This is a genomic window from Vibrio sp. 10N.286.45.E10 (assembly GCF_002874195.2).
GTDB classification, from domain to species: domain Bacteria; phylum Pseudomonadota; class Gammaproteobacteria; order Enterobacterales; family Vibrionaceae; genus Vibrio; species Vibrio crassostreae.
The window spans coordinates 346,029-403,511 of record NZ_MCWD02000003.1 but is presented as its reverse complement, the minus strand read 5'-3'; the positions used below and the strand labels follow the sequence as shown (position 1 = coordinate 403,511).

58 protein-coding genes and 1 rRNA gene (2 of these 59 running past the window's edge) are annotated in these 57,483 nt (G+C 46.1%); 23 read left to right on the top strand and 36 right to left on the bottom strand.

All coding sequences use genetic code 11. The features are described 5' to 3' along the window. Window positions 1–1,378: ribosomal RNA gene (locus BCU34_RS23105) — 16S ribosomal RNA — on the bottom strand; it reaches 177 nt to the left of the window's first position. Between the two features lie 589 nt (window positions 1,379–1,967). Here BCU34_RS23105 and BCU34_RS23100 point away from each other — a divergent pair. Next, window positions 1,968–2,513: a gamma carbonic anhydrase family protein gene (locus BCU34_RS23100; protein ID WP_102432371.1), complete on the top strand. Its 546-nt coding sequence runs from the start codon at window positions 1,968–1,970 to the stop codon at window positions 2,511–2,513. Here BCU34_RS23100 and BCU34_RS23095 read toward each other — a convergent pair. The 4 genes from BCU34_RS23095 to BCU34_RS23080 all read right to left on the bottom strand — a co-directional run bounded on the left by BCU34_RS23095 (window position 2,510) and on the right by BCU34_RS23080 (window position 5,198). After that, on the bottom strand, window positions 2,510–2,779 hold the full coding sequence (locus tag BCU34_RS23095; protein WP_102432372.1) for a DUF1488 domain-containing protein: 270 nt from the start codon (window positions 2,777–2,779) through the stop codon (window positions 2,510–2,512). The two genes, BCU34_RS23100 and BCU34_RS23095, sit on opposite strands and share 4 nt — an antisense overlap. 18 nt (window positions 2,780–2,797) lie before the next feature. Continuing rightward, window positions 2,798–3,628 carry a shikimate dehydrogenase gene (gene aroE, locus BCU34_RS23090; protein WP_102432373.1) on the bottom strand — a complete coding sequence of 277 codons (831 nt, stop codon included), beginning with the start codon at window positions 3,626–3,628 and terminating at the stop codon, window positions 2,798–2,800. A gap of 74 nt (window positions 3,629–3,702) precedes the next feature. Then, the gene (gene hemF / locus BCU34_RS23085; RefSeq protein ID WP_102479140.1) at window positions 3,703–4,620 is read right to left on the bottom strand and encodes an oxygen-dependent coproporphyrinogen oxidase; all 918 of its coding nucleotides are present in this window, start codon (window positions 4,618–4,620) and stop codon (window positions 3,703–3,705) included. A gap of 20 nt (window positions 4,621–4,640) precedes the next feature. Continuing rightward, window positions 4,641–5,198, bottom strand: coding sequence for an L-threonylcarbamoyladenylate synthase (locus tag BCU34_RS23080; protein WP_102432375.1), 558 nt, complete (start codon window positions 5,196–5,198; stop codon window positions 4,641–4,643). A 195-nt stretch (window positions 5,199–5,393) separates the two neighbouring features. Here BCU34_RS23080 and purE point away from each other — a divergent pair, with 195 nt between their 5' ends. Together purE and BCU34_RS23070 are read left to right on the top strand one after the other, a co-directional pair. Continuing rightward, complete coding sequence (gene purE / locus BCU34_RS23075; protein ID WP_102479139.1) at window positions 5,394–5,879, top strand: 5-(carboxyamino)imidazole ribonucleotide mutase; 486 nt, start codon at window positions 5,394–5,396, stop codon at window positions 5,877–5,879. 5 nt (window positions 5,880–5,884) lie between these two features. Continuing rightward, entirely contained in the window at window positions 5,885–7,015 is a 1,131-nt protein-coding gene (locus BCU34_RS23070) for a 5-(carboxyamino)imidazole ribonucleotide synthase (RefSeq protein ID WP_048657838.1), read from the top strand. 103 nt (window positions 7,016–7,118) lie between these two features. Here the strand turns inward: BCU34_RS23070 and BCU34_RS23065 are convergent, their stop codons facing one another. Genes BCU34_RS23065 through BCU34_RS23050 form a run of 4 tightly spaced genes read right to left on the bottom strand, consistent with a single transcriptional unit; the run spans window position 7,119 to window position 10,380 of the window. Continuing rightward, window positions 7,119–7,688 carry a type I DNA topoisomerase gene (locus BCU34_RS23065; RefSeq protein WP_004735775.1) on the bottom strand — a complete coding sequence of 190 codons (570 nt, stop codon included), beginning with the start codon at window positions 7,686–7,688 and terminating at the stop codon, window positions 7,119–7,121. A gap of 12 nt (window positions 7,689–7,700) precedes the next feature. Then, a complete protein-coding gene (locus BCU34_RS23060; protein WP_048657837.1) occupies window positions 7,701–8,177 on the bottom strand; it encodes a DUF494 family protein in 477 nt (158 codons plus the stop codon). 2 nt (window positions 8,178–8,179) lie between these two features. After that, a complete protein-coding gene (dprA, locus tag BCU34_RS23055; protein WP_102432377.1) occupies window positions 8,180–9,292 on the bottom strand; it encodes a DNA-processing protein DprA in 1,113 nt (370 codons plus the stop codon). Then, window positions 9,289–10,380, bottom strand: coding sequence for a LysM peptidoglycan-binding domain-containing protein (locus BCU34_RS23050; RefSeq protein WP_102432378.1), 1,092 nt, complete (start codon window positions 10,378–10,380; stop codon window positions 9,289–9,291). Before BCU34_RS23050 ends, dprA begins: the two co-directional genes overlap by 4 nt. A 140-nt stretch (window positions 10,381–10,520) precedes the next feature. Between BCU34_RS23050 and def the strand changes: the two genes are divergently transcribed. The 6 genes from def (at window position 10,521) to BCU34_RS23020 (ending at window position 17,004) form a co-directional block, all read left to right on the top strand. Continuing rightward, window positions 10,521–11,033: a peptide deformylase gene (gene def, locus BCU34_RS23045; RefSeq protein WP_048611208.1), complete on the top strand. Its 513-nt coding sequence runs from the start codon at window positions 10,521–10,523 to the stop codon at window positions 11,031–11,033. 37 nt (window positions 11,034–11,070) lie between these two features. Next, window positions 11,071–12,018, top strand: coding sequence for a methionyl-tRNA formyltransferase (fmt, locus tag BCU34_RS23040; protein WP_108145173.1), 948 nt, complete (start codon window positions 11,071–11,073; stop codon window positions 12,016–12,018). Between the two features lie 92 nt (window positions 12,019–12,110). Further along, window positions 12,111–13,391 (top strand): 16S rRNA (cytosine(967)-C(5))-methyltransferase RsmB, encoded by a 1,281-nt coding sequence (gene rsmB, locus BCU34_RS23035; RefSeq protein ID WP_102480834.1) that lies wholly within the window; start codon window positions 12,111–12,113, stop codon window positions 13,389–13,391. Window positions 13,392–13,500: 109 nt separating this feature from the next. Then, window positions 13,501–14,877: a Trk system potassium transporter TrkA gene (trkA, locus tag BCU34_RS23030; protein ID WP_004735766.1), complete on the top strand. Its 1,377-nt coding sequence runs from the start codon at window positions 13,501–13,503 to the stop codon at window positions 14,875–14,877. 79 nt (window positions 14,878–14,956) lie between these two features. Further along, on the top strand, window positions 14,957–16,402 hold the full coding sequence (locus BCU34_RS23025; RefSeq protein ID WP_060983482.1) for a TrkH family potassium uptake protein: 1,446 nt from the start codon (window positions 14,957–14,959) through the stop codon (window positions 16,400–16,402). A 26-nt stretch (window positions 16,403–16,428) separates the two neighbouring features. After that, window positions 16,429–17,004: a DUF3157 family protein gene (locus BCU34_RS23020; protein ID WP_102480833.1), complete on the top strand. Its 576-nt coding sequence runs from the start codon at window positions 16,429–16,431 to the stop codon at window positions 17,002–17,004. Here BCU34_RS23020 and trhA read toward each other — a convergent pair. Next, window positions 17,001–17,654, bottom strand: a complete 654-nt coding sequence (gene trhA, locus BCU34_RS23015; protein WP_102480832.1) for a PAQR family membrane homeostasis protein TrhA — start codon at window positions 17,652–17,654, stop codon at window positions 17,001–17,003. The two genes, BCU34_RS23020 and trhA, sit on opposite strands and share 4 nt — an antisense overlap. Window positions 17,655–17,810: 156 nt before the next feature. Continuing rightward, window positions 17,811–18,602, bottom strand: coding sequence for a sporulation protein (locus BCU34_RS23010; protein WP_048610874.1), 792 nt, complete (start codon window positions 18,600–18,602; stop codon window positions 17,811–17,813). 283 nt (window positions 18,603–18,885) lie between these two features. Between BCU34_RS23010 and BCU34_RS23005 the strand changes: the two genes are divergently transcribed. The 6 genes from BCU34_RS23005 to BCU34_RS22980 all read left to right on the top strand — a co-directional run bounded on the left by BCU34_RS23005 (window position 18,886) and on the right by BCU34_RS22980 (window position 24,001). Then, window positions 18,886–19,053 (top strand): hypothetical protein, encoded by a 168-nt coding sequence (locus BCU34_RS23005; RefSeq protein WP_170960889.1) that lies wholly within the window; start codon window positions 18,886–18,888, stop codon window positions 19,051–19,053. Between the two features lie 131 nt (window positions 19,054–19,184). Then, window positions 19,185–19,448, top strand: coding sequence for a YihD family protein (locus BCU34_RS23000; RefSeq protein ID WP_009848104.1), 264 nt, complete (start codon window positions 19,185–19,187; stop codon window positions 19,446–19,448). A 325-nt stretch (window positions 19,449–19,773) separates the two neighbouring features. Then, entirely contained in the window at window positions 19,774–21,192 is a 1,419-nt protein-coding gene (ccoG, locus tag BCU34_RS22995) for a cytochrome c oxidase accessory protein CcoG (RefSeq protein WP_102480831.1), read from the top strand. A gap of 74 nt (window positions 21,193–21,266) precedes the next feature. Next, window positions 21,267–22,253 (top strand): serine/threonine protein kinase, encoded by a 987-nt coding sequence (locus tag BCU34_RS22990; protein WP_048662692.1) that lies wholly within the window; start codon window positions 21,267–21,269, stop codon window positions 22,251–22,253. A gap of 55 nt (window positions 22,254–22,308) precedes the next feature. Continuing rightward, the gene (locus BCU34_RS22985; protein WP_055318939.1) at window positions 22,309–22,908 is read left to right on the top strand and encodes a thiol:disulfide interchange protein DsbA/DsbL; all 600 of its coding nucleotides are present in this window, start codon (window positions 22,309–22,311) and stop codon (window positions 22,906–22,908) included. Between the two features lie 139 nt (window positions 22,909–23,047). Beyond that, window positions 23,048–24,001 (top strand): DUF2860 domain-containing protein, encoded by a 954-nt coding sequence (locus BCU34_RS22980; protein WP_102432384.1) that lies wholly within the window; start codon window positions 23,048–23,050, stop codon window positions 23,999–24,001. Window positions 24,002–24,116: 115 nt separating this feature from the next. Here the strand turns inward: BCU34_RS22980 and BCU34_RS22975 are convergent, their stop codons facing one another. Continuing rightward, the gene (locus tag BCU34_RS22975) at window positions 24,117–25,640 is read right to left on the bottom strand and encodes a YifB family Mg chelatase-like AAA ATPase (protein ID WP_102480830.1); all 1,524 of its coding nucleotides are present in this window, start codon (window positions 25,638–25,640) and stop codon (window positions 24,117–24,119) included. 472 nt (window positions 25,641–26,112) lie between these two features. Between BCU34_RS22975 and ilvG the strand changes: the two genes are divergently transcribed. Genes ilvG through ilvA form a run of 5 tightly spaced genes read left to right on the top strand, consistent with a single transcriptional unit; the run spans window position 26,113 to window position 32,448 of the window. Continuing rightward, on the top strand, window positions 26,113–27,759 hold the full coding sequence (gene ilvG, locus BCU34_RS22970; RefSeq protein WP_102480829.1) for an acetolactate synthase 2 catalytic subunit: 1,647 nt from the start codon (window positions 26,113–26,115) through the stop codon (window positions 27,757–27,759). Window position 27,760: 1 nt separating this feature from the next. Next, entirely contained in the window at window positions 27,761–28,045 is a 285-nt protein-coding gene (gene ilvM / locus BCU34_RS22965) for an acetolactate synthase 2 small subunit (protein WP_017055442.1), read from the top strand. Between the two features lie 12 nt (window positions 28,046–28,057). Further along, window positions 28,058–29,026, top strand: a complete 969-nt coding sequence (locus BCU34_RS22960; protein WP_048657823.1) for a branched-chain amino acid transaminase — start codon at window positions 28,058–28,060, stop codon at window positions 29,024–29,026. A gap of 33 nt (window positions 29,027–29,059) precedes the next feature. Then, complete coding sequence (gene ilvD / locus BCU34_RS22955; protein ID WP_102480828.1) at window positions 29,060–30,901, top strand: dihydroxy-acid dehydratase; 1,842 nt, start codon at window positions 29,060–29,062, stop codon at window positions 30,899–30,901. 2 nt (window positions 30,902–30,903) lie between these two features. Further along, window positions 30,904–32,448 (top strand): threonine ammonia-lyase, biosynthetic, encoded by a 1,545-nt coding sequence (ilvA, locus tag BCU34_RS22950; RefSeq protein WP_102480827.1) that lies wholly within the window; start codon window positions 30,904–30,906, stop codon window positions 32,446–32,448. Between the two features lie 99 nt (window positions 32,449–32,547). On the opposite strand, the gene punR is transcribed toward ilvA, so the two are convergent. Further along, entirely contained in the window at window positions 32,548–33,462 is a 915-nt protein-coding gene (gene punR, locus BCU34_RS22945) for a DNA-binding transcriptional activator PunR (protein WP_048657821.1), read from the bottom strand. A gap of 163 nt (window positions 33,463–33,625) precedes the next feature. Here punR and punC point away from each other — a divergent pair, with 163 nt between their 5' ends. Further along, complete coding sequence (gene punC, locus BCU34_RS22940) at window positions 33,626–34,837, top strand: purine nucleoside transporter PunC (RefSeq protein ID WP_102480826.1); 1,212 nt, start codon at window positions 33,626–33,628, stop codon at window positions 34,835–34,837. A gap of 112 nt (window positions 34,838–34,949) precedes the next feature. On the opposite strand, the gene glmU is transcribed toward punC, so the two are convergent. The 23 genes from glmU to BCU34_RS22825 all read right to left on the bottom strand — a co-directional run bounded on the left by glmU (window position 34,950) and on the right by BCU34_RS22825 (window position 55,149). Beyond that, complete coding sequence (gene glmU, locus BCU34_RS22935; protein ID WP_102480825.1) at window positions 34,950–36,311, bottom strand: bifunctional UDP-N-acetylglucosamine diphosphorylase/glucosamine-1-phosphate N-acetyltransferase GlmU; 1,362 nt, start codon at window positions 36,309–36,311, stop codon at window positions 34,950–34,952. A gap of 183 nt (window positions 36,312–36,494) precedes the next feature. Beyond that, entirely contained in the window at window positions 36,495–36,917 is a 423-nt protein-coding gene (locus BCU34_RS22930; protein WP_004735742.1) for a F0F1 ATP synthase subunit epsilon, read from the bottom strand. 18 nt (window positions 36,918–36,935) lie between these two features. After that, window positions 36,936–38,339 (bottom strand): F0F1 ATP synthase subunit beta, encoded by a 1,404-nt coding sequence (gene atpD / locus BCU34_RS22925; RefSeq protein WP_048610850.1) that lies wholly within the window; start codon window positions 38,337–38,339, stop codon window positions 36,936–36,938. A gap of 34 nt (window positions 38,340–38,373) precedes the next feature. Next, window positions 38,374–39,240: a F0F1 ATP synthase subunit gamma gene (gene atpG / locus BCU34_RS22920; RefSeq protein WP_016794171.1), complete on the bottom strand. Its 867-nt coding sequence runs from the start codon at window positions 39,238–39,240 to the stop codon at window positions 38,374–38,376. A gap of 48 nt (window positions 39,241–39,288) precedes the next feature. Then, window positions 39,289–40,830 carry a F0F1 ATP synthase subunit alpha gene (gene atpA, locus BCU34_RS22915; protein WP_010433235.1) on the bottom strand — a complete coding sequence of 514 codons (1,542 nt, stop codon included), beginning with the start codon at window positions 40,828–40,830 and terminating at the stop codon, window positions 39,289–39,291. Window positions 40,831–40,843: 13 nt separating this feature from the next. Further along, window positions 40,844–41,377: a F0F1 ATP synthase subunit delta gene (gene atpH, locus BCU34_RS22910; RefSeq protein WP_048618352.1), complete on the bottom strand. Its 534-nt coding sequence runs from the start codon at window positions 41,375–41,377 to the stop codon at window positions 40,844–40,846. Between the two features lie 15 nt (window positions 41,378–41,392). Continuing rightward, complete coding sequence (gene atpF / locus BCU34_RS22905) at window positions 41,393–41,863, bottom strand: F0F1 ATP synthase subunit B (RefSeq protein WP_010433231.1); 471 nt, start codon at window positions 41,861–41,863, stop codon at window positions 41,393–41,395. A gap of 58 nt (window positions 41,864–41,921) precedes the next feature. Next, complete coding sequence (gene atpE / locus BCU34_RS22900; RefSeq protein WP_004411110.1) at window positions 41,922–42,179, bottom strand: F0F1 ATP synthase subunit C; 258 nt, start codon at window positions 42,177–42,179, stop codon at window positions 41,922–41,924. A gap of 51 nt (window positions 42,180–42,230) precedes the next feature. Next, window positions 42,231–43,028 (bottom strand): F0F1 ATP synthase subunit A, encoded by a 798-nt coding sequence (gene atpB / locus BCU34_RS22895; protein WP_017632650.1) that lies wholly within the window; start codon window positions 43,026–43,028, stop codon window positions 42,231–42,233. Between the two features lie 8 nt (window positions 43,029–43,036). Further along, entirely contained in the window at window positions 43,037–43,426 is a 390-nt protein-coding gene (locus BCU34_RS22890) for a F0F1 ATP synthase subunit I (protein WP_017058798.1), read from the bottom strand. Window positions 43,427–43,618: 192 nt separating this feature from the next. After that, window positions 43,619–44,500: a ParB/RepB/Spo0J family partition protein gene (locus BCU34_RS22885; RefSeq protein WP_048662696.1), complete on the bottom strand. Its 882-nt coding sequence runs from the start codon at window positions 44,498–44,500 to the stop codon at window positions 43,619–43,621. A 23-nt stretch (window positions 44,501–44,523) separates the two neighbouring features. Next, a complete protein-coding gene (locus BCU34_RS22880) occupies window positions 44,524–45,297 on the bottom strand; it encodes a ParA family protein (RefSeq protein WP_019825554.1) in 774 nt (257 codons plus the stop codon). A gap of 14 nt (window positions 45,298–45,311) precedes the next feature. Then, entirely contained in the window at window positions 45,312–45,944 is a 633-nt protein-coding gene (gene rsmG / locus BCU34_RS22875) for a 16S rRNA (guanine(527)-N(7))-methyltransferase RsmG (protein ID WP_017058801.1), read from the bottom strand. Beyond that, on the bottom strand, window positions 45,944–47,839 hold the full coding sequence (gene mnmG / locus BCU34_RS22870; RefSeq protein ID WP_102480824.1) for a tRNA uridine-5-carboxymethylaminomethyl(34) synthesis enzyme MnmG: 1,896 nt from the start codon (window positions 47,837–47,839) through the stop codon (window positions 45,944–45,946). The genes rsmG and mnmG overlap by 1 nt, the downstream gene beginning before the upstream one ends. Window positions 47,840–48,321: 482 nt before the next feature. After that, window positions 48,322–48,756, bottom strand: a complete 435-nt coding sequence (gene mioC, locus BCU34_RS22865) for an FMN-binding protein MioC (RefSeq protein WP_050642862.1) — start codon at window positions 48,754–48,756, stop codon at window positions 48,322–48,324. A gap of 50 nt (window positions 48,757–48,806) precedes the next feature. Then, window positions 48,807–50,168 (bottom strand): tRNA uridine-5-carboxymethylaminomethyl(34) synthesis GTPase MnmE, encoded by a 1,362-nt coding sequence (gene mnmE, locus BCU34_RS22860; protein WP_048657844.1) that lies wholly within the window; start codon window positions 50,166–50,168, stop codon window positions 48,807–48,809. 130 nt (window positions 50,169–50,298) lie between these two features. Further along, complete coding sequence (gene yidC / locus BCU34_RS22855) at window positions 50,299–51,921, bottom strand: membrane protein insertase YidC (protein WP_048657814.1); 1,623 nt, start codon at window positions 51,919–51,921, stop codon at window positions 50,299–50,301. 2 nt (window positions 51,922–51,923) lie between these two features. Further along, entirely contained in the window at window positions 51,924–52,181 is a 258-nt protein-coding gene (yidD, locus tag BCU34_RS22850; RefSeq protein ID WP_004735802.1) for a membrane protein insertion efficiency factor YidD, read from the bottom strand. Next, window positions 52,148–52,471, bottom strand: coding sequence for a ribonuclease P protein component (gene rnpA / locus BCU34_RS22845; RefSeq protein ID WP_017055478.1), 324 nt, complete (start codon window positions 52,469–52,471; stop codon window positions 52,148–52,150). The genes yidD and rnpA overlap by 34 nt, the downstream gene beginning before the upstream one ends. A gap of 45 nt (window positions 52,472–52,516) precedes the next feature. Then, on the bottom strand, window positions 52,517–52,651 hold the full coding sequence (gene rpmH / locus BCU34_RS22840; RefSeq protein WP_004735800.1) for a 50S ribosomal protein L34: 135 nt from the start codon (window positions 52,649–52,651) through the stop codon (window positions 52,517–52,519). Window positions 52,652–52,858: 207 nt separating this feature from the next. Continuing rightward, the gene (locus BCU34_RS22835; protein ID WP_048657813.1) at window positions 52,859–53,596 is read right to left on the bottom strand and encodes an amino acid ABC transporter ATP-binding protein; all 738 of its coding nucleotides are present in this window, start codon (window positions 53,594–53,596) and stop codon (window positions 52,859–52,861) included. After that, window positions 53,593–54,264, bottom strand: a complete 672-nt coding sequence (locus BCU34_RS22830; RefSeq protein ID WP_009848134.1) for an amino acid ABC transporter permease — start codon at window positions 54,262–54,264, stop codon at window positions 53,593–53,595. The genes BCU34_RS22835 and BCU34_RS22830 overlap by 4 nt, the downstream gene beginning before the upstream one ends. Window positions 54,265–54,399: 135 nt before the next feature. Then, window positions 54,400–55,149 (bottom strand): amino acid ABC transporter substrate-binding protein, encoded by a 750-nt coding sequence (locus tag BCU34_RS22825; RefSeq protein ID WP_009848135.1) that lies wholly within the window; start codon window positions 55,147–55,149, stop codon window positions 54,400–54,402. Between the two features lie 310 nt (window positions 55,150–55,459). Between BCU34_RS22825 and dnaA the strand changes: the two genes are divergently transcribed. Beyond that, a complete protein-coding gene (gene dnaA / locus BCU34_RS22820; RefSeq protein ID WP_019825569.1) occupies window positions 55,460–56,881 on the top strand; it encodes a chromosomal replication initiator protein DnaA in 1,422 nt (473 codons plus the stop codon). 81 nt (window positions 56,882–56,962) lie between these two features. Continuing rightward, a protein-coding gene (dnaN, locus tag BCU34_RS22815; RefSeq protein WP_017058809.1) for a DNA polymerase III subunit beta crosses the window boundary here: on the top strand, window positions 56,963–57,483 show its beginning. The gene runs 580 nt beyond the window's last position; 521 of the gene's 1,101 nt are visible here — the first part of the coding sequence; its start codon is at window positions 56,963–56,965; its stop codon lies beyond the right edge, outside the window.

The window sequence follows — 57,483 nt, the reverse complement described above, 5'->3', positions numbered from 1 at the left end:
AGCATTCTGATCTACGATTACTAGCGATTCCGACTTCATGGAGTCGAGTTGCAGACTCCAATCCGGACTACGACGCACTTTTTGGGATTCGCTCACTATCGCTAGCTTGCTGCCCTCTGTATGCGCCATTGTAGCACGTGTGTAGCCCTACTCGTAAGGGCCATGATGACTTGACGTCGTCCCCACCTTCCTCCGGTTTATCACCGGCAGTCTCCCTGGAGTTCCCGACATTACTCGCTGGCAAACAAGGATAAGGGTTGCGCTCGTTGCGGGACTTAACCCAACATTTCACAACACGAGCTGACGACAGCCATGCAGCACCTGTCTCAGAGTTCCCGAAGGCACACCTGCGTCTCCGCTGGCTTCTCTGGATGTCAAGAGTAGGTAAGGTTCTTCGCGTTGCATCGAATTAAACCACATGCTCCACCGCTTGTGCGGGCCCCCGTCAATTCATTTGAGTTTTAATCTTGCGACCGTACTCCCCAGGCGGTCTACTTAACGCGTTAGCTCCGAAAGCCACGGCTCAAGGCCACAACCTCCAAGTAGACATCGTTTACGGCGTGGACTACCAGGGTATCTAATCCTGTTTGCTCCCCACGCTTTCGCATCTGAGTGTCAGTATCTGTCCAGGGGGCCGCCTTCGCCACTGGTATTCCTTCAGATCTCTACGCATTTCACCGCTACACCTGAAATTCTACCCCCCTCTACAGTACTCTAGCTCATCAGTTTCAAATGCAGTTCCGAGGTTGAGCCCCGGGCTTTCACATCTGACTTAATGAACCACCTGCATGCGCTTTACGCCCAGTAATTCCGATTAACGCTCGCACCCTCCGTATTACCGCGGCTGCTGGCACGGAGTTAGCCGGTGCTTCTTCTGTTGCTAACGTCAAGAGATAGCGCTATTAACACTACCCCCTTCCTCACAACTGAAAGTACTTTACAACCCGAAGGCCTTCTTCATACACGCGGCATGGCTGCATCAGGCTTTCGCCCATTGTGCAATATTCCCCACTGCTGCCTCCCGTAGGAGTCTGGACCGTGTCTCAGTTCCAGTGTGGCTGATCATCCTCTCAGACCAGCTAGGGATCGTCGCCTTGGTGAGCCATTACCTCACCAACTAGCTAATCCCACCTAGGCATATCTTGACGCGAGAGGCCCGAAGGTCCCCCTCTTTGGCCCGTAGGCATTATGCGGTATTAGCCATCGTTTCCAATGGTTATCCCCCACATCAAGGCAATTTCCTAGGCATTACTCACCCGTCCGCCGCTCGACGCCCATTAACGCACCCGAAGGATTGTTAGTGTCGTTTCCGCTCGACTTGCATGTGTTAGGCCTGCCGCCAGCGTTCAATCTGAGCCATGATCAAACTCTTCAATTTAAGATTTTGTGACTCAACGAATACTGACTTCAAAACTAATATTCATTCGCTCTTTTCGAAAAAGGAACGTGAACATGTAATTCTAAAGCTATTACCATTCCAACAGAATGATAATGAATTGACTGTGCCGAATAACTACAAGTAGTTAAACGTATTGGTCACTCAGTTCATTGAAATCAATTTTGTTACCGAAGTAACTGCTATTACCTAAGTAATAACGTTTTGATATTCATCAACGAGTGCCCACACAGATTGATAGGTTTAAATTGTTAAAGAGCTTTTCCTTTTTGAGCTTCGCTCAAATCGGACGGCCATTTTAGCGATTTAAGTTTTAGTGTCAACCACTATTTTCAAAACTTTTTTCAAGCGCTTAGCTTGGCTAATTTGACCTGCTGATTCGTTTTGGTTTCTTACGAAGCCTTCCCGTTTCAACGAGGTCGCATTATAGAGATTTCGATCACACTGGCAAGCCCTTTTTGAAGTTTTTCTTACTTTTTTGATTGTTCGAGCGTTTTTTGTTCAAAACACGCCATTTTCACTAGTATTCCTCTTAATTAAGGGCTTAAGGTGCCTATATAAAGGAGGATTTATGAGTTCAATACGCAGTTATAAAGGTATATCACCTCAGATCGGGCGAGACGTCTATATAGATACAAGTTCGGTACTGGTTGGTGATATCAAAATCGGTGACGACTCTAGCGTGTGGCCTTTGGTTGCAGCTCGAGGAGATGTAAACCACATTCATATTGGAGATAGAACGAATATCCAAGACGGCAGCGTTTTGCACGTCACCCATAAGAATGCAGAAAACCCTGAGGGTTATCCTCTATTAATAGGTAATGATGTCACTATCGGACATAAAGTAATGCTGCATGGCTGCACAATTGAAGATCGTGTACTTGTTGGCATGGGAGCTATCGTGTTGGATGGCGTGATTATCAAACAAGAAGTCATGATTGGTGCTGGTAGCTTAGTGCCGCCTAATAAGGTACTTGAAAGCGGTTACCTATATGTAGGAAGCCCAGTAAAACAAGCACGCCCATTAAATGATAAAGAGCGTGCCTTTTTACAGAAGTCCGCTGACAACTATGTTCAGAATAAAAACGACTATCTAGACTCTGTACTTCCAGTCTAAAGCGCTTTGATCTGAATCCGATTAGAGGAGTCATACTCCTCTTCTTCTATTAACTCTTCCGCTAGCTCTTCAATATCGAAACGTAACTCAGAAAAGATAACTAAAGCTTGATCGCCCTCTTTTATCTCTTTACCTGCCAATCGTGATAATTCTTCAATAGACATGACACATTCAATCAATGCGCCCGACTGTTGTGCAGGGAAGGTGATTGTTTGATTCTCTTCATTCCAATCTTGGATATCTGGAAATAGAATTGATTGATTCATTTTTTTATAAATACCTCATTACATCTCTAGGTTTTTACGTAATTCTCTTAAAATCTGTTTTGTTCCCGGACGAAGGCCACGCCAAAGCATAAAGCTCTCTGCAGCCTGCCCCACTAACATACCCAAACCATCATAAGCAGCATGAACACCGTTATCTAACGCCCACTGATTAAATACTGTCGTTCCAGATCCGTAGACCATGTCATAAACGGCGCTGTTTGTATTAAAGATTACATCGGAAACTTCAGGGAGCTGACCGCTTAGACCTGATGAGGTCGAGTTAATAATGACATCAAAGCCATCATTAACATCACTTAGCCCCATACCTTTGATATTTCCATGCGACGAAAACATCTCAGCCAATAGTTCTGCTTTTGAACTGGTTCGGTTAGCGATCACCAACTGTTGTGGCTTTTGGTCGAGAAGAGGTTGAATCACTCCTCTCGCAGCACCACCAGCGCCAAGAAGAAGAATACGTGCCCCCTTTAGCGTCACTTGATGTTGAAGCAGGTCTTGAACTAAACCCTCACCATCGGTGTTATCACCAATGATCTCTCCGTCATCTAACTTCTTAAGGGTATTTACGGCACCGGCTAGCTCAGCCCTCTCAGTTAGGCGATTGGCAAACTGATAGGCATCTTCTTTAAAAGGCGCTGTGACATTACATCCTCGACCACCTTCGCTGAAAAAGGATTTGGCAGCAGTGATAAATTCACCATGCTCTGGCTGCAGTGCTGTATAGGTAAGTTGTTGGCTGGTTTGGCGAGCAAATAATGTGTGAATGAATGGCGATTTGCTTTGCCCAATAGGGTTACCGAAAACGGCATAACGATCTACTTGCTGTGTCATATCCTTACCTAACAGAAATAAAAAAGGTCATCTATATAGATGACCCTATCACTATCCCTATAAGGAAGGAAGAACTACCAAACTCGAGGCTTTAGGTAGTCGCTATAAAGCAGAGCTTCCGGTGAACCCGCTTGTGGTTCGTAGCGGTATTCCCAACGAGCCAATGGCGGCATAGACATCAATATAGACTCTGTGCGCCCACCGCTTTGCAGACCAAATAAGGTGCCACGGTCATACACGAGGTTAAATTCAACATAGCGACCACGACGATAAAGTTGGAAGTCACGCTCGCGCTCACCGTAAGACGTCTCTTTGCGTCGTTCTACAATGGGGAAATAAGCGGCTGCAAAACCTTCACCGACCGCCTGCATATAAGCAAAGCTCTTTTCAAAGCCCCACTCATTCAGATCATCAAAGAACAGACCACCAACACCACGAGTTTCGTCTCGGTGAGGCAGATAGAAGTACTTGTCACACCATTCCTTGTGTTCTTGATAAACGTCATCACCAAATGGTGCACACAGGTCTTTAGCGGTTTGATGCCAATACTGGCAATCTTCGTCGAAAGGATAGAATGGTGTTAAATCAAAACCACCACCGAACCACCAGATAGGGTCTTCCCCTTCCTTTTCGGCAATAAAGAATCGTACGTTGGCGTGTGAGGTTGGGATATAAGGGTTTTTAGGGTGGATAACTAACGATACACCCATCGCTTCGAACTTACGCCCGGCTAATTCAGGGCGGTGAGCGGTTGCTGACGCTGGCATTGCCTTACCTGCAACGTGAGAAAAGTTAACACCACCTTGCTCAAAGACCGCACCATCAGTCATCACACGAGTACGACCTCCTCCTCCGAGGCGTTCGCCAGGTTCGCGCTCCCATGCATCTTCTTCAAATAGTGCACTACCATCAGCTTGTTCAAGCTGATGGCAAATCGAATCTTGTAGGTTCAGTAAAAACTGCTTTACTGCTTCTTTATCAATTGCTGACATTTTACTTTCCTTTGCAGGGTTTAACCCTGTCTTAATATTTTCGACGTTTTTGCATCTCTAATTTCGCTTGGCTTGTCACGACCACCCGTTTGACCTTCGAGAATAGCCACCAAATGTTGGCCGAGTTGCTGCTGAACTTCTTCAGTCGTCATACAAGGCGGTTCGCCCGTCAGGTTAGCACTGGTAGAGGTTAACGGCTTACCGAATTCATTACACATTCTTTGAACCAAAGGGTGATCCGTCACTCGCACAGCGATTGAATCAAACTGACCACTCACCCAGTCTGTCACCTTAGCACTGGTTGGCATAATCCAAGTTACCGGGCCTGGCCATGTGGCTTTTACTGTCGTCAGCTGCTCTTCCGTCAATTGGCTTTCATCTATGTAAGGTAACAGTTGCTCGTAGCTTGCAGCTATTAAGATCAAGCCCTTTTCAACCGGGCGCTGTTTTAACTCGAGTAATTTCTGGATGGCTTGTGGATTATCTGGATCACAACCGACCCCAAAAACGCCTTCGGTCGGGTAAGCAATGACTTCACCTTGTTGCAATGCCTGCAAAGTATGTTGAAAGTTATCCACGGGTTGCCTCATTAATTCAGTTATCTAACTCACTAAGTGTACAAATTATCATTCACTGTGACTAAAGCTATTTGTTTATAAAATGTATCAATTAACAACTTAGACTGACGCAAACGTTTTCCTTGGGCAATTTTACCCGTATAATGCGCGCAAAATATCTAATCACTAATTAAATCGTACCTGAAGGAGTTTGAGATGACTGTCGGTATTATCATGGGTTCTAAATCTGATTGGCCAACAATGAAGCTAGCTGCAGAAATGTTGGATCAGTTTGGCGTGGCGTACGAAACAAAAGTGGTTTCTGCTCACCGCACACCTCAGTTGCTTGCAGACTACGCAACCAGTGCGAAAGAGCGTGGTATTACAGTGATTATTGCTGGCGCTGGCGGTGCAGCTCACCTACCAGGCATGGCAGCTGCCTTCACAAGCGTACCTGTTCTTGGTGTTCCAGTTCAATCTAAAGCATTGAAAGGCGTGGACTCGCTACTTTCTATCGTGCAAATGCCAAAAGGTATCGCGGTAGGTACTCTGGCTATCGGTGAAGCTGGTGCAGCGAACGCTGGTATCCTAGCAGCGCAAATAATTGGTACACACAATGAAGATGTGATGGCAAAAGTAGAAGCGTTCCGCTCTGAGCAAACAGAAACGGTACTTGCAAATCCAAACCCTGCAGAGGACTAATTCCCATGCATGTTCTTGTGTTAGGCGCGGGCCAACTTGCTCGCATGATGTCCCTAGCTGGGGCACCGCTGAATATTGAAATTTCTGCTTTTGATGTTGGCAGCAAAAATATTGTTCACCCATTAACGCAAGCGATTCTAGGCAACGGCTTAGAAAATGCGATAGATCGCGCGGACGTCATTACTGCTGAGTTCGAACACATCCCTCATGATGTGCTTGAGGTATGTGAGCGCAGCGGTAAGTTCTTACCGACAACAGAAGCAATCAAAGCTGGCGGTGACCGTCGCCTTGAAAAAGCGCTGTTAGACGAAGCGAACGTGAAGAATGCTAAATACTACGTGATCAACTCTCGCGAAGACTTTGACGCAGCGATCGCTCACGTTGGCTTACCAATGGTATTGAAGAGTACACTTGGCGGCTACGATGGCAAAGGCCAGTGGCGCTTAAAGGCATTAGACAATGTTGACGTAACTTGGGCAGAAATGGCTGAGTGCATTGCCGCAACAGACAACCAAGCGATTGTGGCTGAAGAGTTTGTTCCGTTTGACCGCGAAGTATCACTGGTTGGTGCTCGTGGTACCAATGGCGAGATTCAAGTGTATCCACTGGCTGAAAATGTTCACACCGACGGCGTATTGAGCTTATCGACAGCGATTGATGACATTGAACTGCAAGAGCAAGCGAAAACCATGTTCACTGCCATTGCTGAACGCTTAGATTACGTTGGTGTACTCGCGCTAGAGTTCTTTGATGTTCAAGGTTCACTGCTGGTTAACGAGATTGCACCACGTGTTCATAACTCTGGCCACTGGACGCAGCAAGGCGCTGAAACTTGTCAGTTTGAAAACCACCTGCGTGCCGTGTGTGGGATGCCACTAGGTAGCACCAAGCTGATTCGTCCAACCGCAATGATCAACATTCTTGGTGAAGATACTCTACCTGAGGCTATTCTGGCTCAAGGCTGCTGTCATGTTCACTGGTATGGTAAAGAGAAGCGTGCAGGTCGTAAGATGGGCCACATTAATGTGAGCGCTGATTACAACGCAGAACTGCAAAGAGCGTTGTGCTCATTGTCTGATATTCTTGATCAGCAAGCCTACCCTGCTGTGCATGAGTTTGCTGAGCAGATGAAGTAAGCCTACGTTGGTTTATTGATATAAAAAGTTCATTGGATATAGAAACGGCGCTCATTGAGCGCCGTTTTTTTTTCTGGTCATTCACTTACTGTGATTAACATGACTACTGAGATTGAATGTGATGACACTTGCGATCAGCACATTGCTTCTTAGTGCCACTGGCTGTTTTCTTCTCAAGTAACAACGGGAACTGGCACTCTTCACAACGACCTATAACTGGTGGCTGATTAACGGCGAACTTACACTTAGGGTAGTTATCACACGCATAAAAAGTTTTACCATAGCGAGATTTACGCTCAACCAAGTGGCCTCGACCACACTCAGGGCAGGCAACAAGTGGCTGTTCTTCAGGTTGTTCTTTCGGTTGATCCAAAGATTCGATGTGATTACACGTTGGATAACTACTACAACCAATGAACATCCCAAAGCGACCCTGCCTTAATACCAATTCGTTTTGGCACTTAGGACACGGAACGCCTAGCTCTTTCACCACATGACCATCATTTTGATGAAGAGGCTTGATGTAATCACAGCTCGGATACTGCTTACAGCCTAAAAATGGGCCGTGCTTACCATGGCGAAGCTGAAGCTCCCCACCACACTGCGGACATGGTTCATGCTCTAACGCATGTTCATGTGCTGAAAAAAGCTGATTATCAATCTTACTACTCATGACAAGCCTGTATTAATGCAAGATGCCTTGCTCTTTGGTGTACAACAGCTCTTCCATTTGCGTGTAAGCACTTTCATTACCCGGCACATTAAATAGCACCATTAAGATAATCCATTTCAGATCATCCAATTCAAATTCGTTGGTCTCAAGCCCCATCACACGATCAATAACCATTTCACGAATCTCTGTCGTGAGCACGTTGATCTGCTCTAGGAACAGTAAGAAACCTCGACACTCCATATTAATACGCGATACCTCTCGACTGGTGTAAACACGCATCGAGGTATTGGAGCACATAGTAATCGCCGCTTGGTTGTCGGTATCTTGCAGTGCAGCAAGATCTTCTAACCAATGGAGGGCCTTATAAATATCGTCTTGGTGAAACCCTGCTCGAAGAAGCTCATCTTCCAGCTCATCTTGATCCACCTGCAATTCAGAATCGCTATGGATGTAGGTTTCAAACAAGTACATCAGTATGTCCATCATCATAGCTAGCCTCTCCCCTTTCGAATATAGCCACCGGAAACTGCAACAACATGCCCTGAGAGCTCAAGCTCTAAAAGCTGCATCATGACCTCATGCACAGGTATATGGGTTCTCTGTGCCAAAATATCAACGGGTGTCGCCTCTAATCCTACGTTAGCTAACAGCTGTGGAAATGGCAATTGTTCATTTTCACTCTTGTTCGGCGTAGGTTCGAACAAACTGGGCTGCTGATCTATAGACCAGTCTAACAGACTCTTTATTTCAATTAGAACATCTTGAGCGCTCTGTACCAAACATGCTCCTGCCTTAATTAGACTGTTGCCTCCGCGACTGGTTGGGTTATGAATCGAACCGGGAAGCGCAAACACTTCGCGACCTTGCTCCATCGCATAACGCGCCGTAATCAAAGAACCGCTTTTCTCGGCCGCCTCAACGACGAGAGTCCCCAAAGACAACCCACTTATAATACGGTTACGCCGTGGGAAATGTTCAGGTCGAGGTTTAGCGTTTGGGCGGAATTCTGAAATCAACGCACCATTTTCACAGATCCTCTCCGCGAGATTTCGGTGTCGCGCAGGATAAATGGAATCCAAGCCAGAGCCCAACACAGCAAAAGTTTCCCCTCCTTTATCTAGAGCACCATCATGAGCATAGCCATCGATACCGAGCGCTAAACCACTGGTGACAATCAAGCCGTTTTGGACAAACTCTTTAGCGAAGGACTTCGCAGTTTGCAGCCCTTCAAGACTGGCGTTACGACTGCCGACCATCGCGATTTGAGGTTCAATCAGTTTTTCGACGTGTCCTTTAACGAAAAGAACACTGGGCGCAGAGGCAATCTCATTGAGGAGTTTGGGATAATGTGGGCAATTCGGGGTTATGATGTGATGGTTAGATTGTTTTGCTTGCCATGCTAAGCAAGCCTCCACTTCTTTAGGGGCTTGCTGTCTTAAGTAGGAGATTTGCTTGGCTGACAAACCAATCGCTTGCAGCTGTTGGCTGGAGTAACCAACAATATTCGATGGGGAATCAATGCTCAGCAGTCGAGAAAGGCGCTTGCCACCCAACTGCGGAACAAAACTTAAAGTTAACCAAGCACTCAGTTGTTGCTCATTCACTCGGTGCCCTTAACCTCTTCCGTCAACGCAAGATCCAAAGGCGATACCGCCAGAATGTCATTACTAACCGGCTTGGAGCTTTGAGTGATCAACGCCAAACTAAAATACTCGTAAGGGCGAATGACCATCAAACTACCCAGTGACGTACTTGGCAATTGCACCTTATCGCTCGCCGCTGATTCTTTATAGCTGTATTCACCTTGCTTACCAAACACCACAGCCCCGCTCTCGCTAAGGGTGAACATAGAGCCCTGGCGAAGGTTGTCCTGCGAGCCTTTGTTGATAACAACGACCTGATTCTTTGCGCTGTATTGGCTGCCATCCAATGAACCCAAGATATTGGCAAACTGACCCGCAGCACTAGGCGCTGGATAAAATGTGGTTGAGAGCTTCACCTGATCAACACCAAGCTCTGGCAACACAAGATCGTTAAGCAGTACTTCTTGCAGCTGAGTCTCTATCTGTAAGCTACTGAACTCAGCGTCCACTTCTTTTAAGCGTGCCGTGGCGACCAAACGCAACGAGGTCATACTCGCTTGAGGTTGCAGTCGCTGGTAGGTTTCAACGGCGCGGTAGATACCCCACTTTTGATGTTGTTGGTTGCCCGAGATAAACAACCGGTCTTCACCCGATAAGAATCTCTTACCATCACTGGTCCCTAACACTCGTTGAACCGATTGAATATCTTGCTGTTCAACCAAGCGATCAGATTGCAGATAAGGCAGAACCAGCCCCTCATTGACGGTTGGCACCGCTTTCTTCTCAGATACACGAATCTTAGGGCTTAGCTTAATGACGGGTTTGAGGCTCAAGACAGGCTCGCCATTAATCCAAACCAGCGACAATTTATCTCCGGGGTAAATAAGGTGAGGATTTTCTATCTCAGGGTTTACCTGCCATAACCTCGGCCACAGCCATGGACTATCGAGGTACATCGCAGAGATATCCCACAAAGTATCACCCTTTACCACCACGTACGCCTCGGGTGCGCCCTGCTTTATGGTTAAAGGTTGAGCACTATTTTCAGCCGTAGCGGCGAACGAAAGAGAGGCACAAACAAGAGAAAAAATGGGAGAAAAATGACGCATGACCTAGGTTCCTTGGTCTGAATATATGACATCTGATTTGAGAATTACCTTCAGGATGCTGTCATTTGACCTCTAAAATGTCTAGAATTGAGCCAACAAGGTTTAAGCTGTTTCGGCACAGTTCAATATTTCGAGTGTATATGTCTGTATTACAAGTATTAACATTACCAGATGATCGTCTACGTACCGTGGCGAAACCGGTAAAAGAAGTTACCCCAGAGATTCAAAAGTTCGTTGATGACATGATTGAAACCATGTACGACGAAGAAGGTATCGGCCTTGCGGCAACGCAAGTGGATTTCCACCAGCGCATCGTTGTTATCGATATTTCAGAAACACGTGACGAACCTATGGTTCTAATCAACCCTGAAATTACCGACAAACGTGGCGAAGATGGTATCGAAGAAGGCTGTCTGTCTGTACCAGGCGCTCGAGCTCTAGTACCTCGCGCTGCAGAAGTAACGGTTAAAGCATTAGACCGTGACGGCAACGAATTCACATTCGACGCTGACGACCTTCTGGCTATCTGTGTTCAGCACGAACTTGACCACCTAGAAGGCAAGTTGTTTGTTGATTACCTATCGCCACTAAAGCGTAAACGTATCCAAGATAAGCTAGCGAAGATTAAACGTTTCAACGAGAAACAGGGTTAATCACCGCTGCTATTACTAAATTAGAAGGAAGCCTACCTTGAGTCAGTCTTTAAGAATTGTCTTCGCAGGTACTCCGGATTTCGCCGCCCGTCACTTGGCGGCGTTGTTGTCTTCGGAGCATGAAGTTATTGCTGTTTACACACAGCCAGATCGCCCAGCAGGCCGCGGTAAAAAACTGACTGCGAGTCCAGTAAAAAACATCGCACTTGAAAACAATATTCCGGTTTACCAACCAGAAAACTTCAAGTCAGATGAGGCTAAGCAAGAGCTAGCGGATTTGAATGCTGACATCATGGTGGTTGTCGCTTACGGCTTATTGCTTCCGCAGGTTGTATTAGATACGCCTCGCTTAGGTTGTATCAACGTACATGGCTCTATCCTACCGCGCTGGCGTGGTGCTGCTCCGATTCAACGCTCTATTTGGGCGGGTGATAAAGAGACCGGCGTAACGATCATGCAGATGGATATCGGCCTAGATACTGGTGATATGCTAAGTATCGCAACGCTACCAATTGAAGCGACAGATACCAGCGCTTCTATGCACGAAAAGCTAGCAGGCCTTGGCCCTGATGCGCTTGTTGAGTGTTTATCTGACATCGCTTCTGGTAAAGCGGTGGCTGAAAAGCAAGACGACGAGCTTGCTAACTACGCCAAGAAGCTAAGCAAAGAAGAAGCGCGTATCAACTGGAGTGATGACGCTGCGCATATTGAGCGCTGCGTTCGTGCCTTCAACCCATGGCCAATGAGCCACTTTGAAGCTGCTGAGAACAGCATTAAAGTATGGCAAAGCCGTGTGGCAGAGCAAGCTTCTGATAAGCCTGCAGGTACCATTCTGCAAGCCGATAAAACTGGTATCTATGTAGCGACAGGGCAAGGCGTACTTGTTCTCGAACAACTGCAAGTTCCAGGTAAAAAAGCCATGTCAGTTCAGGATATCTTGAACTCACGTGCAAGCTGGTTTGAAGTTGGTACTCAACTTTCTTAATCCGCTTTTAAAGCTGTTAATTACGCAGCTTAGAAAACCTTTACGAGGGCAGAGATGCCCTCATGTATTCAAATAAATATTCGGTACCCCTCATGAATGTTCGCGCTGCTGCTGCAAATGTCCTATTCCAAGTTGTCGATAAAGGCCACTCTCTTTCACACGCTCTCCCTGCGGCTCAAAAAACGATCCGGCCGCGAGACCATGCTCTACTGCAAGAGATTTGCTACGGCGCACTTCGTTACCTGCCTCGTTTAGAGTCAATCGCTAACGAACTAATGGAAAACCCGCTTAAAGGTAAAAAGCGTGTATTCCACCACCTAATCTTGGTGGGCATTTACCAACTAAGCTTCATGCGTATCCCTTCGCATGCCGCGGTTGCTGAAACGGTTGAGGGTACTAAAACACTGCGTGGCCCAAGCCTGAGTGGTTTGATCAACGCTGTACTACGTAGCTACCTACGTGACCAAGAAGAACTAGACGAGAAAGCCGTTAGCCACAATGCAGGCAAATACGGCCACCCAAGCTGGATTCTAAAAATGCTTCAAGAGAGCTACCCAGATCAATGGGAGCAACTGGTTGAAGCAAACAACAGCAAGGCACCAATGTGGCTGCGCGTTAACCGCCAACACCACACTCGTGACGAGTATATTGAGCTGCTTAAAAACGAAAACATTGAATACACATTGCACCCTGAAGCAGCCGATGCCATAAAATTAGCTGCACCTTGTGATGTTACTTTGCTTCCTGGCTTCGACAGAGGTTGGGTATCTGTGCAAGACGCTGCTGCTCAGCTTTCGGTTGATTACCTAACACCAAAAGATGGTGAGCTTATCCTAGATTGCTGTGCTGCGCCAGGTGGTAAAACGGCACACATTCTTGAGCATACCAACGATACTGAAGTGGTTGCGATTGACTGCGACATCAAACGTCTAGACCGTGTTTACGATAACCTTGAGCGTCTGCAACTGCGTGCCGACGTAATTTGTGGCGATGCTCGCTACCCTGAAGAGTGGTGGATGGGTGATAAGTTCGACCGTATTCTGCTTGATGCACCTTGTTCAGCGACTGGCGTAATTCGCCGTCACCCTGACATCAAGTGGCTACGTCGTGCATCTGACATTGACGCGCTGGCTGAACTGCAAAGCGAGATTATGGATGCTATGTGGCGTCAGCTGAAAGAAGGCGGCACCATGGTTTATGCGACATGTTCTATCACGCCGCAAGAAAACGTGCTGCAAGTGAAAGCATTCCTAGCACGTACAGAGAACGCAACGCTGGTTGGGTCTGATATCGAAAATCCGGGTCGTCAAATACTGCCTGGGGAAGAAGATATGGATGGCTTCTACTACGCAGTTCTAGTAAAACAGGCATAACAACTAACAGCGGCTAAGAATTTATTTCTTAGCCGCTGTTTCTTTCTAGTGCATTATCGAAGCAAAATGCACGCACTAGAATTACCACGGCAAAAATAAGAGAAAGGCTATGAAGATCATTATCCTAGGTGCTGGACAAGTTGGCGGTACCCTTGCTGAAAACCTAGTTGGTGAAAACAACGACATCACCATTGTCGACCGTAATGCTGACCGACTTCGTGAACTTCAGGATAAGTACGACCTTAGGGTTGTAAACGGTTATGCCAGCCACCCAAACACACTACGTGAAGCAGGTGCGCAAGATGCCGACATGTTGGTTGCCGTAACCAATATGGATGAAACCAATATGGCTGCGTGTCAGGTTGCTTTCTCTCTTTTCAATACGCCAAACCGAATTGCTCGTATTCGTTCTCCTCAATACCTAGAAGAAAAAGAAGCACTATTCAAATCAGGTGCTATCCCAGTAGACCACCTGATCGCACCCGAAGAGCTAGTGACCAGCTACATCGAACGCCTGATTCAATATCCAGGTGCATTGCAGGTTGTGAGCTTTGCTGAACAGAAAGTTAGCCTAGTAGCAGTAAAAGCCTACTACGGTGGTCCACTGGTCGGTAACGCCCTATCTGCTTTGCGTGAGCACATGCCGCACATCGATACGCGTGTTGCGGCTATCTTCCGTCAAGGTCGCCCTATTCGCCCACAAGGCACCACCATCATTGAAGCCGATGATGAAGTGTTCTTTGTGGCGGCAAGTAACCATATCCGCTCAGTAATGAGTGAACTGCAACGCCTAGAGAAACCGTACCGCCGCATCATGATTGTCGGTGGTGGTAACATTGGTGCAAGCTTGGCTAAACGCCTTGAACAGAGCTACAGCATCAAACTTATTGAGCGCAGTTACACTCGTGCCGAGAAGTTGTCTGAAGAATTAGAAAACACCATCGTCTTCTGTGGTGATGCCGCAGACCAAGAGCTGCTGACCGAAGAGAACATCGATCAAGTGGACGTGTTCATTGCCCTAACCAATGAAGATGAAACCAACATCATGTCAGCGATGCTGGCTAAGCGAATGGGTGCCAAGAAGGTAATGGTACTGATTCAGCGTGGTGCTTACGTCGACCTTGTTCAGGGTGGTGTGATTGATATTGCTATCTCTCCACAACAAGCGACCATTTCTGCGCTGCTCACTCACGTTCGTCGTGCTGATATTGTAAACGTATCATCTCTGCGTCGCGGCGCTGCTGAAGCGATCGAAGCGATTGCTCACGGTGACGAAACCACATCTAAAGTGGTTGGCCGAGCTATTGGCGACATCAAACTACCACCGGGTACCACGATTGGTGCGATTGTTCGCGGAGAAGAGGTGCTTATCGCGCACGATAGAACCGTTATCGAACAAGATGACCACGTAGTTATGTTCCTAGTGGACAAGAAATACGTACCTGATGTTGAGTCTCTATTCCAACCGAGCCCGTTCTTCTTATAGCCTTGTTCTCGTAAGCTTGTTCTCACAACCTTCTTCTTGTGAGAACAAGCTTCGGCACAAAGCGATGGTCTATTAAGCTATGGTCAACTTTCGTCCGATATTATTAGTGATAGGGTTAGTGTTATCAAAACTCGCCCTTTTCATGTACATCCCTACATTGGTTGCCTTTTTTACAGGCACCGGTGGCTTCCTCGAGTTTGGTCAGTCGGTAGTGATCACGCACATAGTGGCGTTCATCTGCTTGAGTTTAGGCCGTTCAGCTCAGTTCCGACTTGGGGTACGGGACATGTTCCTGATCACCTCTCTGGTATGGACGATTGCCAGTGCCTTTGCTGCACTGCCGTTTGTCTTCATCAACCACATCAGCTTCACCGACGCCTATTTTGAAACCATGTCTGGTATCACCACGACTGGCTCAACTGTATTGAGCGGCTTAGACAGCATGGCACCAAGCATTCTGTTGTGGCGCTCTATACTGCAATGGTTAGGCGGCATCGGCTTCATCGTTATGGCGGTAGCGGTTCTGCCAATGCTTAACGTCGGTGGTATGCGCCTATTCCAAACCGAGTCCTCCGATTGGTCAGATAAAAGCAGCCCACGAGCGAAAACGGTCGCGAAGAACATCGTGGCGGTTTATCTGGTTCTGACTGGCTTGTGCATCATTAGCTATCTGTTTGCAGGCATGGGCATCTTTGATGCGATCAATCACGCCTTCACAACACTGTCGACGGGTGGTTACTCAACCTCAGATGGCTCAATGAACCACTTCTCTAACAGTGCTCACTGGGTGGGAACCCTGTTCATGTTCCTTGGTGGTCTGCCATTCTTACTGTTTGTTAGCGCACTGCGTGGTAGAAAGCTCTCAATCCTCTACAAAGACGCTCAAGTGAGAGGTTTCACGTATCTATTTTTGGTCACCAGTGCCGTAATATCGACATGGCTGGTGGTTAGGGATGACTACACCATCATGGATGCAATGCGTGTTTCGATGTTCAACATAGTGTCAGTCGTCACCACAACCGGTTTTGGCTTAGAAGACTTCACCGCGTGGGGCGCACTACCGACTACCTTGTTTGCGTTTTTAATGATGGCGGGCGCGTGCTCGGGGTCAACCTCTGGCGGTATCAAAATCTTCCGCTTCCAGATCGCGATGACCATGCTTCATAAACAAATGATGAAGCTGATCCACCCATCGGGTGTCTTTGTTCAGCGCTATAACCAACGCCCAGTGAATGACGACATTGTGCGCTCACTGGTCGCATTTGGTTTGATGTTCTTTATTACGATTATCTTAATTGCAGGTGGCTTGAGTGCGATGGGACTTGATCCTGTGACCAGCATATCTGGCGCTATCACAGCCGTTGCCAACGTTGGTCCTGGCATGGGCAGTGTGATCGGTCCAACCGGGAATTTTGCGCCGCTGCCAGACGCTGCAAAGTGGTTATTAAGCCTTGGTATGTTGATGGGAAGACTCGAGATACTGACGCTGATCGTTCTATTCTTCCCAGCCTTCTGGCGACGCTAATTGCACGAATATTTAAGGAAACAGAGATGAAATCATACCTACTTATCGCAAGCGCACTGCTGAGCAGTTCAGCCTTCGCCGACCAAATGGTGACTCTACAAGATGGAAAACAAGTACTGCTGAAAGACGACTTTACGTGGCAGTACGTGGCACAGAAACAAGCGGAAGAAGTAGCGACAACTTCAGAGATCGCCGTGCCTGTCGCAGCAGTACCCGTAGTCGCTGTCCCAGTTACGACGAACACGCGTGGCACTACGATTGTAGTGAATAGTAAAAAGCCAAGCTTACAGCTGTCTCAATCAGGAGTGGATGTTGTACTGGGTGCAAGTCGCTATGAAGGTGGTAAACTTATCATTCCGACAGCCATCACCAACCAAGGCACTCAAGCTGTCATTTTAGTATCACTTAACATCAGCGTATTTACTGCAGAGGGTACGTTGTTGGCAGAAGAAGAAGTTGCTGTATGGAAATCAATCAAACGTATGGCTGACACATACTTGCGACCAAAGACGGGTGAAGAAGGCAAGCTAATCAAGATCGACCTAGAACAACACCCTGAATATCAGATTAAAGCTGAGATTACTGAAGTACTGGCTCGCTAAACCGGAGTCACGTACAGATAGATAGCGAAGAAATGGCAAGCGCAACCCGCCAATACAAACAAGTGCCAGATTGCATGGTTGTAAGGGATGCGTTTTGCAACATAGAAAATCACACCCAGCGAATAGATCACCCCGCCAACCGCTAACAACACCAAACCACCTATATCGATGTTCATCGCTAATTGATAAATAACAATCAAAGATAGCCAGCCCATCGCTAAGTAAATGAACAGCGATAAGCGCTTGAATCGGTAAACGAAGGCAATCTTCATGATGATACCGACCAGCGCAATTCCCCAAATAACCGCCATCAAGCCCATCGCCAATGGGGTTCTTAAGCCAACCAATAAAAACGGCGTGTAGCTACCTGCGATCAGTAAATAAATCGCACAGTGATCGAGGGTTTTTAGTAAACGCTTGGTTTTTTCTGTGGTGATCGAGTGATAAAGCGTGGAAGCAATAAAGAGCAGGATAATGCTGCTGCCATAGATTGTCATACTGGCAACCGTCAACATGTCGGCTTGGTAATCAAACGCGCGAATCAGTAGCAAGATCAGACCAATAACGCCAAGCACGACGCCCAAGCCGTGGGTTATCGCATTAGCGCGTTCTTCGATGTCGCTGTATTCGCTAGCTGATGATGCAGACATGAGTATCCTACTAGAGTAAATGTTCAATTGACCTAGTATTGCACATTAAGCTTACACGTGTAAGCTTAAATTTTTATAACAGCTTTTATGACATCAATGACGCCTAAACAGTGTGATGAGGCTAGGCTCTCTAAAGCTAAAGAACCAAAAAGCGAATTAAGAGGCGCTATCTAGATACTCAAGTACCATCTTGCCGGCTTCTTCTGGAGAGGTATCGAGTGGCACACTCAATTGACGCTGTAGCTGGCCCACTCCCAATAAACTCGCCAACATGCCTTTGGCACCGTCGCGATTGCGATCTATCTCAAACCAAAGCTTAAGCTCAGTTTCGTCACGATGGGCAACAACTTCAAGCTCACGCCAGCGGCCATGATAAGGACCCGTAGTCGGCACAAACTCAAACTCTTGTACAAATGGCAGTTCAAAGCCTTCTACCGCTTCACACTCCACTTGGCGAATGCGAAGCCCTTGAGCTTCAAGTTCGTTAAAAATACCATCGAGGAGTGCATCAGGACGAACCGTTAAGATGTCTTTATCCGATGGATCAATTGCCATCGCAATATCCAACCCGGTTTCTAGCCACACCTTTGAATCACCAATCGTGACCGGTGTGTTCAGCGGGACATCAAACTCACATTCAAAATCACGGGTTTCACCCGGCTGAATAACAAAGGCATAAGGCAGGCTCCATTTGGCCAACGAGTATGTCTGGTGCATTCGACGTGTTTGACCACCTTCTTGCCTTTGCGAGTTCATGGTAACTTCTTTAACGTAACGACAGCACAAGTTGAGATCGATGTTGTCGATCTCTTGTGGCTGAGCGCCACCATAGACATGCACAATAATGCTCGCCTTCTTACCTGGATAAAGCACTTCCTGTTGCAATACAGAATCCACCTTGGCAGATCCAATTCCAAAACTTGCTAACGTTTTCTTTAAGAACGACATATGCACCTCCTTTAAAGCATCATCTTAAGCCTGAAAGAGGTTCAAACTCAAATATACTGCTCACACTATTTTAGCTCTAATATCGTCTATTTATCACTCAGGCGTCGATCGATAACTTAGATAGTGATAATCTAAGCCTTGATATGCATGCATATCATTATCCTGATTTATTCTTCGGATTGGCGAAAGCCAGACGAGTAACGCTTCAAGCAATTGAAGTGGAGCTCATGGTAAATCAGGCCATTAGATTGGCAATGGATATGCCTGACCGTTAGGTAAATTAATGCGCCCAACAGCTGTCAGGTTCTCGCACACCAACCGTAGTGCGATACGTCGTCGTAGTGGCTTTGTTGCTGCTCCAACGGCTAAGAAATTGGCTCCTACAATGACTCTAGTTGAGAAGACTGCTTTATTAGCACCGACTACAACAAAAGTGATTAAAGCCGCTTAACAAAAAGCGCAGTTTTTACTGCGCTTTTTTCTTGCCCGCTTCCATCTTGAAATGTGTTTACACATTGGTATTCCCTACCCGATTTGATACCTTAGCCACAAATCATTATAAAATTTGTGGAGAAATAAAGTATGAAGTGTCACCGCATTGAAGAACTGCTTGAACTGATGGAGCCTGAGTGGCAGAAAGATCAAGAGCTTAACCTATTAGAGTTCATCATTAAGCTATCAAAAGAAGCGGGCTACCAAGGCAAGCTTGAAGAACTGACTGACGATGTTCTTATCTACCACCTAAAAATGCGCAACAGCGAAAAAGATGAAATGATCCCAGGCCTGAAAAAAGACCAAGAAGATGATTTCAAAACCGCAATTCTAAAAGCACGTGGCCTTCTTTAGTCGCCCATTTGTTTAGAACTCAATTGCCGTATAGATAAAACACTCAATTTAAAAAGCGACCGCCAGGTCGCTTTTTTGTTTCTGTTCGCTATTTTTTCGTCACAACTGTTATGACTTTTGTTGTTAAAGGTTGATAGCGTTAAAGAAATGAGAACAAGATTGTCGCTATAATCGCCATCCATAAGAATCTTCTAAAATAATAAGAGTGAGTGCGATAACAACAAATGCACCAAGCTCAATTTCAACAGGTTCTCTAAACCATACTTTCAAGTAATGTCGTCATGCCCGATTTAACCGGGCAAACAAGCCACAAAAAGGATAGTTCATGAGTCAGGATAAAATCGATATCAAAGATGTGACTCCTAAAACCTTTAACCCGAAAACACATAAAGGTAATGGAGATCGATTTAACCCAAGTAACCGAATCTATGTTCGAGAAAGCAAAGGTAAATTCCAACAACTGCGTCGTTATGGCGGTTGGTTCTTACTTTTACTTTTTGCGCTTATTCCATGGATTCCATTTGGTGAACGCCAAGCGATCTTGCTCGATATCGGCAACCAACAGTTCAACTTCTTTGGCACCACCTTATACCCGCAAGATCTGACCCTACTCGCGATCCTATTTATGATTGCTGCGTTTGGCTTATTCTTCATAACCACCTTCTTAGGCCGTGTCTGGTGTGGCTATTTATGCCCGCAAACCGTCTGGACCTTCATGTACATTTGGTTCGAAGAGAAACTAGAAGGTGCTGCCAATAAACGAAGAAAACAAGACTCGGGCAAACTAACGAGCAATTTAATCCTCAGAAAAACCCTCAAACACATTGCGTGGTGGGCGATTGCCATTGCGACGGGCTTAACCTTTGTTGGTTACTTCATCCCAATTAAAGAGTTAGTGGTTGGCTTCTTTACCTTTAACTCGTCTTTCTGGCCGGTGTTTTGGGTACTGTTCTTTGCTGGGTGTACTTATGCCAATGCTGGTTGGATGCGCTCGATTGTTTGTCTGCACATGTGTCCTTACGCGCGTTTCCAATCGGCAATGTTCGACAAAGACACCTTCATCGTGGGCTACGATTCAGAACGCGGTGAAAGCCGTGGCCCTCGCTCTCGTAAAGCCGCTCCAAAAGAGCTTGGTCTAGGCGACTGTATTGACTGTAATCTATGTGTTCAAGTGTGCCCAACGGGTATCGATATCCGTGACGGCCTGCAATATGAGTGTATTAACTGCGGCGCGTGTATTGATGCCTGTGACAACACCATGGAGCGTATGGGCTACGAGAAAGGCCTGATCAACTACACCACCGAGCACAGACTTGAAGGTCACTCGACCAAGGTAATGCGTCCTAAACTGTTGGGCTATGGCGCCATCTTGATCGTGATGCTGGGCTTGTTCTTCGCCCAAATCGCGAGCGTTGATCCTGCCGGCCTAAGTGTTCTGCGTGACCGAAACCAGTTGTTCAGAGTCAATAACCAAGGGTTGGTTGAAAACACCTACACCTTGAAAGTGATCAACAAGACTCAACAAGAGCAAGAGTACAAGCTCGATGTTAGCGGACTGCCCGATTCTATCTGGTACGGCAAACAGACGATTACTGTCGATCCAGGCGAGGTTTTGAACCTACCTATCAGTTTAGGCGCCGACCCAGAAAAACTGAGCTCACCAGTTTCGACAATTCAGTTTATACTCTCGGATAATGAAGAGTTTACGATGGAAGTCGAAAGCCGCTTTATCAAGAAGCTCTGATACCAGCCTCCTTAGCGCTTGGTATAACAACCCAATAAATGGAAAAAGGCTCAGTAATGAGCCTTTTTTATTCTATGACGATGCAAGCCTTTAATTTTGATAACCTGACTCCTGACTTCATGTGGTACGCACTGGAGAGTATTGGAGTTCGTGCTGAATCCGGGCTTCTCGCTCTCAACAGTTACGAAAATCGGGTCTATCAATTCACCGATGAAGACCGTAAACGCTACGTCGTTAAGTTTTATCGTCCGCAGCGCTGGAACAAAGCCCAGATCCAAGAAGAGCACGACTTCGCGTTAGAACTGATTGAACAAGAGATGCCTGTCGCTCCACCAATGCGAGTCAACGGTGAAACCTTGCATGAATATCAAGGCTACCTGTTTGCATTGTTCGAAAGCGTTGGCGGCAGACAGTATGAAGTCGACAATCTAGATCAACTGGAAGGCGTTGGACGTTTTCTGGGTCGTATTCATAAAGCCAGCGCGGGAAGAACATTCCAACATCGCCCGACCATCAGCTTAGATGAATACCTTTATCAGCCACGTAAGATTCTAGAAAACTCTCAGTTTATCCCGACACACCTAGAAAAAGCGTTCTTCAATGACGTAGACCTTCTGATAAAAGAGCTAGAGAGTCAGTGGCCGAGCAACATTGACAACATCCGCCTGCATGGTGATTGCCACCCAGGCAACATCTTGTGGCGCGATGGACCAATGTTCGTCGATCTTGATGACGCACGTAATGGCCCTGCGATACAAGATCTGTGGATGCTACTCAACGGTGAACGCCAAGATAAACTGATGCAACTCGATATTCTGCTAGAGAGTTATCAAGAGTTTTGCGATTTTAATACCTCGCAACTGAAACTAATCGAACCACTACGCGGTCTACGTATGGTGCATTACATGGCATGGTTAGCGAAGCGATGGCACGATCCAGCGTTTCCTTTAGCCTTCCCGTGGTTTAATGATCCGAAATATTGGGAGCAACAAGTACTTGCTTGTAAAGAGCAAATTGCTACCCTGCAAGAGCCACCACTTTCGTTAATGCCTCAGTGGTAACAGCAATCGCAACATACAACTGGATAAAAATTCAAACATAATGGAGATTGGATAAATGAAAAAGCTATTCGCATTTTTCTCATTAATCATGTTGAGCCTTTCAGCTCACGCTGCGAAATTTAACGAAGGTGAACACTACAAAGTTCTCGATCTAGAAGCATCAAAAAAACCAATGGTGACAGAGTTCTTCTCTTTTTACTGCCCACACTGTAATAGCTTTGAGCCAATCATCCAGCAGCTAAAACAGCAGCTACCTAAAGACGCTAAGTTACAGAAGAACCATGTTTCATTCATGGGTGGCAACATGGGTCTGCCAATGAGCAAAGCTTATGCGACCATGATTGCACTGAAAGTTGAAGACAAAATGGTACCAGTGATGTTTAACCGCATCCACACCATGAACAAGCCACCACGTGATGAAGCCGAATTGCGTCAAATCTTCCTAGATGAAGGCGTTGATGCTAAGAAATTCGATGCGGCATACAACGGCTTTGCTGTAGATTCTATGGTTCGTCGCTTCGACAAAGCATTCAAAGACAGCGGCCTTTCTGGCGTACCAGCCGTCGTAGTGAATAACCGCTACCTAGTAGAAGCTCAAGGTATCAGCTCTCTTGATGAGTACTTCGAGCTCGTTAACTTCTTATTGAAGAAATAAGCCATTGATGAAAGGAAGCTTCGGCTTCCTTTTTTTTACTAGTTCAAAAATCATCATTGATAAATAATCAGCCAAAAAACGTAGTACTTTACTGATATTAATAACCCGTCCTAAGAATCGGTGGGCAAGGAGCCCTTAAATGAACATAAAAATAACTCTCCTGGCATTGAGCGTTGCTACTGCGCCCGCGTTTGCCAAGCTTGCTGATGAGCCAGGTTTCAGTGGTGAAATATCTATCAACACCGGTGTCACTTCTTCGACCTCAAATTTTAATACCGACGCTGACAGTAAGATCGCCTCAACCAATCAAAAAGCTTCGTCTGAGAGCTCGTTTTTAGTTGCACCTCTCGGCAGCATTGCTTACACCTTTGGTGAAAAGCTGAACCATCAAGTTTACACAGGTACCGCTCGAGATGACGTAGCGACAGGTACTGTAGTGCTAGAGGTTGGTTACAAATACCAGCTTGAGTCTGGCATGGTGATCGACGCTTCACTGCTGCCAACCATTATGTCGGGTGAAACTTGGGCTGATCCGTACAACACCACATCAGCTCGCACGAAGACCGATGAAACTGGCAATGCGTTTCGTTTGAAGCTAAGCAACATTGTGGGGTCAGCTTTCTCGCTAGACATGGCCTACGCCACCAAAGATGTGGAAGAAGATCGCGTTGAAGAAGCACTAAAACGCGACGCCGATACCTTCTACCTGAAAGGTCAATATCGCCAGCCGATTAGCCGTACTATGATGCTGGTACCGTCTTTGATTTATCAATCAAGTGATGCAGACGGCGATGCGGCATCGTTCGAGCAGTTCGGTGGTGAGGTCAGCTTATTTGGTGGTATGGGACGTCATCAATACGCACTAACGGCGGGTTACAACCAACGCTCTTATGATGCAAGCAGCATCACTTTCCAAAAGAAACGCAGCGACGACAACATCAATCTATTCGCCGCCTATGAATATGATCAATTCATGGATTGGGAAAACTGGTCATTCGTATCTCTTGCGGGTTACGGCACTAGCGATTCCAATATCACCTTCTACGACGAGTCTCAATACATCGTTTCAGTTGGCTTGAACTACAAATTCTAACTCCAGCCAGCGCCAATAAATTATCAAACCAAAGCCTGCTCACTGAAGCAGGCTTTTTTGTTTGTATACCAATCACTGTAAATAAATGGCCAGTTGTTTACTACCATTGGCATGACTACACAGCTTGTGCCGTGAGTTGCTTCAATAATCTATCCATCGCTCGATAACCAAGCGCTTCTGATAGGTGTTTCTTTTCGATCTGCTCGTTACCGTCAAGGTCGGCAATGGTTCGTGCTACCTTAATGATTCGATGATAAGCGCGAATCGACAGACCCAATCGATGCAGTGCAGTCTCGAGAAACTCCGCATCTTCACGTCGCAATGGGCAATACCTCTCTATTTCTCGACTACCGAGCAGTGCATTCGATTTATGGTTTCTAGATAGCATGGTTTGACGAGCCTGTTTGACCCTTTGTTTTACGACTTGGGTGGTTTCACCTCGATCACCGCCTTCAGCGAGCATGCCTTTGGGAAGTAATGGGATCTCTAACGACATATCGAATCTATCCAACAATGGTCCAGATAAGCGATTAAGATAACGCAGGATGATCTGTGGGTTAGCCCGCGCTTGATTACCTTCATAGTAACCTGTTGGGCTTGGGTTGAGTGCACCGACCAACTGAAAGCGCGCAGGGAAACGCGTCTTCCCCGCCGCGCGCGAAATGATTATCTCGCCCGACTCTAGTGGCTCTCGCAGTGAATCAAGCACTTTACGCTCAAATTCGGGCATTTCATCTAGAAACAATAAGCCATTGTGGGCCAGAGAGATCTCTCCAGGTCGAGGTACCGAACCTCCACCCACTAAGGCCGCCATCGAACTCGAATGGTGAGGTGATCGAAAAGGCCGCTGTTTCCAATTGTATTGATTGATCTCTTGCTGCGTTAGCGAGGCCACCGATGCGGTTTCCATCGCCTCGTCATCACTCATCTCCGGTAACAAATCGCGTAACCGAGAAGCGAGCATGGTTTTTCCGGTTCCCGGAGGGCCAAGGAACAGTAAGTTATGGTTGCCAGCGGCTGCTATCTCCAGAGCTCGCTTGCCTTGTTGTTGACCGATAATATCTTGAAGGTCGCGAAGCACTGAAACATCAGCCTGATGATACTCCGTTCGATATAGGCCAAGCTGAGCCTGTCCACACATGTCCGCGCAAACCTCCAACAAGGTTTGCGCTGATTTATGAGCTCCCTTGCCCACCAACGCAGCCTGATCGCCGTTATGATGTGGGACAACTAAGCATCGTTCGACGCTATCGGCGGCTAACGTCGCTGGCAACACGCCCTTTACTGAACGCAACTCTCCTGACAACGCCAACTCACCGATGAATTCATGCTGAGCTATTTTTGATGTCGGTAGCTGATCCGATGCCACTAAAATCCCAAGCGCGATTGGCAGGTCGAAACGACCTCCTTCCTTGGGTAAATCGGCAGGGGCGAGGTTGACCGTGATTCTTTTGGATGGAAACTCAAAGCGGGAATTGATGATCGCGCTTCTCACTCGATCTTTAGATTCCTTGACCGTTGTTTCAGGTAGACCTACCAGCGTAAAACCAGGCATTCCGTTGCTTATATGCACCTCAACGGTCACTTCTGGCGCCTCTACACCCACACTAGCTCGACTATGAATTATCGCGAGTCCCATAACTTTCCTTTGTCTTTGATTTAAAAGTATTCGCTCTGGATATTCGTTGCTCACCAAAGCTATAAGGTTGTTATATAGCTTGGTGGAATGGTGTTTTAATGTGAAAAAAGAATGACATTTTCCTTGTCATGCGGCAGATTTGTGTGATAACACTAGAGATGTAGACATTTACTGAAAACAATAAACGAGAAAACTCGAATATTATGATTTTTAACGCTCGCATTTACGCACTGATTAACCTGATTATCGTAGTCATTATTAAGACTGCGCGGGGGCGAGTGGGAAGAAAGTAACCACGAATTAGAAAAAACCCCCGCACTGACAAGTCCGGGGGTTTTTTCTAATTTAAACATTCGATTTTTATATTTTTGAGCATTTTCGGCTTTGCCGATTTACAGGAAGAATGGGAGCACAAGATGTGCAGAGACAAAGGAAACAGTTACCAAAATAAAGGTAATACGGGAGAATTCCGATGAAAGGCGCAGAACTAGTCGTATCCGCACTCAAGCAACAAGGAATTGAGACCGTATTTGGTTACCCTGGTGGTGCCATCATGCCAATCTACGATGCACTCTATGACGGCGGGGTTGAACATATCCTATGTCGCCATGAACAAGGCGCTGCTATGGCCGCGATCGGCATGGCTCGAGCAACACAAGATGTCGCTGTTTGTATGGCAACGTCTGGCCCAGGTGCAACCAACCTAGTCACTGGCCTTGCTGATGCCTTTATGGACTCTATCCCAATGGTTGCAATCACAGGTCAGGTTGCAAGTTCCCACATTGGTACCGATGCATTCCAAGAAATGGATGTGATTGGTATGTCTCTGTCATGTACTAAACACAGCTACCTAGTGACTGATATTGAAGATCTTGCTCCAACCCTCGCTGAAGCGTTTGTGGTTGCGAAGTCTGGTCGTCCTGGCCCGGTTATCGTCGATATCGCTAAAGATGTTCAACTGGCTGAAGCTCCAGTTAACTCTCTTCCTGAATTTACTCCACCCGCAATTCCTGTTTCAACAACTGATGCCATTGAACAGGCGCAGTACTTCTTATCTCAAGCAACCCGTCCTGTTTTATACGTAGGTGGTGGTGTTCAACTTGCTAAAGCAACCGATGCGGTTCGTGAGTTTTTACGCCTTAACCCAATGCCAGCCGTAAGCACACTAAAAGGCTTGGGAACTATCGAACGTGATGACCCACACTACCTTGGCATGCTGGGTATGCACGGCACTAAAGCCGCTAACCTTGTAGTTCAAGAGAGTGACCTACTGATTGTTGTCGGTGCCCGTTTTGATGACCGAGTAACAGGCAAACTCGATACTTTTGCGCCACACGCGAAGGTTATCCATATCGATATCGATGCAGCAGAGTTCAGCAAACTGCGTCTGGCCAACGCGCCAATTCGCGGTGACATCAACAAGATCATGCCTCAACTAGAGCTAAGCCAAGACATCTCCTCTTGGGTTCACCACTCTGAAGGGCTTCGTAGCTCATTCAAATGGCGTTACGACCACCCTGGCGATCTGATCTTTGCTCCACTGCTGTTAAAACAATTATCTGACATGATGCCAGCAAGCTCTATGGTTTCGACGGATGTTGGCCAACACCAAATGTGGGCAGCCCAGCACATTCAACCTCGCGATCCACAAAACTTCATAACCTCTGCCGGTTTAGGCACCATGGGCTTTGGCTTACCAGCTGCGATGGGTGCATCGGTTGGACGTCCTGATGACCAATCTATACTTATCTCTGGTGACGGTTCGTTCATGATGAACATTCAAGAGCTTGGCACCTTGAAGCGTCGTCAAATCCCAGTGAAGATGGTACTGCTTAATAACTCTCGCTTGGGCATGGTTCGCCAATGGCAATCGCTGTTCTTTGATGGCCGCCACAGTGAAACTATCTTGGATGACAACCCTGATTTCGTGATGCTCGCGAAAGCGTTCGACATCCCGGGTAAAACCATCACTCGTAAAGAAGAAGTAGAACCAGCATTGAAAGAAATGCTAGAGAGCAAAACCGCTTACCTACTTCATGTTCTTATCGATGAAGAAGAAAACGTATGGCCACTAGTACCGCCAGGTGCTTCAAACAGTGAGATGTTGGAGAACACATAACATGAAAAGATACCTATTAGACATCAAAGCCGATGATAAGCCTGTACTACTAGAGCGTGTTCTTCGTGTTATCCGCCACCGTGGCTTCATTGTTAAGCAAGTTGCGGGCACTCAAAACCACGAAAGCAAAGTGGCGAGTGTTGAGATCATCGTAGACAGTGACCGTCCGATCTCTTTCTTGGTCAATCAAATCGAGAAGCTGTGGGATGTGCGTACCGTTGACGTTATCTCTATCAGCCGTAATGAACTGCCAAACAACAACTTACAACAAAAGATAAACGCATAGGGAACCGCAAACATGACAGCTAAAACAGCAGACTATATTTGGTTTAACGGTGAGATGGTTCCTTGGGCAGAGGCGAACGTTCACGTCCTGACTCACGCAATGCACTACGGTACTTCTGTGTTTGAAGGTGTTCGTTGCTACAACACACCAAAGGGGCCGGTTATCTTCCGTCACCCTGAGCATGCTAAGCGCCTAAAAGACTCAGCAAAAATCTACCGCTTCCCTATTCCTTACACTGAGGAAGAAATTATGGAAGCAACTCGCGAAACGCTACGCCAAAATAAGCTAGAGTCAGCGTACATCCGCCCTCTAGGTTTCGTAGGTAACGTTGGTTTAGGTGTCTGCCCGCCAGAAAATACCGAGATGGAATTGATCATCGCTGCTTTCCCTTGGGGTTCGTACCTAGGCGAAGAAGCGCTAGAAAACGGCGTTGATGCAATGATTTCTAGCTGGAACCGTGCAGCTCCAAACACGATCCCAACCGCAGCAAAAGCCGGTGGTAACTACCTATCTTCACTACTGGTTGGTGGCGAAGCTCGCCGTCATGGTTACGATGAAGGTATCGCTCTGAGTGTTGATGGCTACCTTTCTGAAGGTGCTGGCGAAAACATTTTTGTAGTACGTAATGGCGTGCTATCAACGCCACCAGCGACCAGCGCAATTCTACCGGGTATCACTCGTGATTCGATCATGACACTAGCAAAAGACATGGGTTATGAGATCCGTGAAGAGAACATTGCTCGTGAAGCACTATACCTTGCTGACGAAGTCTTCATGACAGGCACAGCAGCGGAAATCGTTCCGGTTCGCAGTGTAGACAAAATTACAGTAGGTGAAGGCAAACGCGGTCCTATCACTGAAAAAGTTCAAGCGGCTTACTTTGGTCTCTTCAATGGAACCACTGAAGATAAGTGGGGCTGGTTAGACTATGTGTACCCAGCAGACCAAGCTTCAGAAAACCAAACGCAAACAACTAAGTAAGCAACAGCCAAATATTTTATAAGGATTTAAGCAATGCCAATCTATCGTTCAGCAACGACTACTCACGGACGCAACATGGCTGGTGCGCGCGCTTTATGGCGTGCAACTGGCGTTAACGATGATGACTTCGGGAAGCCAATCATCGCGGTTGTAAACTCGTTCACTCAATTCGTTCCAGGCCACGTGCACCTTAAAGACATGGGTCAATTGGTTGCGGGTGAAATCGAGAAAGCGGGTGGTATCGCTAAAGAATTCAACACCATCGCAGTGGATGATGGTATCGCAATGGGCCACGGCGGCATGCTGTACTCACTGCCATCACGTGAGCTTATCGCAGACTCAGTAGAATACATGGTCAATGCACACTGTGCGGATGCAATGGTGTGTATCTCTAACTGTGACAAAATCACTCCGGGAATGATGATGGCTGCAATGCGCCTAAACATCCCAGTGATCTTTGTATCTGGCGGCCCTATGGAAGCAGGTAAAACTAAGCTTTCAGATCAAATCATCAAGCTAGACCTTGTTGACGCAATGATCCAAGGTGCCGATCCAACCATTTCTGATGAGCAAAGTGAGCAAGTAGAGCGTTCTGCATGTCCAACATGTGGTTCATGTTCAGGTATGTTCACGGCTAACTCAATGAACTGTCTAACTGAAGCACTTGGCCTATCTCAACCAGGTAACGGCTCTATGCTAGCAACGCACGCTGACCGTGAAGAGCTATTCATCAATGCAGGTAAGCGCATCGTTGACCTAACTAAGCGCTACTACGAGCAAGATGACGAATCAGCACTGCCACGCAACATCGCTAACCGCGCAGCCTTTGATAATGCAATGGCGCTAGATATCGCAATGGGTGGTTCAAGTAACACAGTTCTTCACCTTTTAGCGGCGGCTCAAGAAGGTGAGATTGACTTTGATATGGGTGATATCGACGAGATGTCTCGCCGTGTTCCACACCTATGTAAGGTTGCTCCTTCAACACCTAAATACCACATGGAAGACGTTCACCGTGCTGGTGGCGTAATGGCTATCCTAGGTGAACTAGACCGTGCTGGCCTGTTAAATAACCAAACACGCACTGTACTTGGCCTAAGCATGCAAGAGCAGCTAGCTCAATACGACATCATGCAGACCGAAGACGAAGCCGTGCTTAAGTTCTTCCGTGCAGGCCCTGCGGGCATTCGTACGACTAAAGCCTTCTCACAAGATTGTCGTTGGGATCGCCTTGATGATGACCGTGTCGATGGTTGTATTCGTACCAAAGAGAACGCATTCAGCCAAGAAGGTGGCCTAGCGGTACTTTCAGGTAACATCGCCGTTGATGGTTGTATCGTCAAGACCGCGGGTGTTGATGAGGAGAACCTGAAATTCCAAGGTCCTGCAATCGTATTCGAAAGCCAAGACACGGCGGTAGACGGTATCTTAGCGGGTAAAGTAAAAGCCGGCGAAGTGGTTGTTATTCGTTACGAAGGTCCTAAAGGTGGTCCGGGCATGCAAGAAATGCTCTACCCAACTACTTACCTAAAATCTATGGGTCTAGGTAAGTCTTGTGCGCTTCTAACGGACGGACGTTTCTCTGGTGGTACTTCGGGTCTGTCTATCGGTCACGCTTCTCCAGAAGCTGCAAGTGGCGGTGTTATTGGTCTAGTGAATACTGGCGACATCATCACTATCGACATCCCTAGCCGCTCAATCACACTTGATGTGCCTGAAGCTGAGCTAGAAGCGCGTCGTGTTAAGCAAGACGCACTAGGCTGGAAACCAGAAAACCGTCAGCGTGAAGTTTCATTCGCACTGAAAGCTTACGCAAGCATGGCAACCAGTGCCGACAAAGGCGCCGTGCGTGATAAGTCTAAGCTTGAGGGCTAACTATGAGTGATGACACGGTCAGTCCCGTAAAACAAACTGGCGCAGATTACCTGCGTCAGATCCTGAGAGCGCCGGTTTACGAAGCGGCAATCGTGACACCTCTGCAAGAGATGCCTCGCTTAAGCGCGCGCATTGGTAATCAGGTTCAGCTAAAGCGAGAAGACCGTCAGCCGGTCCACTCGTTCAAGCTACGTGGTGCCTACAACATGGTATCAAGCCTTTCAGAGCAACAGAAAGCTGCTGGTGTGATTGCTGCATCGGCGGGTAACCACGCTCAAGGTATGGCGCTGTCCGGTTCTAAACTTGGTATTCAAACCACGATTGTGATGCCAAAAACCACTCCTGATATCAAGGTTGATGCGGTACGTGGCTTTGGCGGTAACGTGGTTCTGCACGGCAGCAACTTTGATGAAGCGAAGGCAGAGGCTGAACGCCTTTCTGCTGAACACGGCTACACCTTTGTGCCTCCATTTGATCACCCATTGGTGATCGCTGGACAAGGCACTATGGGCATGGAGATGCTTCAGCAAAATGGTCACATGGATTACATCTTTGTGCCTGTTGGTGGTGGTGGCTTGGCTGCTGGTGTTGCTGTACTAGTGAAACAGCTAATGCCAGAAATCAAAGTTATCGCGGTTGAACCTGAAGACTCATCTTGCTTGAAAGCGGCACTGGATGCCGGCGAGCCAGTGGTTCTTGATCAAGTCAGCATGTTTGCCGATGGCGTCGCGGTTAAGCGCATTGGTGAAGAGACATTCCGCCTATGTCAGCAATACATCGATGGGCACATTGCTGTATCTAGCGATGAGATCTGCTCTGCGGTAAAAGACATCTTTGAAGACACTCGTGCGATTGCTGAACCTTCGGGAGCGCTGGCTCTGGCTGGTCTCAAGAAGTTTGCTGAGCAGAACCAACTGCAAGGAAAGCAACTGGCAACGGTACTGTCTGGTGCTAACACCAACTTCCACGGTTTGCGCTATGTGTCTGAACGTTGTGAGTTGGGCGAAAAACGAGAAGGTCTACTTGCGGTGACTATTCCAGAGCGACAAGGTGCATTCCTAGAGTTCTGTAATATTATTGGCGGCCGAGCGGTGACGGAGTTTAACTACCGCCACAACGACGAAAGCCTAGCGAATATCTTCGTTGGTGTACGTCTGCAAGGTGGTCAAGAAGAGCTCGATCACATCATTAATGACCTACGTGAAGGCGGCTACCCAGTTGTCGATCTGTCTGATGATGAGATGGCAAAACTGCACATTCGCTACATGATTGGCGGCAAACCATCGAAGCCACTGCAAGAACGTCTGTACAGCTTCGAGTTTCCAGAATATCCAGGTGCATTGATTAAATTCCTTGATACCTTAGGTACTCACTGGAATATCAGCCTGTTCAATTATCGTAACCACGGCGCCGATTACGGTCGCGTATTGTGTGGCTTCGAACTTGGTGATGATGATTTGGCTCAGTTCTCGACACACCTACGAGAGCTTGGCTATCAGTGTAAAGACGAAACCGATAACCCTTCTTACAAGTTCTTCTTGTCTTAAGAGTTAAGCTATCGAACCAAAAAGAGCGAGTTTTTACTCGCTCTTTTTATTGGCGACAATTCAGGCCAAGCACCCAAAAGATCACTTTCAAATCGATCATTAGATCGCCTTACGATGATCCAACCAATCTTGGTGAAGTTGCTCACTCGATCCTAGGTACTTCACCATCCATTCGATCAATTTATGGTTATCGTCTTTTCGCCACACCAAACAACAATGGCTCTGCGGGCTTGGTTCAGGCAAGATTTTCTCCACCAGCAAACCCTGCTCAATAATAGGAGCAGCGATATGTCTTGGCATGTAGCCCACTCCAACACCATTCTTAAGGCACTCAATCGCACTATACCAGTTAGGTAACAACAAGCGCCTTTGGTTGCCATAATGGCCGGTGTGGCGTTTAGGCAGTACGCTAGAGGTGTCATCCAAACAGATTGCAGGGAACTGACTCACGAATTCTTCATTGAGGTTTTGCTCTCGCACACACGGGTGACTTGGCGACATCACAAACGCCCAGTCCAAGCGCCCCATATCTTTCACCTCAAAGTCACCACCAACTGGAATCGCAGAAGTAGCACCAATAACAATATCCGCTCTGCCCTGTGCAATGGCTTCCCAAGAGCCGTTGAACACCTCCATGTTGATCTGGAGCTCTGCAAACTCAAAGGTTTGGTAGAACTCTTCAATCATCGGCTTCATCTTATCGAGCTTAACCACGTTATCGAGCGTTAGGCGCAAGGTTTTCTTCCAACCACGCGCTGCTCGTCGAGTCTGGGCACTGACCTCTTCCATCTGTCTGAGCAATGCACGAGCCTCTTCAATGAACAACTCACCTGCAGGTGTCAGCTCTACCTTTCTCGGTAAACGCCTGAAAAGTAGCACATCCAGTTCTTGCTCAACCTGTCTAACACCGTAGCTGATCGCCGATGGTACTTTGTGCAACTGTTCAGCAGCTGCGGTAAAACTACCCAAGCGCGCCACTGTGTCGAGCATTTCTAAAGAGGATTTAGAGAACATAAGCCTTCAAATTTATTGATTGATAACCACATATTTTAGCGTTTTATTTTATCAGGTCTGAAAAATAGAATGTCAGCATAAATAAACAGGGGCTTTCACCTCTGTATATCAAACAATTTTTTTGATGATAAAAACATCATTACCTTTAGCTTAATGGCATCTTATGAATATTTCTAAATTTCAATTGGTCTACCTTGCTGTTCTTTCAATGCTTGGCTTTATTGCGACCGATATGTACCTTCCTGCATTTAAGGCAATGGAAGTTGATTTCGCAACCGGCCCGGAGCAGATTGCTCTATCTCTAACCGTATTCCTTGGCGGTATGGCAATGGGTCAGCTTCTTTGGGGTCTGGCAAGTGACAAGTATGGTCACCGCAATACGCTGGCGGTTGGTCTTGTGATCTTTACGGCAGCTTCATTCGGCTTAGCATTCAGCACCGAGGTATGGCACCTACTGACACTACGATTCATTCAAGCAATCGGTGTATGTGCTCCGGCGGTAATCTGGCAAGCCATGGTTATCAAGCGTTACTCGCAAAGTAGCAGCCAGCAAATTTTTGCAACCATCATGCCTTTGGTTGCGTTATCTCCAGCACTAGCACCTCAGTTAGGTGTGTTACTGGCGGATAGCTTTGGCTGGCACAGTATCTTCATCACATTGACCTTGATGGGTGCACTGCTAGTTGCAACCACAATGGCTCAACCAAAAGAAGCACCTGAAGTAAAACAGACATCGATTAAGACAGACATCAAGATGCTTATTAAATCAAAGCCTTACATGGGTAATGTTTTAATGTTTGCTTCGGCATCTGCAGCGTTCTTCGCTTACCTAACGGGCATGCCAGAAATCATGGCTCAGCTAGGTTATGAAGCAAAAGACATCGGTTTGAGCTTCATCCCACAAACGATCGCATTCATGGCGGGTGGTTACTTCGGTAAGCAAGCGGTGAAGAAGTATGGAGATGGCGTGGTGCTAAGAAATCTGATTGGTTTGTTCAGTGTTGCTGCAATGCTTATCTTCATCGCATCACAGTGGGAACTAACGTCAATCTGGCCTCTACTTGCACCTTTCTGTTTGATTGCTGTAGCAAATGGCGCACTTTACCCAATCGTAGTAAACCGTGCCCTATCAAGTGCCAAGCAAAGCCCAGCAACAGCTGCTGGTCTACAAAATAGTCTGCAAATCAGTATCAGTGGCCTATCAAGTGCATTGGTCGCGGCAATGGCTAGCCAAGCACTAAGCGCAACGGGTATTGCAGTTGTGATTTGTTTAGGTGCATTGTGGGTTGGCTATATTGTTTCGAACAAAGAGCTTTCTGAACACTTCGCGACACCAGACAACTCTCGAGTGGTCGCTGACGAGAAACAAGACTAGTTCCTAAGTTAACGAAAACAAAAAGAGCGAGATTACTCGCTCTTTTTTTATATCGATGGCTATTTAGAAAGAAACCAGTAGCTCTAACTAAATCATCTTGTTTATTACGGGACTACTTTTTCTTAGTTGGACGTTTCCAATCAGCAATCTTACGTTCTTTAGCACGGCTGATAACTAACTCATTTTCAGAAACATCGCGCGTTACTGTAGAGCCAGCACCAACGGTAGCACCATTACCAATCGTAACAGGCGCTATTAATTGGCTATCTGAACCAACGAATACGTCGTCGCCAATGATGGTCTTAAACTTATTCGCGCCATCGTAGTTACAAGTAATTGCACCCGCACCCACGTTTACACGCTGGCCAATTTCAGCATCGCCTAGATACGTTAAGTGGTTCGCTTTCGAACCCTCACCAAGACAAGTATTTTTCACTTCTACGAAGTTACCGACGTGCGAGTTATTACGCATGTCAGCGCCAGGACGTAGACGAGTAAAAGGACCAACCGTACAGTCTTCACCGACCGTTGCACCTTCAATTACGCTGTATGGACGCACGATGGTGTTGTCATCGATCTCACAGTCTTTCAAGACACAACCGGTGCCGATAACCACGTTGTCGCCAATGCTTACGCTGCCTTCGATGATAACATTAGTATCAATCTCAACATCCATACCGCACTGCAGTTCACCACGCAGATCAAAACGGCTTGGGTCGCGAAGCATTACGCCTTGCTTCAATAGCTTATCAGCTTGCTCAGCTTGGTAAGCGCGCTCTAGACGAGCAAGTTGAGAGCGGTCGTTCACGCCTTCCACTTCAATTGGGCTTACTGGGTGTACAGCTTCAACTGCACGACCTTCATCGTGAGCCGCAGCAATAACGTCAGTCAGGTAGTATTCGCCTTGTGCGTTGTCGTTACTTAGGCCAGACAACCAACGCTTCAGATCACCACCAGTAGCAACCATAACGCCGGTGTTGATCTCTTTGATAAGCTTCTGCTCATCGGTTGCATCTTTCTGCTCAACGATAGCCACAACAGGGCCATTACGACGAATAATACGTCCGTAGCCCATTGGGTTGTCTAACACGACCGTAAGTAGCGCGATGCCACCGTTTGGTTGGGCGTCTAATAGGTTTTCAATGGTTTCAGGTGAGATCAGTGGAACATCACCGTACAGTACCAATACTTTTTCATCATCAGCGAAATGTGCAGATGCTTGATCCACCGCGTGGCCTGTACCTAGCTGTTCAGCTTGCAGTGCCCAATTTACAGATTCTTCAGCTAGAGTAGCCTTCATCTGATCACCACCGTGGCCGTAAACCAGGTTGATATTTTGAACGCCTAAACCATTACAGGTATCAATAACATGCTTCACCATTGGCTTACCTGCAAGTGTGTGCAGAACCTTTGGTGTGTTTGAATACATGCGAGTGCCTTTGCCCGCCGCGAGAATTACCGCGCTAAACTTCATTGTAAACCTATCCAACGTTATTTTTATTAAGCCGATATTGTAACCGTTTTTGGCCAAAAAATTAAATCGCAATAACCATTTAACCAGTAGTGATACGTAAAAGAAGCATTTTTGAGAATCTAAAAATGCAAAAAGGCGACCCTTAGGTCGCCTTTATCTCAGAGTCTATAATCTTAAAAAAGATTAACGACGCTGTTTTGTCAGTTCGATAACTCGTAACTGAGCAATGGCTTTAGCCAGTTCACCGGCCGCTTGTGCGAAGTCTATGTCGCCATGCTGATTTTGGATATTCTCCACAGCCTTGCGTTTAGCTTCTTCCGCCTTTGCTGCGTCTAGCTCTTCACCACGGATAGCTGTATCAGCCAGTACAGTCGCTGTACCAGGCTGAACTTCTACCATACCACCAGAAACATAAATGATTTCTTCGTGGCCGTGCTGCTTAACAATACGCACCATACCAGGCTTGATAGCGGTCAGCAGTGGAGTATGACCATGGAAAATACCAAGCTCACCCTCACTACCGGTCACCTGAAACGTCTCAACAAGGCCTGAGAAAATTTGTTTCTCTGCGCTTACAACGTCTAGGTGAAAGGTTATTGCTGCCATATCGCCTCCTAGTTAGCCTTATAGCTTCTTAGCATTCTCGATAGCTTCGTCAATTGCACCACAGTACATGAACGCTTGCTCTGGAATGTCATCGTATTCACCAGATAGAAGACCTTGGAAGCCACGTAGAGTCTCTTTAAGAGGTACGTAAACGCCTGGGTCACCTGTAAATACTTCCGCTACGTGGTAAGGCTGAGTTAGGAACTTCTCAATCTTACGAGCACGAGATACAACTTGCTTATCTTCTTCAGATAGCTCGTCCATACCTAGGATAGCAATGATATCTTTCAGCTCTTTATAGCGCTGAAGAGTAGACTGAACGCCACGAGCGATGTCGTAGTGCTCTTGTCCAACTACCAATGGATCCAGTTGACGTGAAGTAGAATCTAGCGGGTCGATCGCTGGGTAAAGACCCATAGATGCGATGTTACGGTTAAGTACAACCGTTGCATCCAAGTGAGCGAACGTTGTTGCTGGAGACGGGTCAGTCAAGTCATCCGCTGGTACGTATACCGCCTGTACAGACGTGATAGAACCAGATTTAGTTGACGTGATACGCTCTTGTAGAACACCCATTTCTTCAGCTAGTGTAGGTTGGTAACCTACCGCAGAAGGCATACGACCTAGAAGTGCTGATACTTCAGTACCTGCTAGTGTGTAACGGTAGATGTTATCAACGAACAGTAGAACGTCACGACCTTCGTCACGGAAGCGCTCTGCCATTGTTAGACCAGTCAGTGCAACACGTAGACGGTTACCTGGTGGCTCGTTCATCTGACCGTAAACCATCGCTACTTTTGATTCTTCAGGTTTTTCGATGTTTACAACACCTGCTTCCTGCATCTCAAAGTAGAAATCGTTACCTTCACGAGTACGCTCACCTACACCTGCAAATACAGATAGGCCTGAGTGTTGAAGTGCGATGTTGTTGATAAGTTCCATCATGTTAACGGTCTTACCTACACCAGCACCACCGAATAGACCGATTTTACCACCCTTAGCAAATGGACAAATCAAGTCGATTACTTTAACACCAGTTTCTAGAAGAGCTGTCTCGTTAGACTGCTCTTCGTAGCTTGGAGCTTCACGGTGAATTGCGTAATGCTCTTCAGCACCGATTTCACCACACTCATCAATCGCGTCACCTAGGACGTTCATGATACGACCCAATGTCTTAGTACCTACTGGTACTGAGATTGGAGCGCCAGTATTTTCAACTGTCAAACCACGACGTAAACCATCAGAGCTACCCATTACGATTGCGCGAACTACGCCACCGCCAAGTTGTTGCTGAACTTCAAGAACTAGACGTTCTTGTACTTCATTAACATTCAGAGCGTCGTATACACGAGGTACTTCACCCTGTGGGAACTCTACGTCGACTACCGCACCGATGATCTGTACGATCTTACCTGTAGCCATCGTTAATCCTCTAACTATTTAGTTTTACCTAAGCTTAAACCGCAGCTGCGCCTGAAACGATCTCAGAAAGTTCTTGTGTAATCGCCGCTTGACGCGCTTTGTTATACACAAGTTCTAAGTCATCAATAATGTCACCAGCGTTATCTGTTGCTGATTTCATTGCAATCATTCGAGCCGCTTGCTCACAAGCAAGGTTCTCTACCACACCTTGGTACACTTGAGATTCGACATAGCGAACCAATAGTGCATCTAGTAGTGGTTTTGGCTCGGGCTCATAAATGTAGTCCCAAGAATGACTGCGTTTCATTTCTTCGCTATCTGATTTAGGCAAAGGAAGTAATTGATCGATCGTTGGTTCTTGAACCATAGTGTTTTCAAACTTGTTGAACACTACGAACAGGCGATCTAATTCGCCTTCATCATATTTCTTCAGCATAACGCTTACAGAGCCAATCAAGTCTTCAAGGCTTGGACGATCGCCCAGACCAGAAACTTGAGCTGCTACTTTCGCGCCGCTGTTATTGAAAAATGCTGTCGCTTTAGAACCTACAATTGCAAGTTCAACGTCAGCACCTTTCTCAGACCAATCTTTCATGTCGTTCATGGCTTTCTTGAACAAGTTAATGTTCAAACCACCACAAAGACCACGGTCTGTAGAAACGATGATGTAACCAACACGTTTGGCTTCACGTTCCTCAAGATAAGGATGCTTATACTCGAGGCTACCATTAGCCAAATGACCGATCACTTTACGCATTGTTTCTGCATATGGACGAGTAGCTTCCATTGCGTCTTGAGAACGACGCATTTTTGAAGCTGCTACCATTTCCATTGCTTTCGTAATCTTCTGTGTGCTTTTAACACTACCGATTTTATTACGTATCTCTTTTGCGCCGGCCATCGTTACTCTCCGTTAATGGTATGAGGTGGCCCTAAGACCACCTACCAATTACCAGGTCTGGGTTGCCTTGAAATCGTCAACAAGCTTCTTCAGCTCAGCTTCGATTTCTTTATTGAAAGCACCCGTTGTGTCGATCTGTGTTGCTAGATCGGCATATTGACCACGAGCAAACGACAGTAAAGCAGCTTCAAAATCTAGAACTTTAGAAAGTTCAACGTCTTGAAGGTATCCACGCTCTGCAGCGAAGATTACTAGAGCTTGGTCAAATACAGACATAGGAGCGTATTGCTTCTGCTTCATCAGTTCTGTAACTTTTTGACCGTGGTCTAGCTGCTTCTTAGTCGCTTCATCAAGATCCGAAGAGAACTGAGCAAATGCTGCAAGTTCACGGTATTGAGCTAGAGCAGTACGGATACCGCCAGATAGCTTCTTGATGATTTTAGTCTGCGCCGAACCACCTACACGAGAAACTGAGATACCTGGATCAACAGCTGGACGTACGCCCGCGTTGAATAGCTCAGTTTGTAGGAAGATCTGACCATCAGTAATCGAGATTACGTTCGTTGGTACGAATGCAGATACGTCACCAGCTTGCGTTTCGATGATAGGAAGAGCAGTTAAAGAACCAGTCTTGCCTGTCACTTCGCCGTTAGTGAATTTTTCTACGTATGCTTCGCTTACACGAGCAGCACGCTCTAGTAGACGAGAGTGAAGGTAGAAAACATCACCTGGGAACGCTTCACGACCTGGTGGACGCTTAAGTAGTAGCGAGATTTGACGGTAAGCTACAGCTTGCTTAGATAGATCATCATAAACAATCAGTGCATCTTCACCGCGATCACGGAAGTATTCGCCCATCGCACAACCAGCATACGGTGCAAGGTATTGCAGCGCTGCAGATTCAGAAGCAGATGCAACAACAACAACAGTGTTTGCTAGTGCGCCGTGCTCTTCTAGTTTGCGAACTACGTTAGCAATAGTCGACGCTTTTTGGCCGATAGCTACGTAGATAGAGAAAATACCAGAATCTTTTTGGTTAATAATCGCATCGATCGCCATTGCTGTTTTACCAGTCTGACGGTCACCGATTACTAGTTCACGTTGACCACGACCGATAGGGATCATTGAGTCAACAGACTTGTAACCAGTTTGAACAGGTTGATCTACCGATTTACGGTCGATTACACCTGGTGCGATAATTTCTACAGGCGAAGTCAATTTAGCTTCGATTGGACCTTTACCATCAATTGGCTCACCTAGCGTGTTTACAACACGACCAAGCATTTCAGGACCTACTGGTACTTCTAGAATACGACCAGTACCTGTAACTTTCATGCCTTCCTGTAGGTCAGCATACGGGCCCATTACAACAGCACCAACCGAATCACGGTTCAAGTTTAGTGCTAGAGCGTAACGGCCACCCGGTAGTTCGATCATTTCACCTTGCATCACGTCCGCTAGGCCGTGGATGCTAAGGATGCCATCGCTTACAGAAACGATAGTACCTTCATTGCGAGCTTCACTAACAACGTCGAAAGATTCAATACGTTGTTTAATTAGATCGCTAATTTCAGTGGAATTAAGTTGCATGCTCCAATCCCCATTAAGACTGCAATGCATCGCTCAGGCGGTCTAAACGACTGCGCGCTGAGTTATCGATGACTAGGTCTCCGGCTCGAATAATAACTCCACTAAGTAGAGTCTCATCTATACTGCAATTCAGCTGAACTTTGCGCGCTAAGCGCTGTTCCAATTTGCTGCTGATCTCTGCGCATTGTTCTTCAGAAAGTTCTACCGCTGAAGTAACTTCAACGTCGATCTCTTTCTCATACTCTTTTTTGAGTATAAAGAACTCTTTACAAACATCAGGAAAAGCCATTAAGCGGCCATTCTCTGCCATCACTTTAATTAAGTTCTGACCGAATTCATCAAATTGTTCGCCACAAATTACAATGAATACTTCAGCTAATTTTTCAGCAGTCATAGAACCGCTTAATAAATTATGAACATCATCATTTTGTGCCACTTCGGCAGCAAAAGTAAGCATCTGACCCCATTGGTCTAGCTCACCTTTATCTACCGCAAAGTCAAACGCTGCTTTAGCATAGGGGCGTGCGATTGTAGTCAAATCAGACATATACAGCCCCTTGCTTTAAAGTTTTGCAGTAATGTTGTTAAGAAGATCATCGTGTACATCTTTATCGATTGTACGTTCAAGGATTTTCTCAGCACCAGCTATAGCCAGAGTTGCGACTTGTTTGCGCAGGTCATCACGGGCACGTGTACGCTCTGCTTCAATTTCTGCTTCAGCTTGCGCTAAGATTTTCTGGCGTTCTGCCTGAGCTTCTTCGCGTGCTTCATCAATAATTTGAGCTTTACGTTTGTTTGCCTGATCAATAACCTCAGTTGCAGTGCGCTTTGCTTCTTTCATTTGCTCAGAAGCGTTGGCTTGTGCCAGGTTCAAGTCTTTAGCAGCGCGTTCAGCGGCTACTAGACCGTCAGCAATTTTTTTCTGACGTTCTTCAATTGCTTGCATGATTGGTGGCCATACATATTTCATGCAGAACCAAACAAACAATGAAAAAGCAATTGCTTGACCTAACAGAGTTGCGTTCATATTCACAACAGCTACCCCTCGTTAAGAATCAACTACAAAAATTTAATTAACTATTGAGAGTTAATTAGCCTGCTAGTTGACCAACAAATGGGTTAGCAAACGTGAATAGTAGTGCGATTACGATACCGATCATTGGAACAGCATCCAGTAGACCAGCGATGATGAACATCTTAACTTGTAGCATTGGAGCCATTTCAGGTTGACGCGCAGCGCCTTCTAGGAATTTACCACCAAGAATAGCAAAACCAATTGCAGTACCTACGGCACAAAGACCAACAATAATAGCAACAGCGATTGCTGAAAAACTTAGTACAGTTTCCATTTACGTTCTCCGATTAACATTAATAGTTAGAATAAAGCTTAAAAATTTTTTTTAGTGATCACTATCTTCATGAGCCATTGATAAGTAAACGATTGTCAACATCATGAAAACAAAAGCTTGAATCAAAATAACCAAGATATGGAAGATAGCCCAAGGTAGTGCACCTACCCATTGTAAGTACCACGGTAGCATTGCCGCGATAAGAATAAACACCACCTCACCCGCAAACATATTACCAAATAAACGCATACCTAGAGATAGTGGCTTCGCTAATAACGAAATTACCTCAAGTACCAAGTTAAATGGAATCATGATTGGGTGATTAAATGGATGCAGTGCCAATTCTTTAGCAAATCCGCCTAGACCTTTCACTTTGATGCTGTAGTAGATCATCAGAGCAAAAACACCTAAAGCCATTGCCATTGTTATATTTACATCAGCTGTAGGAACCACTTTCAAGTAAGGGATACCTAGCCAATGCTCTGCAGGATATGGTAAGAAATCGATAGGCACTAGGTCCATCAAGTTCATTAAGATAATCCAGCAGAATATAGTCAGTGCTAGTGGGGCAATCAGAGGGTTGCGGCCATGGAAAGTTTCTTTAACGTTGTCACCAACGAATTCCACTACCATTTCAACAAAACACTGAAGCTTACCAGGTACACCTACTGTTGCTTTCTTAGCGACTGAGCGAAAAACCCAAAGGAATAACATCCCTGTCAACACCGAAAAAAACAGACTGTCTATATGTACGTTCCAGAAACTTGTCTCCTCTACAAGACCAAACTTAGCTAAAGAAAGGTTTTGTAAGTGGTGTTCAATGTATCCGGATGCTGTTGGCGCAGCCATAACTCATCCTATTTTTTATTGTTAATGAAAAGCACTGGCGCAAAGATATTAATACCTAGAACCAGTAAATAGGTCAGTTTGAGGGGAACTAATTCCACCTGCATATACATGTAGACAATAGAGAATAGTAAAACTGTGATAAGGATTTTTAGCGCTTCGCCTGCATAGAACGACGCCGCAACTAACTTAGTTGCACGAGCTCCACTAAATAGGAAAGCACACACACAAAAAACTGCATTTGCGATGACAAAAATACCGCCACCGATTAATGCAGCAAAACCCCAATCAGGATTAACAGCTAAACCTAACCCTATCGCCACTAATATAACCGCGCTAAGCTCGATCAATAACATTTGCTTTGCAAGCACTCGTCCTGGTCTTGCTAACGCCGCTACCATGTATTCGTTCCTCTTTTAAGCCTTCTTTACTACTCGCTTAAAAGCGTGCTGAGAAATTGGCGAAAATTATACGTTCAGCCAAATTGATTGCAATAACAACGCAGCAATCATTTACATTTTTGCATACAAACCGACAACTTTTGTACGAAATTACTTGTTTATTACATAATTGACCTAAATCAATTATCTCATTTAGTACTCTAGTTTAGCAATAAGTTGCTCTAATTTGTGAGGCTCATCAAGAGTAATCGTCACTTTTGACTTACCACTAACAGAACGAGTAACTGAAACGTTTGCTTGCAATTTTTCCGTGAGTCTTCGTGAAAGTTCGATAGCTTCTGTGTCTTCAGGCTTCGATTCAGCTTCAACGTCTGGTTTTAAACACTTTTTGACAAGTTGCTCAGTTTGACGCACGGTCATTTTTTTGGTTGCCGCAGTATTTGCAGCTTCAACCTGGGTATCACCTTCAAGCGCAAGCAGTGCTCGAGCATGCCCCATTTCCAGTTGTTTATTGGAAACTAAACCTTTCACTTCATTTTCGAGCTGATTTAGACGTAATAAGTTACTCACCGTTGCTCTCGATTTACCGATCACATCAGCGACTTGTTGGTGTGTCAGCTCAAATTCGTTCTGTAGGCGCTCTAGCGCTTGTGCTTCTTCGATAACATTCAGATCTTCACGCTGAATATTCTCAATCAACGCCATCGCGATAGCGGCTTTGTCTTCGACTCTCTTGACCAAACATGGCACTTGTTTAAGGCCAGCTTGACGAGCCGCTCTCCAACGACGTTCACCAGCAATAATCTCGAACTGGTCGTGCGCCAATGGGCGAACTACGATCGGTTGGATAATGCCTTGAGATTGAATTGATGCTGCCAGTTCTTCTAGCGCTTCAGGCGCAATATCCTTACGCGGTTGATATACACCAGGCTTCAAGCAACCAACAGCCAGTTCAATAAGCTCACCATCAGCCGACAACGCCTGACTATGAGAAGCAACTTGCTGTTTTTCACGAGCCAATGAGCTAGTTGCAAGCAATGCATCTAGCCCTTTTCCTAAACCACGCTTAGACATTGAGCGAATTCCTTTGGTTGGACCTATACTGGGACTTCTTCACGACGCAACATTTCGCCAGCAAGAGCAAGGTAAGCCTTAGCTCCTGCGGAATATTTGTCGTAGTACATTGCTGGCTTGCCGTGACTCGGGGCTTCTGCCAGACGCACATTTCTAGGGATCACAGTTCGGTAGACTTTGCTACCAAAGTGTTTTTTGAGTTGATCAGATACTTCGTTCGATAAGCGGTTGCGAGGATCGTACATAGTACGCAGAAGACCTTCGATCTTCAGGTTCTCGTTTACAACAGCCGCTAGCTTACTGATGGTATCCATCAATGCAGTCAAACCTTCCAAAGCAAAGTATTCACATTGCATAGGAACCAATACGGAGTCGGCCGCAGCCATCGCGTTGATTGTAAGAAGGTTTAATGAGGGTGGGCAATCAATAAAGATGAAATCATAGTTATTGCGAATGGATTCGAGTGCATTTTTTAAACGAACTTCACGAGCAAACACTTCCATCAGCTTGATTTCTGCCGCAGTAACATCACCGTTAGCGGCGATGAGGTCATAATTGCCAGATGTACTCCGGCAAACTACCTCATCAAATGGGGTGTCTTCAACCAACAAATCGTAAGCAGTTGCTTCAACTTGATACTTGTCGACACCGCTCGCCATAGTGGCATTACCTTGAGGATCGAGGTCAACAACCAATATCTTGCGTTTTGTTGCCGCCATTGATGCTGCTAAATTAATGCAAGTTGTTGTTTTTCCTACGCCGCCCTTTTGGTTGGCAATTGCTACGATTCTACCCACTATGGCCTCGCTGATTATCCCTGACGCGATAAAGTAACTAGATGACGCTCTCCATCAAGCTCTGGCACTTGCAAAGCTTTAATGTCTGTCACTGAACACCATTCAGGTAACAGGTCGATTTCGTCTCTAGGATGTTGTCCCTTAAGAGCCAAAAATACACCGGATTGCTCTTTAGGTAAATGGTGACACCACTCTACCATGTCTGTCATTGACGCAAATGCACGACTGAGCACTGCATCAAACTTTTCTTCTGGTTGAAATTCTTCAACGCGACTTTGAACCGGTACCACGTTGTCGATACCCAGCTCATGAATCACCTGTTTGATAAAACGAATACGCTTACCTAAGCTGTCTAGCAAGTAAAACTCGCAGTCTGGATTCATGATTGAGAGCGGAATCCCAGGAAGACCAGGCCCAGTGCCAACATCGATAAAGCGCTTACCTTGTAAGTGAGTGCTAACAATGATGCTATCTAAGATATGTTTCACCATCATTTCTTGCGGGTCACGAACTGACGTTAGGTTATAAGCTTTGTTCCACTTATTCAGTAACTCAACGTAGCCAACTAACTGGCCACGTTGCTTTTCAGATACTTCAAGTTCAGTCTGGCCAATCAGGTGATCCAGTTTTTCGCGTAATGCGCTCATTATGCTTCCTCACCTTTTTTCAACAGGCCGTGTTTTTTCAAGTAAACCAATAGAATTGAGATTGCTGCAGGTGTGATACCTGAAATTCGCGAAGCAATACCAATTGAGTCAGGCTTAGCTGTCGTTAATTTAAGAACCACTTCGTTAGAAAGTCCTTTTACCTTGCTGTAATCGATATCAGCAGGCAGTTTGGTGTTTTCATGACGCAGTGATTTTTCAATTTCGTCTTGTTGGCGCTGAATGTAACCATCGTACTTCACTTGGATCTCAACTTGCTCAGATGCTTGTTGATCTTCCAGTGCAGGACCAAAACGATCCAATGCAGTTAACTGTGAATAAGTCATTTCAGGACGACGAAGAAGATCTTCACCGCTCGCTTCACGAGACATTGGTGTTTTAAGAATTTGGTTCAGTTGATCAATATCTTCAGATTTTGGGTTAATCCAAGTCTCTTTCAGACGTTGACGCTCTTTCTCCATGTTTTCCATCTTCTCGTTGAAACGAGCCCAACGAGCATCGTCGACTAGGCCAAGTTCACGCGACTTTTCAGTCAAGCGGATATCGGCATTGTCTTCACGAAGCAGCAAACGGTATTCCGCACGAGACGTAAACATGCGGTAAGGTTCTTTGGTACCCATGGTAGATAAGTCGTCAATAAGCACGCCCATGTAAGCTTGGTCACGACGCGGACTCCAGCCTTCTTTGCTTTGAGTAAACAAACTTGCGTTTAGACCCGCCATCAGGCCTTGTGCAGCTGCTTCTTCGTAGCCAGTGGTACCGTTGATTTGACCCGCGAAGAATAGACCTTTGATAAACTTAGTTTCGTAAGTCAGCTTAAGGTCGCGAGGATCAAAGAAATCGTACTCAATCGCATAGCCAGGGCGAACGATATGAGCATTTTCAAAACCCTTCATCGAACGAACAATTTGAACCTGTACATCAAACGGCAGACTGGTAGAGATACCATTCGGGTATAGCTCATGAGTCGTTAGACCTTCGGGCTCAATAAAAATTTGGTGACTGTTCTTGTCAGCAAAACGCATTACTTTGTCTTCAATCGAAGGACAGTAACGAGGACCAATTCCTTCAATCACACCTGCGTACATCGGGCTGCGATCAAGGTTGGCGCGAATCACGTCATGCGTATTTTCATTGGTATGCGTGATGTAACATGGAATTTGACGAGGTTGTTGAGCTCGGCTACCCATGAACGAGAAAACAGGTGTCGGGTTATCACCGTGCTGAACCTCAAGCTCAGAAAAATCAACGCTACGCGCATCGATACGAGGAGGTGTACCTGTTTTCAGGCGATCAACTCGGAATGGAAGATCACGAAGACGGTCAGCCAGTGCGATCGATGGTGGATCGCCAGCACGGCCGCCCGAAGAACTTTCCATACCAATATGGATCTTGCCGCCTAGGAATGTGCCCACAGTCAGAACCACAGCGCTTGCGCGGAACTTAAGGCCCATTTGTGTAACCACACCTACCACTTGATCCTGTTCAACGATCAAGTCATCAACCGACTGTTGGAACAAAGTCAGGTTTGGCGTGTTTTCAAGAACGTTGCGAACAAAGGCTTTGTAAAGTGCGCGGTCAGCTTGTGCACGAGTAGCACGAACCGCAGGGCCTTTTGATGCATTCAATGTTCTGAACTGAATACCTGCATGATCAATAGCTTGCGCCATTAATCCACCCATTGCATCGACCTCTTTTACCAAGTGGCCCTTACCGATCCCGCCAATGGCTGGGTTACAAGACATTTGTCCTAGTGTATCGATATTATGAGTAAGTAATAACGTACTTTGACCAGTACGTGCAGATGCGAGTGCGGCTTCCGTTCCTGCATGGCCACCACCAACAACGATGACGTCAAATTTTTCGTGATAAAGCATGAACCGACCTCAGGTATTCAAACGTTTTCTAGATTGATAAAAAGGAGCGATATTCTACCTGTTTTCATAGCCTGAGAAAACGTTTTTGGGATTTTTCGAAAAAGCTGTTTTTAATTAATATAGATAAGATCTTTAAGGAGATCTTTTATTAGATCTATTATTAGGATCGAGGGTATCTGTGGATAAGTCGAAAATGATCAACGAGATCATGGATCTTTTTTGGATCAAATGATGTGATCTAACTTTGATCAGGATGAGGATTAGCTGGGATCAAAATGGCTACTTATTCACAGGAGGAAATTAGCCTAAAACTTGTTATTTGGATAACTATAGGTTAATCACCGTATATGTATGATCTTATCCACAGCAGAAATTGAAAATAGATCGCTAATTTTCGATGTTTTTGAAAAAAAGTTATTCACAATCGCGATGTTCAGAGACAAAAAAAGCGGCATAAGCCGCTTTTTGAGAAAAGAGAGAGGTTAAAACTGGTCGCTATGATCGTTAAACCAGGCTTCTGCTGCGTCTTCTGGTACCGGAGTTTCCAATACATCGATAGTAAAACAGTCAGAAATAGGCTGAGCACCGAGCTCTTTCATCTGGCTGTGGACTGATTTTCCCGCCAAACAGAAGGTATCGTAACTCGAATCACCCAGCGCCACGACAGCAAAGCGAACCTGGCTTAAATCTGGAGATTGCTGGGTCAATGCGTCAATAAACGGCTTAATATTATCTGGAAATTCACCCGCACCATGAGTTGAAGTCACCAGCAACCAAAAGCCTTGTTGGGGGATATCATCGTATTCAGGCTGATTATGAAGGGTTATCTCATGACCTTGTTCTTCAAGAAGATCATTAAGGTGATCGCCAACGTATTCAGCGCCACCTAAGGTGCTGCCAGTAATAATGTGGATCATTAAGCTGTCCTTACTAAAGAAAAAGGCCAGCATGAGCCGGCCTTTAAGGGTTATTTACCAATACAGAAAGAGGTGAAGATACGGCCGAGTAGGTCATCGGAGCTGAACTCACCCGTAATCTCATTAAGGTGTTGCTGCGTTATACGCAGCTCCTCTGCCAAGATTTCACCTGCCATATAGCCTTCTAACTGTTGCTGACCAATATCTAGGTGCTCAGATGCGCGTTCTAGGGCATCTAAGTGGCGACGACGTGCCATGAAGCCACCTTCATTGCCACCCGCAAAGCCCATGCAATCTTTTAAATGATTACGCAGTGCATCAACGCCTTGCCCAGTCTTTGCTGATAGTCGAATCAGAGTGGGATCATTAACATGGCAAATTCCGAGATCTTCACCTGTTTGATCGGCTTTGTTACGAATAACGGTCATTCCGATATTATTCGGCAGACGATCAACGAAATCGGGCCAGATATCTTTCGGGTCGGTTGCATCGGTAGTGGTGCCATCGACCATAAATAAAACGCGATCGGCTTGAGTAATTTCTTCCCAAGCGCGTTCAATACCGATTTTTTCGACTTCATCCGAGGCTTCACGCAGGCCTGCGGTATCAATAATGTGCAGTGGCATACCATCAATATGGATATGTTCACGCAGTACATCACGGGTGGTACCAGCAATATCAGTCACAATCGCGGAGTCTTTACCCGATAATGCATTCAGTAAGCTCGACTTACCGGCATTAGGACGACCTGCAATCACCACCTTCATGCCTTCACGCATAATTGCACCTTGATTGGCTTCTTGGCGAACCGCTTCAAGATTGTCGATGATAGCTTGTAAATCAGCACTTACTTTACCGTCAGCAAGGAAATCAATCTCTTCTTCTGGAAAGTCGATAGCGGCTTCAACATAGATGCGTAAGTGAATCAGAGAGTCCACCAGCGTATTAATGCGTTTTGAGAACTCACCTTGCAGCGATTGCAGGGCTGATTTCGCCGCTTCTTCTGAACTGGCATCAATGAGGTCGGCAATCGCTTCTGCTTGGGTTAGATCCATCTTATCGTTCAAGAAAGCACGCTCCGAGAACTCACCTGGGCGTGCTGCGCGTAGCCCTGGAATCGCAAGGATGCGTTTGATGAGCATATCCATTACCACAGGACCACCGTGGCCTTGTAGCTCTAATACGTCTTCGCCAGTAAACGAGTGCGGGTTAGGAAAGTAAAGCGCGATACCTTGGTCTAGCTCTAAACCATCGTGAGATTTAAAAGGGGTGTACTCAGCGTAACGTGGTTTCAGTACTTTGCCGGTAACTTCAAGCGCAACTTGGGCTGCTTGTGGGCCTGAAACGCGAATAATACCGACGCCGCCACGGCCGGGTGCAGTCGCTTGAGCAACAATCGTATCTGTAGTCATAGTTGTGCCTGCTAGCATGTGAAAGCCAAAAAGGGGCGCTCACGATTAATCAATTAGCTGAATTGTAATCAGCTAAAAACAAAAAGGCGACCTTTTGGTCGCCTTTCTTTATCTCTTTCTATTATCGAACTTACTTAGAATGTAAGCCTTTCTTTTCCAGCGCGCGGTAGATAAGCGTTTGCTGAATCAGAGTTACGATGTTCGATACTAGCCAGTATAGAACTAGACCTGAAGGGAAGAACAGGAAGAAGAATGTGAACATAACCGGCATAAAGGTCATGATCTTCTGCTGCATTGGATCCGTTACAGTTGTCGGGCTCATCTTCTGGATTAGGAACATTGAAGCACCCATCAGAAGTGGCAAGATGTAGTATGGGTCTTGTGCAGAAAGGTCAGTAATCCAACCGAAGAACGGTGAGTGACGCAGTTCAACAGACTCCATTAGTGCCCAGTATAGCGAAATGAAGATAGGCATTTGCAGAAGGATAGGTAAACAGCCACCTAGTGGGTTTACTTTCTCTTTCTTGTAAAGCTCCATCATTTCTTGGCTCATGCGTTGGCGGTCGTCGCCAATACGCTCACGCATTGCAGTCAGCTTAGGCTGAAGCATACGCATTTTCGCCATAGACGTGTACTGAGCTTTCGTTAGTGGGTACATAGCACCACGAACGATGAAAGTTAGACAGATGATTGCCAGACCCCAGTTCACAACGATGCCTTGAATGAATGAAAGCAGAGTATGAAGTGGTTTAGCAATGAACCATAACCAACCGTAGTCAACTACTAGGTCTAGGTTTGGTGCAACAGCAGCCATTTGGTCTTGAAGTTTAGGACCAACCCAAAGCGTTGCTTTGAAGCTTGCTTCGTCGCCAGTAGCAATGGTTTTGTTCGGCATGCGAACACCGATGTCGCCAAGGTTACCAATGACACGAGTGTAAAGGTTGCTGCCTGCTTCGTCGCGTGGAATCCAAGCACTTGCAAAGTAGTGCTGAATCATCGCTGCCCAACCTTGACCGTTTGCTAGGTTAAGAGACAGGTTGCGATCTTGCATATCGTCGAAGCTGTATTTTTTGTAACGCGTATCTTCCGTAGAGTAAGCACCACCACGGTAAGTTGGCATTGTTAGGCTACCCCCGTCATCCATAACGTTTTGACGTAGGTGAGCGTACATGCCGAATGTTGCGTTATTGCCAGAGTTGTTGATTACATCGTATTCAACGTCAATCGCGTAGCTTCCGCGTTTAAGTACGAATGTTTTTGTGTAATCAAGGCCGTTCGCTTGGTAAGTCATTGGGATGCGTAGTTCATCCTGACCATCAGCAAGCGTGAAGCTGTCTGCTGAAACTGTATAGCTTGGGCGGTTTGTGCTGCTTAAATCGATACCTTGAGGACCCACTAGACCGCTTTGAGCGATAAATTGGTGACCAGGTTCGTTTTTAAGAAGAACAAAAGTGTCTTCAGAATCGAACTCAGCAGAGTAATCGTTTAGGTTTGCTTTAACGACATCACCACCAACCGTATCAATTGACAGAGTCAGTACATCAGTTGTTACTGTGATAGTTTTAGCAGAAGAAGAAACTTGACCAGGAGCCGGGTCTAGATCATCTGCATAAGATGGCGCTGGTAGGGTGCTGCCAGATTGTGCCTGCTCAACCGCTTGTGGTGCTGGATTCTGAGCTACGTTCCATTGTTGGAACAGTAGGAAAGAAACCAAAGCCAATGCGATTAACAGGATATTACGTTGAGAATCCATCGTTATTTATCTCTGTCTTGTTTTTGGACTGGTGGAACGGGGTCAAAGCCCCCTTCGTTCAAAGGATGGCATTTTAATAGACGTTTGCCTGATAACCAACACCCTTTTACAAAACCGTGAGCTTTCAACGCTTCTATCGCATATAAAGAGCAGGTTGGAGTAAATCGGCAGCGTGGGCCGATGAGTGGACTAATAAACCATCTATAAAAATAGATGGGTATTAGCGCTATCCACGCGAAGGGCGAGACAGGCGAAGCCATAATTTGTCGAGTAGCTTGAACATTTCTTCATTGCTTAAATCTTGCGCGCTCTTCTTAGCGATTACAACAAAATCTTTGTTAGGAAGTTTGTGTTGAGTGTTACGAAAGCTTTCACGAGTAAGACGCTTGAATCGATTACGACCCACGGCGGTTTTAATCTGCTTTTTCGGAACGGCTAATCCAAGACGAGGATTTGAAAGAGAGTTATTTCGGGCAATGATGGTGAAATGAGGGGAGCCAGCTCGATGAGCTTGCTTGAAGACATTTTGATAATGTTCGGGAGTTAACAAGCGTAACTCCCGACCGAAGGCTAGCTTATTCAAAATAATCAAAGATTACTTAGAAAGACGCTTACGGCCTTTTGCACGACGTGCATTGATTGTTGCGCGACCGTTCTTAGTAGCCATGCGAGCACGGAAACCGTGAGTACGCTTACGCTTTAGAACTGTAGGTTGAAAAGTGCGTTTCATTTGTAATTACCTTACTGATCAGTAGTTTTAGGTTTTTGTTAAACCCGGCGTGGGCATTTTTTCTCTTCTTTATATAAGAAAGGAAAACCGACGCCTCTCAACAAAGAGGCGGAATTGTAATCACTGTCACAAAAAGTGTCAATGATTGGGTTAACTAAAATTCCGGTCGGGGGATTATACGTAGAATAACTAAAATCACAAGGATCCTTAGTCGATCCCAACCTTATTTAAGAATTTTTTTAATTTAGGATCCTGTGGATTACCAAAAATATCCTGTGGAGATCCCTGCTCAACAATATGGCCGTCAGCCATGAAGATCACTCGGTCTGCGACCTCTCTAGCGAACTGCATTTCATGGGTAACCACCAGCATGGTTTGATGCTGATTTGCCAGTTTTTTCATTAGGTTAAGAACTTCGCCAACCCACTCAGGATCGAGCGCTGAAGTCGGCTCATCAAACAGTAAAAGCTCGGGTTGTAGTGCCATTGCACGGCCAATACCCACCCGTTGTTGCTGGCCACCAGAGAGCGCGGCTGGGTAGCTCTCACCTTTGTCTCCCAAGCCAATATCATCAAGTATTTGTTGTGCTTTTTCATGGGCTTGCTGCTTTTTCCAACCACGAACGGTAATTAAACCTTCAGCAATATTCTGTCTCGCGGTTTGGTGAGCGAACAGGGCATAGTTTTGGAACACAAAACCGGTCTTACGACGCAGTGCCAGCACCTCTGCTTTGGTGTGTTTCTGAGCATCGACATTAATATCATCAATCGAAATAGTGCCTTGATCGGCTTGCTCTAGAAAGTTCACACAACGCAGTAAAGTAGATTTACCAGTCCCACTTGAACCTATGATGACAATTATCTCACCTTGCTTGATTTCTAGGTCGATCCCTTTCAAAACTTCGGTGTCACCAAACTGCTTGTGGATATTTTGTAATTTGATCATCGTACATACGCCTTATTCAGTTTCACTTCGGCCCAAATTTGAATACGAGTGAGGATAACCACCACGCCCCAGTAAATCAGCGCTACCGCTAAGAAAGCCTCGAAGAAGCGGAAACTAGAAGAAGCCTCCATCTGAGCTTTAGCCATGATTTCGGCGACACCTAGGGTGAAGGCTAGTGAAGTCGACTTGATCATGTCGATGAAGTAGTTCATCAATGATGGCAGTGCCACGCGAGTTGCTTGCGGTAAGATCACTCGGCGCATCGCTTGGCTGGTTGTCATACCGACCGAAAGGCTGGCTTCCATCTGGCTGCGATCAATACCGATAATCGCGGCACGAATACTTTCTGCCATATACGCGGCAAAGTGCAGGGTTAAGCCAATCACAGCGGCGCTGAAGGCATCCAATCCAACCATCCACGGGAAGACTTGTGGTAAGCCGTAATAAAGGAGAAACAGCTGCACCAACAGTGGTGTGCCTCGGAAGAAGCTAATGTAAAGCTGGCTCAGTTGGTCGAGTACTGGGATTTTGAATACACGAATATTCGCCAGTATCAGAGACAGGATCAGAGCAAAGAACAAGCCCCAAGTCGCCATCTCCATCGTGGTGCCTAAATACTTTAGTAGTATCGGCAACAGCTCTAGCATGTAATTAAAGTCAAATCCCATAATCTATCTCGTATTTTTATTGGAAGTGTTGTTCTATATGTAAGTACTGTTCTATCAGGTTTTTTAATCAGTGCACAAAAGCAAAAAGCCCACCGCTGTATAAAGCAGTGGGCCTTGAATGGAGAAAGTGAGTAATTACTTCTGAGTAATGTCCGCACCAAACCATTTCTGAGAGATACTTTCTAGCGTACCATCTGCGCGCATTGCTGCTAATGCTTCATTTACTTCTGCTTGCAGTTTTTTGCCGTTATCGTTGTCCACGAAAGGCCAAGCGTTTTCAATGGTTTCGAATGGCTGACCAGCTAGTTGTAATGGTAGACCTGTCTTCTTGATAAGCTCTAATGCTGATAGGCGATCCATTACGAATGCATCTGCACGACCCAATGCGACATCATGTTCAATACCTGTATCGTAGGTTTTCACATTGATCTTGCCATCTTTGTCGTAGCTGCGAAGCAGTTGTTCAAAGTTTGAGCCTAGGTTTACCGCAACCGTCTTACCATCTAGGTCTTCGATACCTTTAATGCTGTCATTACCTTTACGAACGGTAATTTGTGCGCCGTCTACTACGTATGGGTCTGCGAATAGGTATTTCGCTTTACGTGCATCTGTCATTGTAATTTGGTTTGAAATAGTATCGATGCGACCCGTTTCAAGAAGACCAAACAGACCAGAGAAGTTTGCCGTTACGTATTCAACCTTGTAATCGTTACGCTTACCGATCTCATCCCATAAATCTACTTCAAAACCTTGTAGCTGGTCTTGCTTAACGAACGTAAACGGGAAGTAGCGACCAGACATGCCGACTTTAACTTCAGTCGCAGCTTGAACAGTAGCAGCAGAGAGTGCGATAGCCGCAATTGCAGCCTTAATCCAGTTATTCATTTGGTAACTCCTTATATTTATAGGGTTGGATGTTACTGGGAAAATGCTCAATAGAATAAATAACCAGATGTTATTAACCATAACCAGATTGAATTCCCAATTTGGGGATAACTAGCAAGGATCCGGGCATAAGTGGATCATTGTGTGAGTAAATTAGGGGCAAGATGTGTGGATCCGCCGATTAATTACAAATTTATTGTGAATAACTTGGATCTTATTCACTGGATCTGTGATCAATTGCTGGTGATCTGACTTATCAACAGGTAAAATTAGCAGTCATTTCATATTACTTAAATAGAGTGGGGGCACCGTGTCATCTTCGCTTTGGTTGCAGTGTTTGCAACAGCTTCAAGAAGAGTTACCAGCTACAGAATTCAGTATGTGGGTTCGTCCGTTACAAGCGGAGCTCAATGACAATACTCTAACTCTATTTGCACCGAACCGTTTCGTACTCGATTGGGTTCGTGATAAGTATCTAAATAGCATTAACCGTTTGCTGCAAGAATATTGCGGCAACGATATCCCACATCTTCATTTTGAAGTGGGAAGCAAGCGTGTGATTGCACCAAAGCCTGCGACACCAGCACCGACTCAGACTCGTACTGCAGCCGATGTGGCCGCTGAGTCATCAGCACCTGCGCAATTACAAGCTCGCAAGCCTGTCCATAATATTTGGCGTGATGAAGAGCCTGTCGCGGTTGATTTGAATCACCGCTCAAATGTGAACCCAAAACATAAGTTCAATAACTTTGTTGAAGGTAAGTCGAACCAACTGGGTTTGGCTGCGGCACGTCAGGTTTCTGATAACCCAGGAACAGCCTACAACCCTTTGTTCCTATACGGCGGCACTGGTTTAGGTAAAACGCACTTGTTGCATGCGGTGGGTAACGCCATTGTTGATAATAAGCCAAATGCGAAAGTGGTTTACATGCACTCAGAACGTTTTGTTCAGGATATGGTAAAGGCCCTGCAAAACAACGCGATCGAAGAATTTAAGCGCTACTACCGTAGTGTTGACGCATTGCTTATCGATGACATCCAATTCTTTGCCAATAAAGAGCGTTCTCAAGAAGAGTTCTTCCATACCTTTAACGCGCTGCTTGAAGGTAACCAACAGATCATCCTAACGTCTGACCGTTATCCAAAAGAGATCAACGGGGTAGAGGATCGTCTTAAATCTCGCTTCGGCTGGGGTTTGACGGTTGCGATTGAGCCACCAGAGCTTGAGACGCGTGTTGCGATCTTGATGAAGAAAGCAGAAGACCACCAAATTCACCTTGCGGATGAAGTGGCGTTCTTTATTGCCAAGCGCCTGCGCTCTAACGTTCGTGAGCTGGAAGGCGCATTGAACCGTGTTATTGCCAATGCAAACTTCACTGGCCGTCCGATCACGATTGACTTCGTGCGTGAAGCACTGCGTGACCTACTTGCACTGCAAGAAAAACTGGTCACTATTGATAACATTCAAAAGACAGTAGCCGAGTACTACAAAATCAAAGTCGCTGATCTATTGTCTAAGCGTCGTTCTCGTTCTGTTGCTCGTCCACGCCAATTGGCGATGGCACTGGCGAAAGAGCTAACAAACCACAGCTTGCCTGAGATTGGCGATGCATTCGGTGGTCGTGACCACACGACGGTACTGCATGCTTGTCGTAAGATTGCTCAGCTGCGTGAAGAGAGCCACGACATTAAAGAAGATTATTCGAACCTGATTCGTACCCTTTCTTCTTAATACACAGTATTCTTAACCTTAATAAGCAGAATCTTGGCCACGTACTATTACGCAGTGCCATTTAGACCGTAAGAGCAAGATATGAAATTTACCATTGAACGTAGTCACCTGATTAAGCCATTACAACAAGTATCTGGCGCACTCGGTGGCAGGCCAACGCTTCCAATTCTAGGAAACCTACTGATTAAAGTAGAAGATAACGTGTTGTCGATGACAGCGACGGATCTAGAAGTTGAACTGATCAGCCGTGTAACGCTTGAAGGTGATTTCGAAGCGGGCAGCATTACCGTACCTTCACGTAAATTCCTAGATATCTGCCGTGGATTACCAGATAACTCAGTGATCACTGTGGTATTGGATGGTGACCGTATTCAGGTTCGCTCTGGTCGTAGCCGCTTCTCATTAGCAACATTACCTGCGGCAGATTTTCCTAATATTGAAGACTGGAGCAGTGAAGTTGAAGTGTCAGTGACACAAGCTGAACTTCGCGGTCTTATCGAGAAAACGCAATTCTCAATGGCGAACCAAGATGTTCGTTACTACCTCAACGGTATGTTGTTTGAGATTGAAGGCTCTATCCTGCGCAGCGTGGCGACCGATGG

Excerpts from the sequence above, each read along its gene's own strand:
- BCU34_RS22985 (WP_055318939.1), top strand. The coding sequence starts at position 22,309 with ATGAAAAAGCTATTCGCATTTTTCTCATTAATCATGTTGAGCCTTTCA.
- mnmE (WP_048657844.1), bottom strand. The coding sequence starts at position 50,168 with ATGACTACAGATACGATTGTTGCTCAAGCGACTGCACCCGGCCGTGGC.
- BCU34_RS23095 (WP_102432372.1), bottom strand. The coding sequence starts at position 2,779 with ATGAATCAATCAATTCTATTTCCAGATATCCAAGATTGGAATGAAGAG.
- ilvA (WP_102480827.1), top strand. The coding sequence starts at position 30,904 with ATGAGTGATGACACGGTCAGTCCCGTAAAACAAACTGGCGCAGATTAC.
- atpA (WP_010433235.1), bottom strand. The coding sequence starts at position 40,830 with ATGCAACTTAATTCCACTGAAATTAGCGATCTAATTAAACAACGTATT.
- punR (WP_048657821.1), bottom strand. The coding sequence starts at position 33,462 with ATGTTCTCTAAATCCTCTTTAGAAATGCTCGACACAGTGGCGCGCTTG.
- atpB (WP_017632650.1), bottom strand. The coding sequence starts at position 43,028 with ATGGCTGCGCCAACAGCATCCGGATACATTGAACACCACTTACAAAAC.
- yidC (WP_048657814.1), bottom strand. The coding sequence starts at position 51,921 with ATGGATTCTCAACGTAATATCCTGTTAATCGCATTGGCTTTGGTTTCT.
- ccoG (WP_102480831.1), top strand. The coding sequence starts at position 19,774 with ATGAGTCAGGATAAAATCGATATCAAAGATGTGACTCCTAAAACCTTT.
- BCU34_RS23060 (WP_048657837.1), bottom strand. The coding sequence starts at position 8,177 with ATGATGATGGACATACTGATGTACTTGTTTGAAACCTACATCCATAGC.
- BCU34_RS22885 (WP_048662696.1), bottom strand. The coding sequence starts at position 44,500 with ATGTCTAAGCGTGGTTTAGGAAAAGGGCTAGATGCATTGCTTGCAACT.
- BCU34_RS22830 (WP_009848134.1), bottom strand. The coding sequence starts at position 54,264 with ATGGGATTTGACTTTAATTACATGCTAGAGCTGTTGCCGATACTACTA.
- BCU34_RS22960 (WP_048657823.1), top strand. The coding sequence starts at position 28,058 with ATGACAGCTAAAACAGCAGACTATATTTGGTTTAACGGTGAGATGGTT.
- punC (WP_102480826.1), top strand. The coding sequence starts at position 33,626 with ATGAATATTTCTAAATTTCAATTGGTCTACCTTGCTGTTCTTTCAATG.
- purE (WP_102479139.1), top strand. The coding sequence starts at position 5,394 with ATGACTGTCGGTATTATCATGGGTTCTAAATCTGATTGGCCAACAATG.
- BCU34_RS23005 (WP_170960889.1), top strand. The coding sequence starts at position 18,886 with ATGCGCCCAACAGCTGTCAGGTTCTCGCACACCAACCGTAGTGCGATA.
- BCU34_RS22975 (WP_102480830.1), bottom strand. The coding sequence starts at position 25,640 with ATGGGACTCGCGATAATTCATAGTCGAGCTAGTGTGGGTGTAGAGGCG.
- mioC (WP_050642862.1), bottom strand. The coding sequence starts at position 48,756 with ATGATCCACATTATTACTGGCAGCACCTTAGGTGGCGCTGAATACGTT.
- trkA (WP_004735766.1), top strand. The coding sequence starts at position 13,501 with ATGAAGATCATTATCCTAGGTGCTGGACAAGTTGGCGGTACCCTTGCT.
- hemF (WP_102479140.1), bottom strand. The coding sequence starts at position 4,620 with ATGTCAGCAATTGATAAAGAAGCAGTAAAGCAGTTTTTACTGAACCTA.
- BCU34_RS23050 (WP_102432378.1), bottom strand. The coding sequence starts at position 10,380 with ATGCGTCATTTTTCTCCCATTTTTTCTCTTGTTTGTGCCTCTCTTTCG.
- aroE (WP_102432373.1), bottom strand. The coding sequence starts at position 3,628 with ATGACACAGCAAGTAGATCGTTATGCCGTTTTCGGTAACCCTATTGGG.
- ilvG (WP_102480829.1), top strand. The coding sequence starts at position 26,113 with ATGAAAGGCGCAGAACTAGTCGTATCCGCACTCAAGCAACAAGGAATT.
- BCU34_RS23070 (WP_048657838.1), top strand. The coding sequence starts at position 5,885 with ATGCATGTTCTTGTGTTAGGCGCGGGCCAACTTGCTCGCATGATGTCC.
- BCU34_RS22930 (WP_004735742.1), bottom strand. The coding sequence starts at position 36,917 with ATGGCAGCAATAACCTTTCACCTAGACGTTGTAAGCGCAGAGAAACAA.
- BCU34_RS22825 (WP_009848135.1), bottom strand. The coding sequence starts at position 55,149 with ATGAATAACTGGATTAAGGCTGCAATTGCGGCTATCGCACTCTCTGCT.
- BCU34_RS23020 (WP_102480833.1), top strand. The coding sequence starts at position 16,429 with ATGAAATCATACCTACTTATCGCAAGCGCACTGCTGAGCAGTTCAGCC.
- atpH (WP_048618352.1), bottom strand. The coding sequence starts at position 41,377 with ATGTCTGATTTGACTACAATCGCACGCCCCTATGCTAAAGCAGCGTTT.
- BCU34_RS23025 (WP_060983482.1), top strand. The coding sequence starts at position 14,957 with ATGGTCAACTTTCGTCCGATATTATTAGTGATAGGGTTAGTGTTATCA.
- BCU34_RS22980 (WP_102432384.1), top strand. The coding sequence starts at position 23,048 with ATGAACATAAAAATAACTCTCCTGGCATTGAGCGTTGCTACTGCGCCC.
- rsmG (WP_017058801.1), bottom strand. The coding sequence starts at position 45,944 with ATGAGCGCATTACGCGAAAAACTGGATCACCTGATTGGCCAGACTGAA.
- glmU (WP_102480825.1), bottom strand. The coding sequence starts at position 36,311 with ATGAAGTTTAGCGCGGTAATTCTCGCGGCGGGCAAAGGCACTCGCATG.
- def (WP_048611208.1), top strand. The coding sequence starts at position 10,521 with ATGTCTGTATTACAAGTATTAACATTACCAGATGATCGTCTACGTACC.
- BCU34_RS22890 (WP_017058798.1), bottom strand. The coding sequence starts at position 43,426 with ATGGTAGCGGCGTTAGCAAGACCAGGACGAGTGCTTGCAAAGCAAATG.
- BCU34_RS23000 (WP_009848104.1), top strand. The coding sequence starts at position 19,185 with ATGAAGTGTCACCGCATTGAAGAACTGCTTGAACTGATGGAGCCTGAG.
- atpD (WP_048610850.1), bottom strand. The coding sequence starts at position 38,339 with ATGGCTACAGGTAAGATCGTACAGATCATCGGTGCGGTAGTCGACGTA.
- yidD (WP_004735802.1), bottom strand. The coding sequence starts at position 52,181 with ATGGCTTCGCCTGTCTCGCCCTTCGCGTGGATAGCGCTAATACCCATC.
- BCU34_RS23100 (WP_102432371.1), top strand. The coding sequence starts at position 1,968 with ATGAGTTCAATACGCAGTTATAAAGGTATATCACCTCAGATCGGGCGA.
- rsmB (WP_102480834.1), top strand. The coding sequence starts at position 12,111 with ATGAATGTTCGCGCTGCTGCTGCAAATGTCCTATTCCAAGTTGTCGAT.
- BCU34_RS23065 (WP_004735775.1), bottom strand. The coding sequence starts at position 7,688 with ATGAGTAGTAAGATTGATAATCAGCTTTTTTCAGCACATGAACATGCG.
- ilvM (WP_017055442.1), top strand. The coding sequence starts at position 27,761 with ATGAAAAGATACCTATTAGACATCAAAGCCGATGATAAGCCTGTACTA.
- atpG (WP_016794171.1), bottom strand. The coding sequence starts at position 39,240 with ATGGCCGGCGCAAAAGAGATACGTAATAAAATCGGTAGTGTTAAAAGC.
- BCU34_RS23010 (WP_048610874.1), bottom strand. The coding sequence starts at position 18,602 with ATGTCGTTCTTAAAGAAAACGTTAGCAAGTTTTGGAATTGGATCTGCC.
- BCU34_RS22835 (WP_048657813.1), bottom strand. The coding sequence starts at position 53,596 with ATGATCAAATTACAAAATATCCACAAGCAGTTTGGTGACACCGAAGTT.
- BCU34_RS22990 (WP_048662692.1), top strand. The coding sequence starts at position 21,267 with ATGACGATGCAAGCCTTTAATTTTGATAACCTGACTCCTGACTTCATG.
- rpmH (WP_004735800.1), bottom strand. The coding sequence starts at position 52,651 with ATGAAACGCACTTTTCAACCTACAGTTCTAAAGCGTAAGCGTACTCAC.
- atpE (WP_004411110.1), bottom strand. The coding sequence starts at position 42,179 with ATGGAAACTGTACTAAGTTTTTCAGCAATCGCTGTTGCTATTATTGTT.
- mnmG (WP_102480824.1), bottom strand. The coding sequence starts at position 47,839 with ATGCTTTATCACGAAAAATTTGACGTCATCGTTGTTGGTGGTGGCCAT.
- ilvD (WP_102480828.1), top strand. The coding sequence starts at position 29,060 with ATGCCAATCTATCGTTCAGCAACGACTACTCACGGACGCAACATGGCT.
- trhA (WP_102480832.1), bottom strand. The coding sequence starts at position 17,654 with ATGTCTGCATCATCAGCTAGCGAATACAGCGACATCGAAGAACGCGCT.